The following is a 57,671-nucleotide window of genomic DNA, read 5'->3' as shown; positions in this document are numbered from 1 at the left end:
CAGTCCCGCGGCGGCACGCAAGCCGACGGCCTCGGGGGAGCCGGCCACGTCGACGGCGACACCGGCTTCGTCCGCTTCCAGCGGCTCCAGCGTGGCGTACTGCGAGTCGAGCAGCGCGGTCGGCATGAAGTGGCCCCCGCGCTCAGCCATGCGCCGTTCGATCAGCGCGCGTCCGCCGGTGAGGTGAAGGAAGACCACCCCGGGTGCCGAGGCGCGCAGCCGGTCACGGTAGCTCCGCTTCAGCGCCGAACAGGAGACCACTCCGCCCCTGCCCTCCCTGCCGCGCGCCCAGCGGCCGATCGCGTCGAGCCAGGGCAGGCGGTCGGTGTCGTCCAGCGGGACGCCGGCCGACATCTTGGCGACGTTGGCCGCCGGATGGAAGTCGTCGCCTTCGGCGTAAGGGACGCCCAGGTGCGCCGCGACCAGGGCACCGATCGTGGTCTTCCCGGTGCCTGCCACACCCATCACCACGACCACCGGGGAATTGCTCATCGGTGCCTGCCTCGTTGTCTCCATCGACACGGACCCGGAGCCGCCGGGCTGCTGACCCCATCATGAGAGGACGCCGGGCCCGTCGATGCCGCCGACATCGCCGCGACCGCCGAAGCCGCCGGAGCTGTGAGGCCCCTGCCGCCTGCCGCCGTGGCCGTTCGCGATGGCGACGAGCAGTGGGACCGAGCGCCTCGGCTGCGGGACCACCGTGCGGGGCCGCTGTCGGCCGGAGCCGTGCATCCTGGTGATCGACTCTCTATCGATGATCTTGAGTGCCTTTGTTCACCTTGTTGAAACCTCTGAAAAACCTCAGATTTGTATCTGAGTGAGCTTCAACACTGCCAAAATCCCAGGGTTGCCGTGACTATGTCCTCTCGGGGCCTCTGCGCCCCCGTGCCTTGTCGCGATGACTGACCCTCCTCACCGCGAAGGCCCCCCGGTGGACGACCGGGCACCGCACACCCCCTCACAAAGGCGAACAACTCTATGAGTGACCGCACCATGACTGCGGCCGAAACACCCATCGCCGGGACCCCGGAAACGGGCAGTCCCCACGTGGACGCCGGAGATGCCGGGTACCGCAAGGACCTCAAGTCACGGCACATCAACATGATCGCCATCGGCGGCGCCATCGGTACCGGCCTCTTCCTGGGCGCCGGCGGCCGTATGGCCAATGCCGGCCCCTCACTCTTCATCGTGTACGCCCTGTGCGGTGTCTTCGCCTTCTTCGTCGTGCGCGCGCTCGGCGAGCTCGTCCTCTACCGGCCGTCCTCCGGTGCCTTCGTCTCGTACGCCCGCGAGTTCATGGGCGAGAAGGGCGCCTACACAGCCGGCTGGCTGTACTTCCTCAACTGGTCGACGACCGCTGTGGCCGACATCACGGCAGCCGCCACCTATGCCCACTTCTGGTCGATGTTCAGCGACATCCCGCAGTGGGTGCTCGCCCTGATCGCGCTCGCCGTCGTCCTCGCCGCCAACCTGATCTCGGTGAAGTACTTCGGTGAGATGGAGTTCTGGTTCGCGATCATCAAGGTCGCCGCGCTGGTGATCTTCATGCTGGTCGGCATCTACCTGGTCGCCACCCAGCACGAGATCGGCGGTCACACCCCGGGCCTCGCCACCATCACGGACAACGGCGGCATCTTCCCCAACGGCATGATGCCGATGCTGCTGCTCATCCAGGGCGTCGTCTTCGCGTACGCCTCCGTCGAGCTCTGCGGTGTCGCCGCCGGCGAGACCGAGAACCCCGAGAAGATCATGCCGAAGGCGATCAACTCGATCATGTGGCGTGTCGGCCTGTTCTACGTCGGCTCCGTCGTGCTGCTCGCCCTGCTGCTGCCGTACACCGCATACTCCGGCGACCAGAGCCCGTTCGTCACCGTCTTCAACAAGCTAGGCATCCCCGGTGGCGCCGACGCGATGAATCTGGTGGTGCTCACCGCAGCCCTGTCCAGCCTGAACTCCGGCCTCTACTCCACCGGCCGCATTCTGCGCTCCATGTCGCTTTCCGGCTCCGCACCCAAGTTCACCGGTGTGATGAACAAGGGCGGAGTCCCCTACGGCGGAATCCTGCTCACCGCGGGCTTCGGTGTCGCGGGTGTGTTCCTGAACTACGTCATGCCTGGCGAGGCTTTCGAGCTGGTGCTGAACTTCGCCTCGATCGGCATCATCGGCACCTGGGGCATGATCATGCTCTGCTCCCTGCTGTTCTGGCACCGTTCCAAGGACGGCCGGGTCACTCGCCCCGGCTACCGACTGCCCTGGGCCCCGTACACCCAGCTGATCACGCTGGTGTTCCTGGCCTCCGTGCTGGTCCTGATGTGGATGGACGGCGGCATCAGCCGCACCACGGTCAACCTCGTGCCCGTGATCGCGCTCGCTCTCGTCGGCGGCTGGTTCGTGGTGCGCGGCAAGGTCCGTAAGATCGCCGCAGGCTGGACCCAGGACTGAGCTGCCTCCGGATCCAGGAGGCGCCCAGCGGGACGCGTGCATGGAGACCCCCGACGAGAGAGACCCGGCGGGGGGTCTCACCGTGAGCCACCCGCGTCGCCTTGTGATGCGGTACACATGCGGTACACACCTGTCCTGAGGAAGGGAAGCACTGCAATGCCGCAGCAGGTCCGAGGGGTTGTCGCCCCGGGCAGGAACGAGCCCGTCCAGGTCATGGAGATCTCCATCCCCGACCCGGGGCCGGGCGAGGCCGTCGTGCAGATCCAGGCCTGCGGGGTCTGTCACACCGATCTCCACTACAAGCAGGGCGGCATCAGCGACGACTTCCCCTTCCTGCTCGGCCATGAGGCCGCGGGCATCGTGGAGTCGACCGGCCCGGGTGTCACCGACGTCGCCCCCGGCGACTTCGTGATCCTCAACTGGCGCGCGGTCTGCGGGCGGTGCCGCGCCTGTCTGCGCGGCCGGCCCTGGTACTGCTTCGACACCCACAACGCCGCCCAGAAGATGTCCCTGGCCAGTGGTCCCCAGGCGGGCAGGGAGCTCTCCCCCGCGCTCGGCATCGGTGCGTTCGCGGAGAAGACCCTGGTCGCTTCCGGCCAGTGCACCAAGGTGGACCCCGAGGTCGCCCCGGCCGTTGCCGGGCTGCTGGGCTGCGGAGTCATGGCCGGCATCGGCGCCGCGATCAACACGGGGAACGTCGGCCGCGGCGACTCCGTGGCCGTCATCGGCTGCGGCGGCGTCGGGGACGCGGCCATCGCCGGCTCCCGGTTGGCCGGAGCCGCCCGCATCATCGCCATCGACATCGACGACCGGAAGCTGGAGACCGCCCGTGCCATGGGCGCCACCCACACCGTCAACTCCCGCACCACCGACCCCGTCGACGCCGTACGCGAACTCACCGGCGGTTTCGGCGCCGATGTCGTCATCGAGGCCGTCGGCACCCCCGAGACCTACCGGCAGGCCTTCTACGCCAGGGACCTGGCCGGCACCGTCGTCCTCGTCGGCGTGCCCACCCCGGAGATGAAACTCGAAATCCCGCTGCTGGACGTGTTCGGGCGTGGCGGCGCGCTCAAGTCCTCCTGGTACGGAGACTGCCTGCCGTCCCGCGACTTCCCCATGCTCATCGATCTGCACCGGCAGGGCCGTATCGACCTGGGTGCCTTCGTCACAGAGACGATCGGCCTGGGCGATGTCGAGAAGGCCTTCGCCCGGATGCACGAGGGCGATGTACTGCGCTCGGTCGTGGTGTTCTGAGCCCGTCACCCGGACGGGGCCGCACCGGGGCCCTCACCAGGCCGCGAGCGACCTCCGGCTCTCGAAGCCGCACGCGCGCCCGGTGACCGGATCGATGAACTCCAGCGACCGTGCGAGCAGCTGCAACGGCCGGGAGTAGTCCGCCCCGCCCTCAGGCTCCGCATCCTGAACGTCCCGCACCTCCGGATACAGCGGGTCGTTCAGGATGGGCAGCCCCAGTCGGTTCATATGCACCCGCAGCTGGTGGGTCCGTCCGGTCGACGGCACAAGCCGGTACCGGCCGAGCCCGCCACGGTGCTCCAGCAGCTCGATCCGGCTCTCGCTGTTCGGCATGCCGGGTACCTCGCGGGCGGCGAGCACTCCCCGCACCTTCTCGATCCGGCTGCGGACGGCCACCGGCAAGGCGACCCCCGGGTCGTACGGCGCCACCGCCTCGTACTCCTTGCGCACCCGCCGATCCCGGAACAGGGTCTGGTACGCCCCGCGGTCCTCCGGCCGCACGACGAACAGCACGAGACCCGCGGTCATCCGGTCGATCCGGTGCGCGGGCTGCAGTGCCGACAGCCCCAGATCCCGCCGCAGCCGGGCGAGCGCCGTCTCGGTGATATGCCGTCCGCGCGGAGTGGTTGCGAGGAAGTGCGGTTTGTCGGCGATCACCACGCGCTCGTCGCGGTGCACGATCCCCACCTCGAACGGCACGCGCTCCTCGGCGGCGAAGTCGCGGTGGAACCACAGCAGGCGACCCGCGGTGTAGGGCTCGTCCGCGGCGACCGGACCCTCCGCCGAGACGAACCGCCCGTCGCGCAGCATCGCCTCCACCTTCGCGACACCCACCGCCGTCCCGAACCGCTCGACGAGGTGATCCCGCACCGTCGGCCAGGCCCCCTCGGGGTCCGCGGGCAGGCGGATGCGCACGGGATCGACTCCGTCCCGCTGCGGCAGCGGCGCCACCGGCGCCGTTCGTCGTCTGCGTCCCACAGCTCCCGCACCCCGTACTCGGCGGCACGCCAGGAAACGCGCCCAGAAAAAGCAGAAAACCCCTGATCAACAGGGGTTCTTGCTGGTGTCCGAGGGGGGACTTGAACCCCCACGCCCGATAAAGGGCACTAGCACCTCAAGCTAGCGCGTCTGCCATTCCGCCACCCGGACAAGGTGCCTGCCGTTGCGGCTCGCGGCCGTTCCGACGTGGAAAACCATAGCAAACATTCGGGGGTGCTCGATCACGCCCTCGGGGGTCGGGAGAGAGGGGCGGGGCGGCCGGCATCGGCGCGGGTGCCCTTGGGGCGCGGGCCGAGGGCGCGGGAGGATGTGGGGGACCACCGAGCGACAGCGGGAGGAAGCAGCGTGAGCGAGTCGAGCACCGGCCGGACGATCTCCGGCGAGGACGAGGTCGTCGACCTCTGTCGCGATCTGATCAGGATCGACACCAGCAACTACGGGGACCACTCGGGGCCGGGGGAGCGTGCCGCCGCCGAGTACGTCGCGGAGAAGCTCGCCGAGGTCGGGCTTGAGCCGAAGATCATCGAGTCCCACAAGGGGCGGGCTTCCACCGTTGCGCGGATCGAGGGCGAGGACCCGTCCCGGCCCGCGTTGCTGATCCACGGCCACACCGATGTCGTGCCGGCCAACGCCGAGGACTGGACCCACCACCCCTTCTCCGGGGAGATCGCCGAAGGCTGCGTCTGGGGGCGTGGTGCGGTGGACATGAAGGACATGGACGCGATGACGCTCGCGGTGGTACGGGACCGGCTGCGCAGCGGCCGGCGGCCCCCGCGTGACGTCGTCCTCGCCTTTCTCGCCGACGAGGAGGCCGGCGGCCTCTATGGGGCGCGGTATCTCGTCGACCGGCACCGGGACCTCTTCGAGGGAGTCACGGAGGCCATCGGTGAGGTCGGGGGCTTCTCCTTCACCGTGAACGAGAACCTGCGGCTCTATCTGGTCGAGACGGCCCAGAAAGGCATGCACTGGATGCGGCTCACGGTCGGCGGCACCGCGGGGCACGGCTCGATGACCAACGACGACAACGCCATCACGGAGCTGTGCGAGGCGGTCGGCAGGCTCGGACGGCACACCTGGCCGGTACGGGTCACCAAGACCGTCCGGTCCTTCCTGGACGAGCTGTCCGACGCGCTGGGTACCCCGCTCGACCCCGAGGACATGGACGCCACCCTCGCCAAGCTCGGCGGGATCGCCAAGATGATCGGTGCGACGCTGCGCAATTCGGCCGCGCCCACCATGCTCGGCGCCGGGTACAAGGTGAACGTGATCCCGGGACAGGCCACCGCCCACGTCGACGGGCGGTTCCTGCCCGGCCACGAGGAGGAGTTCCTGGCCGATCTCGACAGGCTCCTCGGGCCGCGGGTGAAGCGTGAGGACGTACACGCGGACAGAGCGCTGGAGACCAGTTTCGACGGCGATCTCGTGGACGCGATGCAGTCGGCGCTGAAGGCGGAGGACCCCATCGCGCGGGCCGTCCCGTACATGCTCTCCGGAGGTACCGACGCCAAGTCCTTCGACGACCTCGGGATTCGCTGTTTCGGTTTCGCGCCGCTCAAGCTTCCGCCCGAACTGGACTTCGCGGGCATGTTCCACGGCGTGGACGAGCGTGTACCGGTCGATGGGCTGAAGTTCGGTGTCCGGGTGCTGGACCGGTTCCTCGACGCGAGCTGACCCGTCGCTCCGGGCCGTCGGACGGTCCGAACTCGGCCGTTTCCCTATTCGGCCGTGCGTGCGTACTCGACTGAAAAGAGTGAATGAGACCATACGCTAGTAGCTCCATTACTTCCTCGTCGTTACAGGGTGTGGCGGTCCGCGGCTGGGATCGCATTGCTAACTAGGAGGAAGAATGATCAAGAAGGTCGTCGCTGTTGCGGCTGCCACCGGTGGTCTGGTTCTCGCGGGTGCGGGGATGGCCGTCGCCGATTCGGGTGCTCAGGGTGCCGCGATGCAGTCCCCGGGTGTGCTTTCCGGCAACGTCATCCAGGCGCCGATCCACGTTCCGGTGAACGTCTGCGGCAACACGGTCTCCGTGATCGGGCTGCTGAACCCGGCCTTCGGCAACTACTGCCAGAACGCGTGACATCGCACCTCGACTCCTGAGGAGTCAGGCGGCCTCGGAGTGCGCGCCGCGTATTCCGGGGCCGTTGGCATTCCGCCTCCGGGTGACGATCCCCGGGGGCGTTCCGGAAGTCGGAAGGCAGGGAACTAGTTATGCGACAGGTCGCGCGAAAAGGCCTGATCACCATGGCTGCCGCGGGCGGATTGATCGCTCTGAGCGGTGGCTACGCACAGGCGCACGGTGGCGCTGACGCCAACGGCAGTGCGTCCAATTCACCGGGTGTCCTCTCCGGCAACGCGGTCCAGGTTCCGGTGCACGTTCCGGTGAACGTCTGCGGCAACACGGTCTCCGTGATCGGGCTGCTGAACCCGGCATTCGGGAACCGCTGTGCAAACGGCTCGGGCGACAGCGCCGAAGGGGGTAGCGGAGCCCACGCCGAAGGCGGGACGACGAACTCACCGGGCGTCCTCTCGGGCAACACCGTTCAGGTCCCCGTCGATGTCCCCGTGAACGCGTGCGGGAACAGCGTGTCGGTCATCGGCCTCGGCAATGCCGCCGTCGGCAATGCCTGCGGCAACGGTGCCGACGTTCCCGGTGAGCCGGGGGAACCGGGGGAGCCGGGGGAGCCGGGGGAGCCGGGTGAGCCGGGGGAGCCCGGAACGCCGAATGAGCCGAATGAGCCTGGAACGCCGAATGAGCCGGGTGAGCCCGGAACGCCGAATGAGCCGGGTGAGCCCGGAACGCCGAATGAGCCGGGTGAGCCCGGAACGCCGAATGAGCCGGGAGCTCCGAATACCCCGGGCACCAACACGAGCACTCCGCCCAGGGCCACGGACCAGCTCGCGCACACCGGTGCGGGCGCGCTCGGTTTCGTGCTTCCTGCGGGTGCCGCGCTGCTCGGCGGTGCGGTCATCTACCGCAAGGCTCGCGCCTCGGCGTGACCGTGGTATCACCCAGTGGGACGGAGACGGGTCGGGCCCGCCCCAGCGGGCCCGACCCGTCTCCTGTCCAGCGGGGACTCACCACGTGGCGCGTACCTGGCGGATGATGCGCCGCCGAAGCCGCACCTTGCGGCTGCCGTCCCGGCGAAGACTCAGTCGGTCCAACTCCCAGTGGCCGTACTCCGCATGGTCGGTCAGCAGACGGGCGGCCTCCGTGCGGGAGACTCCGCGTGGCACATACACGTCGACAAATTCGTATTCCGGCATCGCATCTATTGTGCGGGCAGAGCCCCGGTACGGATAGCGTCTTCCCTATGTCTGATGCATCCGCTCCTACGCAGCCCACAGCTGCCGAGGTTCGCGCCGCCGCCGAGGCGGTCAAAGCAGCGCTGGACCGTCACCTCGAAGCGGTCGAACGCCGCACGGGAGAGGACGATCCGGCGGTGTACGACGCATTCAACGCACTTGCCGCGGCAGCCGAGGCCTATGACGAACGGCTCTACGACCGCTACGACGAAGTCACTCCCTTCGAGATCCCCGGAGCGGATGACTCCCTTCCGCCCTATGCCGGCCCCGAGGAGCCGAACGCCCTGAGCGTGCTCATCCGCCGTGACTACGCCGTGGTCCAGCCGCAGCGCCTGCTCGCTCAGGCCCAGCGCGTCGCGGACCTGGACCGGGACGACACCGCCGACCGCACAGCGGCCGTCGTGGGCACAAGCGTGCATGCCGCACTCGGCGTGCTCTTCGGCGAGTTCGAACCAGATGAAATCGCCTCCCGCCACAAGGAGTTCGGCCTTGAAGAGGGCGACTCCACACTGTGGGTCTCCGCGCTGGACGAGCTCCCCGAGCCGGGGGAGTGGCTGAGCACACCCTTCGACCAGGCGGATCCGGAGCGGGTGGTGTGCCGCTTCGACGTCAGCGCCGTCTTCGACGAGGACGAGTTCGAAGAAGACCCGGACGACGACCTCGACACGGCGGGCACCTGACCTGGCCGTGCGTGCCTCCACCGGGCCGACAGCCTGACCGTGCGCCCGCCGTGGACCTCCCGCCCGAGCCGCCGGCCCGGGCGGGACTCCGGGAACACACCTACGCGTCCGGTGGAACCCGGCCTACTCGTCCGGCGCGGCGAGCAGCCCCTCCAGCAGGGTGCGCAGCCGGGTCGTACGGGCCTGTGCCGGGACATGAGCGACCGCGTGCACCAGGGCCTGCTCCACACCATGGACCACCGAGAGGTGCCGCTCACCGCGGCTGAAAGCGGTGTAGACCCAGGGCCGGCTCAGGCCCTGCGCCGCGTCGCCTGGGAGCACGACGACCGCGGCGGGCCAGCGGCTGCCCGCCGCCTGGTGCGCCGTGAGCGCCCAGCCGTGCCGCAGCGCCGAGCCGACCTGCTCCCGGGGGACGGCGATGGCTGCCCCCTCGCCCTCGACGCGCAGCCCCTCCGCATCGGCCGAGAGGACCGTGCCGCACAGGACCCGTCCAGGACTCGGCGCATACGCCACCCGGTCACCCGGGTCGAAGCCGCCGAAACGACCGGGTCCTGGATTGAGCCGTTCCTTGAGCGCCGCGTTGAGCGCGCGGGTCCCCGCGGATCCGCCGTGCCCGACCGTGATCACCTGGGTCCGCTCCGGTGGTACGCCGATCGCCCGCGGCACCGAGTCCGCGACCAGCTGGACCGTACGGTGCACGGCTTCGGACGCGTCCCGCACCGGGACGATCACGACCTCCTTGCCGGGGGCCGCCACCTGGTTCAGCTCGCCGATCCCGATGCCCGAGACCAACTCCCCGATCGGACCGGGGTCGGGCACCCGCGAGGCGATCTGCGGGCACACCCGGGCCGCCAGCACATCCGCGAACACCTGTCCCGCGCCTGCCGGGCCCAGCACGCCCGGATCCCCGCTCAGGACCAGCCTGCTGCCGTCCGGAAGGGACTCCACCAGCATCGCGGCGGACTCGACGTCGAGCTGCGACGCGTCCAGGACGGCCAGCACATCGACTGCGAGGCCACCGTCGGCGTCGCGACCGGGACCTTCGACCCCGGAGAGCAGCCCCCGCAAGGTGACCGCGTCGGCGTCCCCCGACCGACGGCGGCCGTTCTCACTGTGGGTCGTGACCATCGCGCGTAGCCCGTGCGCCCGCGCCGCCTCGACCAGCGCCAGCACCTCGGCCCGCGCCGCCTCACCACCTGTGTGCACGACCAAGCCGTGGCCGCCGACCGCCCGCACCAGATCGGGCCCTTCCCAGTCGGCATCACCCAGGCCCGTCCTGACCAGCCGGGCGAGACCGTCGGCAAGGCTCTCCTCCGCCAGGGCGTAGCGGTCGAGGCCGACGAGTACCGGCACACTCGGCCGCTCCGGTCCGATAGCGGCACCGCCGTGCCCCGCCGCCCCGGCCCCTTCCTCTCCTCCGGCCCCTTCTCCTTCTCCCTCGTCCTCGGCGCCGTAGTCCAGCCCGTCCTGGAACACCAGAACGGCACCCTCGGTGATGACCTGCTTCAGCGCCTCGTCAGGGTCGGGCACGGAGCGGGCGCCGAGTGCCTCGCGCACGGCAGCCGCCTCCAGAGCGGTGTGGCCCTGTCGCGCGGCCTGCTCCAGGAGCCAGCTCACCAGGCCCACCGCACGGCGTCCGTCACCCGGACCACACTCGGCACCGAGCAGCGCCCGGGCGAAACCGTCGGCCTGTTCCGGTCGGACGCCCGGCACGGCCAGCAACCGCCAGGGATCGTCGCGCAGCAGCTGTGCGGCTTGCTCCCCGAGCACCCCGGCGACCCGCTCCGCGAGTCCCTCGGGCGCGCCCCCCGACACGAGCACCTCCAGTACCGCGGCCACCGCCGCCGCACCAGGTCCGCGCGGGCCTTGTTCCGGCTCAGGTGTCCGGGGCCGCACCGGTGGCGGCACGGACGACGCGGCCGGCGACCGGGGCGAGGTCGGCCGTTCGAACAGCGGGCCCGAGACCTTCTGTCCGCTCTCCACCGCACGCACCGCCGCCAGCAGGTCGGCGGCCGTCCCGCTCAGCTTCGCCCCCGCCTCGATCGGCCCGGGCTTCCCCGCCTTGCGCTGCTCGATCCTCGCCCGCAGCTCCCGGTGCGCCGCGAGCTCGACCTCGGCATCGGAGAGCTCCCCCGCGTCGGTCCGCTTGCCGTCCGGGTCCGCAGCCTCCGCGTCGGCCTCTGCGGCGCCCGGGACGTCCGGGTCCGCAGCCTCCGCGTCGGCCTCTGCGGCGCCCGGGACGTCCGGGTCCGCAGCCTCCGCGTCGGCCTCTGCGGCGCCCGGGACGTCCGGGTCCGCAGCCTCCGCGTCGGCCTCTGCGGCGCCCGGGACGTCCGGGTCCGCAGCCTCCGCGTCGGCCTCTGCGGCGCCCGGGACGTCCGAGGCCGCTGCGTCCTGGTGCTCGTCCTCCGGGGGACCGGGGATCGCCCCGGGTTGCGCAGTCACAGCGTGCTCCAGTCCTGGTCGGGATAGCGGTGCACGGGCGCCGACACATCGTCGAGCGCCTGGCAGATTTCGTCAGGAAGACTAAGACCCTCCACTGACAGTGCCGCCTCTAGCTGCTTCGTGGTCCGGGCCCCGACGATCGGAGCGACCACCCCGGGACGGTCGCGTACCCAGGCGAGCGCCACCTCCAGCGGGGTCGTCGCCAGCCCGTCGGCCGCCGTCGCGACCGCGTCCACGATGCGACTCGCCGTGTCGTCGAGATAGGGCTCGACGAAGGCCCCCATCGTCTCCGACGCCCCGCGCGAGTCCGAGGGAGTCCCGGACCGGTACTTGCCCGTGAGCACCCCGCGACCCAGCGGAGACGACGGCAGCAGCCCCACACCCAGGTCCAGCGCGGCCGGCAGCACCTCGCGCTCAACCCCGCGTTGCAGCAGTGAGTACTCCATCTGGGTGCTCGCCAGACGCGTCCGCATTCCTGCGGCGGCCTGCTGCCAGGTCGCCGCCTTCGCCAACTGCCAGCCGCAGAAGTTCGACACACCCGCGTATCTCGCGCGTCCGCTGCTCACCGCGAGGTCCAAAGCCTGGAGGGTCTCTTCCAGAGGGGTCAGCGGGTCGAAGGCATGGACCTGCCAGAGGTCGACGTGATCGGTGCCGAGGCGCTCAAGGGACGCGTCCAGGGCAGCCAGCAGATGACCGCGCGAGCAGTCGAACCTGCGGTCCGGCTCCAGCACGCTGCCGGCCTTCGTCGCGACGACCAGATCACGCCGCGGGACCAGCCGCTCCATGAGCCGGCCGAGCAGGTACTCGGCCTCACCGCCGCCGTAGACATCGGCTGTGTCGACCAGCGTGCCGCCCTCCTCCCAGAAGGCCTTCAACTGCTCGGCGGCGGCGTGCTCGTCGGTGTCCCGGCCCCAGGTGAGGGTGCCTAGCCCGATCCGGGACACACGCAGGCCGGTACGGCCGAGATGCCTCTGCTCCATGCGGCGAGATTACTGGCCATGGCTCGACCCCGATCAACCCTGTGGACAAGTCACTCCTGTCGGATGCGGGACCGCCGCGCTAGAGTCCGCGGGAAGCGACGTTACTGATGGGTAAGGGGAGTGGTATGCGGCTCGGCATCAATCTCGGCTACTGGGGAGCCGGCATGGACGGCGACAACCTCGCCGTCGCGCAGGAGGCGGACCGCCTCGGCTATGACGTGTGCTGGGCCGCTGAGGCGTACGGCTCCGACGCGCCGACCGTGCTGGCCTGGGTCGCTGCCCAGACCGAGAGCATCGACGTCGGCTCCGCGATCTTCCAGATCCCCGCCCGCCAGCCCACGATGACCGCCATGACCGCGGCCACCCTCGACACCCTCTCCGGTGGGCGCTTCCGCCTGGGCCTCGGTGTCTCCGGGCCGCAGGTCTCCGAGGGCTGGTACGGGGTGAAGTTCGACAAGCCGCTCGCCCGCACCCGCGAGTACGTCGAGATCGTCCGCAAGGCCATGACCCGCGAGCGCCTCAGCTACGAGGGCGAGCACTGGACCCTCCCGCTGCCGGGCGGCCCTGGCAAGCCCATCAAGCTGACCGTGCACCCCGAGCGTGAGCACATCCCGGTCTACATCGCCGCCATCGGCCCCAAGAACCTGGAGCAGACCGGTGAGATCGCGGATGGTGCCCTGCTGGTCTTCGCGGCCGCCGAGCACATCGAGGACACGGCGATCAGCCACATCCGCGCGGGTCGCGAGAAGGCCGGCAAGACCATGGAGGGCTTCGACGTCTGCCCGACCCTCCCGATCGCGCTCGGTGACGACGTCCAGGGTCTCGCCGACATGTTCCGCCCGTACACGGCGCTCTACGTCGGAGGCATGGGCAGCCGGAAGCAGAATTTCTACAACCAGCTCGCCCAGCGCATGGGATACGAGAAGGAAGCCGCGGAGATCCAGGAGAAGTACCTCTCCGGTGACAAGAACGGCGCGGCCGCGGCCGTGCCGCACGAGTTGGTCGACTCGACGGCGCTGCTCGGCCCCGTCGAGCGGATCGCCGAGCGGATGCAGGCGTACGCGGCGGCCGGGGTCACCACGCTGACCCTCGCCCCCGCGGGCTTCACCCGGGACGAGCGGCTGGCCGCCCTGCGGGCCGGCACCGACGCCCTCGAGCGCGCCGGGCTCGCGTGATCGAGGCCCGCTTCCTGTGAACGACCTGCGGCCGTGGTGGGGGCTCGGGGGTCATCCCCGCCACGGCCGTCATGCCGTCTAACGCGCCCGGGGTCCTCGGGTCACGGCACAACCGGGAGGCTCCGCGGGCGGGCGTGCCGTTCCGCGCGCTCCGAGATGCCCCGCTCGCGTCTCGCGCGCGCTCCTTCTTTCGGCTGAGTCCTCCGCTCCATCGGTTGCCTGACCGGCCGCGCCGCATTTGACTCGTTCTTTGCGGGTGTCCGACTGGAGGTGGCAGTGATGCTCTCGGCCCGAAGCCTGTTCCAGGAAATCCTCGACAGTGATGACTCCTACCAGCTCTTCTGCTCGATCGCGGCCAGCGGCGAGACCCAGGGCGGCTGGGAGAACGGCAGGATCGCCGCGCTGGTGCCCGCCTCCATGGACGAGCTCGCCCCGAAGATCACCCGGCACGGTGCCGACGAGGACAAGCACGGGAGGATCTTCAACGGGCTGCTGAAGAAGCGGGGCCTCGACCCGGTCGCCGTCCCGCCGGAGACGGACTACACGATGCTCCTCGAGCGCCATGGGATCGGCCTCGCCCACGACAAGCTGCGCCAGGACGAGCGCCTCAGCGAGCGGGACATCATCGTCTACCTCTCCCACAGCCGGGTCACCGAACAGCGTGCTGCGGACCAGATGGACATGCTGGTGAAGTACTTCGGCGACCATCCCGAGGTCGGCAAGGCGATCCGGCAGATCTGCAACGACGAGGACAACCATCTGGCCTACTGCCACGAAGAGCTGCTCCGCCTCGCCTACGCCGGGCACGGCCGCGTCATCCAGAGCACGCTGCGGGAGTGCGCTCTCACCGAGATCACCGTCTACCGGGACGTCAGCCTCGCCGTGATGTCCCATATGGGGAGACTGCTGCGCTGGCCCAAGGCCAAGTCTGCCGTGCTCGCCGCGGGTATCCACGCGATGTACGCCTACGAGCGGGCCGGCGGCTGGCGGCGCATGGTGAGCCTGAGAATGCCCGAACGGCGCAACGCCCTCGGCGGTCCGGCGACCGCAGCTCCCGTCATCTGACGGTGGCGTGGGCATCGGCAGCCGTTGATCACAGCCAGCCGCGGCGCTTGAACAGCCGGTACAACCCGTACACCACCGCGGCCATCAGCAGCAGCACCGCCGGATATCCCCAGGTCCAGGTCAGCTCGGGGATGTGCTCGAAGTTCATCCCGTAGATCCCCGCGACCATCGTCGGAACCGCCACCATCGCCGCCCAGGCGGAGATCTTCCGTACGTCGTCGTTCTGCCGCACGCCCATCTGCGCGAGATGCGCGGCCAGGATGTCCGAGAGAAGCCGATCAAGCGCCTCCACCTGTTCGTTCACCCGCAGCAGATGGTCGCTCACATCGCGGAAGAACGGTTGGGAGTCCTCGTGGACGAACGGGACCGCCGCGTTCGTCAGCCGCTCCACCGGTGCCGTCAGAGGCACCGTCGCCCGGCGGAACTCCAGCACCTGCCGCTTGAAGGTGTAGATCTTCGCCGCGGTGTTCCGGGACGCGCCCCCTTCGGGTGCGAAGACCTCCGCCTCCAGCCCCTCCATGTCGATCTGCAGTTCGCTCGCCACGTCGATGTAGTGGTCCACGATCGCATCGCAAACGGCGTAGAGAACGGCGGTCGGACCGTGCCTGAGCACTTCGGGAGCGGCTTCCAGACGTAGGCGCACGGAGTGGAGCGGTGTGCTGTCCCCGTGCCGCACCGTGACCACGAAGGAGTCCCCGATGAAGACCATCACCTCATCGGCGGATACGGCGTCGGTCTCCGCGTCGTACTTCAGCGGCTTGAGCACCACGAACAGCGAATCGTCGTACACCTCCAGTTTGGGCCGCTGATGCGCGCTGAGCGCGTCCTCCACGGCCAGCGCGTGCAGCCCGAATTCGCTCGTGACTCGGTCGAACTCCGGTTTCGTGGGCTCGTGGAGACCGATCCACAAGAACGCGTCCCCGCTCGCGCGGGCCTCTGCGAGTGCATCGGAAAGATCGTCGGGCCCCTTGGAGCGGTGGCCCTCCCGGTAGATGGCGCAATCCACGATCACGGCGCGCATTCTTCCGCGACCGAGCCCGGTCCGCACCCGCACAGGCTCGGGCCTGACGATGGTCCACTCGCCCCGGCAGCGCCCGCACGGCCGCTCCCGACCCCCGCTCTCGCTCGTCGCCCCCGGACCCAAAGGGCTGTCCCGTGATCCGCGGTGGATCAGAGCGCGGCGTCAGGTGTACGGGGTCTCCCCCGGCCCTTGGGGCCGAGGTGTATGGGGTCTCCCCCGGCCCCTGGGGCCGAGGTGTATGGGTCTCCCCCGGCCCCTGGGGCCGAGGTGTATGGGGTCTCCCCCGGCCCCTGGGGCCGAGGTGTATGGGTCTCCCCCGGCCCCTGGGGCCGAGGGGACGCAACGCAAGGCGGAGGGTCGCCCTCATACCGGGTGTATTCGGGTGATTCGACAACGCAGCGTGGGGGGCACCTCCCGGCGAAGCCAGGGGGAGTGCCGTAGCTGTCGTCGCGCGCCCGCCGGGGACTACGGGACAGCCCTAAGGCTCAGTCCCCCGCCCGCAGGCGAAGGCTCTAGGCTGGCCCGCATGGCCACGCTGATCCTCGTACGCCACGGACGCTCCACCGCCAACACCGCGGCGGTCCTTGCCGGCTGGACACCCGGAGTGGGCCTGGACGAGAGGGGCGGGCGCCAGGCGGCGGCGCTGCCCGAGCGGCTCGCCTCCGTGGATCTCGCCGCCGTGGTCACCAGCCCGCTCCAGCGCTGTCTCGAGACCCTGCAGCCGTTGCTGGACGCGCGGCCCGGCCTGCCACTGCACACCGACGAGCGGATCGGCGAGTGCCACTACGGCGACTGGTCGGGCCGCAAGCTGGCCGAGCTCGCCGACGAACCCCTGATGGAGGTCGTCCAGCGGCACCCGTCCGCGGCGACCTTCCCGGGCGGTGAGTCGATGCGCGCCATGCAGGCGCGCGCCGTGGACGCCGTGCACGACTGGAACGCGCGTCTGGCGAGTGAGCACGGCGAGCAGGCCGTCTATCTGATGTGCTCGCACGGCGACATCATCAAATCCGTCGTGGCGGACGCGCTCGGTATGCACCTAGACCTCTTCCAGCGGATCCACGTCGAACCGTGCTCCGTGACAGCAATCCGCTACACACGCACCCGTCCCTTCCTGCTCCGGCTGGGCGACACAGGGGACTTCGGCTCGCTGGCACCCGCGAAGCGCCCGGAGGAGGGGCGGGACGGAGCCGCGGTGGTCGGGGGCGGTGCTGGCGCACAGTGATCGGTCGGCGCAGTAGGGTGGACGGGCCGCAAGCCCGCTGATTCTTCAAGGGAGACAGGACGTGCCCCGTCAGGTATTCCTCTACGACCCGCCGGACCGTTTCGTGGCCGGCACGGTCGGGCTGCCTGGGCGCCGGTCCTTCTTCCTCCAGGCGACGGCGGCCGGTCGCACCACCAGTGTCGCCCTGGAGAAGACTCAGGTCGCGGCACTCGCCGAGCGGATCGACGAACTCCTCGACGAGGTAGTGCGCCGCACCGGCGGCAACGCCCCGGTGCCGGCCATGGCTCCCACGGACGTCGCCGACACGGCTCCGCTCGACTCGCCGGTGGAGGAGGAGTTCAGGGTCGGCACGATGGCGCTGGCCTGGGACGGCGAGGAAGAGCGCATGATCGTCGAGGCGCAGGCGCTGGTGGAGCTCGACGCGGACTCCGAGGAGGACCTCGCCGAGGCCGAGGAACGGCTGCTGCAGGATGAGGAGAACGGACCGCCGATGCTGCGCGTCCGGCTGACGGGTGCGCAGGCGAGGGCCTTCGCGAAGCGCGCTCTGGACGTCGTGAACGCGGGGCGGCCTCCGTGCCCCCTGTGCAGCCTGCCGCTCGACCCGGAAGGACACGTATGTCCGCGCCAGAACGGATATCGTCGCGGAGCGTGACCGTCCTCGACCTGCTCTCCAAGGGCGAGCTGACCGTGCGGGGACGGGTTCGCGAGGCGTCCAACGCGGTGCTGTTCTGCTCGGTCGCCCACGACGGCGAAGAGGCGTCCTGCGTCTACAAGCCGGTCGCCGGTGAGCGGCCCCTATGGGACTTCCCCGATGGGACGCTCGCTCAGCGGGAGGTCGCGGCGTACGAGATCTCCGAGGCCACCGGCTGGGGGTTGGTGCCGCCGACCGTGCTGCGGGACGGTCCCTACGGCGAGGGCATGGTCCAGCTCTGGATCGAGGCGGACCCGTCGGCCGACGGGCTGCTCGCCCTGGTCGGCGGGGACGAGCCGGACGACGGCTGGAAGTCCGTCGGCCTCGCCGATGTCGGGGAGGGCCGTACCGCGCTGCTCGTGCACGCGGACGACCCCCGGCTGCGGCGGCTCGCCGTGCTCGACGCGGTGATCAACAACGGTGACCGCAAGGGCGGTCACCTGCTGCCGGCACCGGACGGCCGGCTGTACGCGATCGACCACGGTGTCACCTTCAACGTGGAGGACAAGCTCCGCACCCTGCTGTGGGGCTGGGCGGGCGAGCCGCTGACGGCGGAGGCCAGGGACGTGCTGGGGGCGCTGGCCGCGGCCCTCGGCGACGGCGGTCCCGGTCTCGCGGACCGGCTGGCGAGGCTGCTCACGGCCGACGAGGTGGCGGCTGTCCGGGCCCGGGTGGCCGCCCTGCTGGTCGACGGCCGCCACCCGGAGCCGTCGGGGAGCTGGCCCGCGATCCCCTGGCCCCCTGTGTAAGGCGGCCGCACCACCGGTATGGCCTCTTCGGAACCTCCTTCGCACCCGGCGCCATACCGCCAGCTCATCGGCCCGCGCAAGAGGGCCCAACCAGCCAAGAGCGGATATCCGGTTCGTATCCGGAAGCCGCATCCGGTTAGGCTCATGGCATGCATGCCTGGCCCGCTTCCGAGGTCCCCGCCCTGCCCGGCAAGGGCCGCGACCTCCGGATCCACGACACGTCGACCGATGGTCTCGTGACCCTTGACCCCGGTCCCGTCGCCCGTATCTACGTCTGCGGAATCACCCCGTACGATGCGACCCACCTGGGTCACGCGGCGACCTACAACGCGTTCGACCTCGTGCAGCGCGTGTGGCTCGACACCAAGCGGCAGGTCCACTACGTCCAGAACGTCACCGACATCGACGATCCCCTGCTCGAACGCGCCCAGCGGGACGACGAGGACTGGGTGGCGCTCGCCGAGCGCGAGACCTCGCTGTTCCGGGAGGACATGACCGCGCTCCGGATGCTCCCCCCCGAGCACTACATCGGCGCCGTCGAGGCGATACCCGGAATCGTGCCGCTGGTGGAGCGGCTGCGCGACGCGGGTGCCGCGTACGAACTGGACGGTGACATCTACTTCTCGGTGGAGGCCGACCCGCACTTCGGCGAGGTCTCACGCTACGACGCCGACGTGATGCGAGCCCTGTCGGCCGAGCGGGGCGGAGACCCCGAGCGCCCTGGCAAGAAGAACCCGCTCGACCCCATGCTCTGGATGGCGGCTCGCGACGGCGAGCCCAGCTGGGACGGGGCGAGCCTCGGACGCGGACGCCCCGGATGGCACATCGAGTGCGTCGCCATCGCCCTCGACCACCTCGGCATGGGCTTCGACGTCCAGGGCGGCGGCTCCGATCTGGCCTTCCCGCACCATGAGATGGGCGCCTCGCACGCCCAGGTCCTCACCGGTGAGTACCCGTTCGCCAAGGCCTATGTCCACGCCGGGATGGTGGCGCTGGACGGCGAGAAGATGTCGAAGTCCAAGGGCAACCTGGTCTTCGTCTCCTCGCTGCGCCGCGACGGGGTCGACCCGGCCGCCATCCGACTGGCGCTGCTGTCCCGTCACTACCGCGCCAACTGGGAGTGGACCGACCAGGTGCTGCGGGACGCCCAGGATCGTCTGGCGCGCTGGCGCGCCGCGGTCTCGCGGCCCGACGGGCCGTCGGCCGACGAACTGGTCGAGGAGATCCGTGAGGCCCTCGCGGACGACCTCGATGCTCCGGCCGCTCTCGAAGCCGTCGACCGCTGGGCGGCACGGCAGCAGGCCCAGGGCGGCACGGACGAGGGTGCCCCCGGCCTCGTATCGCGTGCTGTGGATGCCCTGTTGGGTGTCGCCCTTTAAAGCGCGTCACGAAAGTTCCGCCTGGCCCGCGACGCCTGGCCTGCACCCTCGCTGCGTTGTCGGACGCATCCATGTACGTTCTGTACGAGAATGAGCCTTCGCCTTGCGATGGCACGCATCAGACGCCGTGGACCCCACCCTCCGGGCGGACGGCGCCACCTTCGCAACACGCCCTGGTACAGCGAAGGAAGCGAAGGCGGGGCGGTGCCGACCGGCACCGCCCCGCCTTCGTCACCGCGACTTCTGCCAGAGGCTCCGGCTCAGCCCTCGGACGAGTCCTGCGAATCAGGATCGTCCCCGGTGCCCTGCTCCGGATCCGGTCGCTGCGGCTTGGGCGGGCGGTTCCGCCCGCTGGACGGGTCGCGCAGATACGGGCCGCCTTCACCGCTCTCCGTCGCATGCCCGCCCGGCTGCTGCCCCTGACCGCTGCCCGGACCGCCGTCCCGCCGCCGCAGATAGCGCTCGAACTCGCGCGCGATCGCTTCCCCGGATGCCTCGGGAAGCTCGGCCGTGTCCCGCGCTTCCTCCAGCGTCTGGACATATTCCGCCACTTCGCTGTCCTCGGAGGCGAGTTGGTCGACTCCGAGCTGCCAGGCCCTTGCGTCCTCAGGGAGTTCACCCAGCGGGATGCGTAGGTCGATGAGGTCCTCGAGCCGGTTGAGCAGCGCCAGTGTCGCCTTCGGGTTGGGTGGTTGGGAGACGTAGTGCGGCACCGCCGCCCACAGTGACACCGCAGGCACCCCGGCGTGCGTGCAGGCTTCCTGGAGGATGCCGACGATGCCCGTCGGACCCTCGTAGCGGGTCTCCTCCAGATCCATCGATCTGGCCAGATCGGGGTCCGAGGTCACGCCGCTGACCGGCACCGGACGGGTGTGCGGGGTGTCGCCGAGCAGTGCGCCCAGGATCACGACCATCTCCACGCCCAGTTCATGGGCGAAGCCCAGCAACTCGTTGCAGAACGAGCGCCAGCGCATGGACGGCTCGATCCCGCGCACCAGCACCAGATCGCGTGGCTTCTCGCCGCCGACCCGGACCACGGAGAGCCGGGTGGTGGGCCAGACGATCTTCCGCACTCCGCCGTCCAGCCACACGGTGGGCCGGTTGACCTGGAAGTCGTAGTAGTCCTCGGCGTCGAGCGCCGCGAACACCTCGCCCTTCCACTCCCGGTCCAGATGTGCGACCGCGGTGGAGGCAGCGTCGCCGGCGTCGTTCCAGCCTTCGAACGCGGCCACCATGACCGGGTCGATCAGCTCGGGAACCCCCTCGAGCTCGATCACCCAGTGCCTCCTTCCGACGCTTCCTTGTGTACGGACCAACCTTACGGCTTCGGGGAAGCCCGCCCGAGCCCCTGTGCACGGCAGGGTGAACTTCGATCCCCAGTGTTCCGGCGAGCAGTTGAGGCAGCCGCGTAGCCGGTGTGCACAGTCGGCGGACAGGCGGCGCACAGACGTCGGGGACGACCCGTGAAGCGGGTCGTCCCCGACGTCTGTGCGAGGCGGGAATCCCTTTCGAGGCGCGGTCAGGCTCTGCGCTCCAGCAGGTTCTGGACCTTCGTGCGGATGTCGTCCGTGGCCAGTCCGCGGATCGTCAGGGTCGTACGCCGGCGCAGCACGTCGTCAGCGGTCTCGGCCCACTCGTGGTCGCGCGCGTAGACGACCTGCGCCCAGATCTCGGGGGCGTCGGGGTGGATCCGTTCGCCCAGCTCAGGGGAGTGGCTCACCAGGCGTGCGATGTCGAACGACAGCGACCCGTAGTGCGTGGCCAGGTGCCGGGCGGTGTCGGCGGCCATCCGGGGACCGGGCGCCGGTCCGTCCACCAGCAGCCGGTGCGCCACCGCGCGAGGATTGGCTATGCCCGGTAGCGGGAGCTTCTTCGGCAGCTGGGAGAGCGGCTCCATGTCGTCCGCCAGCGGTCGGCCGGGGAGCGCGGCCAGCTTGGCCATCACCGTGCGGCCGATGTGGCGGAAGGTGGTCCACTTGCCACCGGCCACCGACAGCATCCCGCCGCGGCCCTCGGTGACCACGGTCTCGCGCTTGGCCTGCGAGGTGTCACCGGGGCCGCCCGGCAGCACCCGCAGACCGGCGAACGAGTAGGTGATGAGATCGCGGGACAGCTGCTGGTCCCGGATGGAGAAGGCCGCCTCGTCCAGGATCTGGGTGGTGTCCTTCTCGTCGACCGAGACATCGGCGGGGTCGCCCTCGTACTCCTCGTCGGTGGTACCGAGCAGCAGCATGTCCTCCCAGGGCAGGGCGAAGGTGATGCGGTACTTGTCGATCGGGGTGGCCAGTGCGGCCTTCCACGGGGCGGTCCGCTTGAGCACCAGGTGGGCGCCCTTGGAGAGACGAATGGAGGGTGCGGCTTTCGGGTCCTCCATCCTGCGCAGATGGTCCACCCACGGACCGGTCGCGTTGAGAACCAGCCGGGCGTCGACGCCGAACTCGGTGCCGTCGGTCCGGTCCCTGAGCTCGGCGCCTGTGACCCGGCCCTGGGTGAAGCGCAGACCGGTGACCTCGGCGTGGTTGAGCACGACCGCGCCGGACTGGGCCGCCGCGCGGACCGTCATCAGTGCCATCCGCGAGTCGTTCATCTGGTCGTCGCCGTAGACGGCCACAGCCTTCAGGTTCTCCGTGCGCAGCTCGGGCACATCGCGCTGCGCCTTCGCGGGAGAGATCACATGCCCCACGCCGTCGCCGAACGCGGAGAGCGCCGAGTAGGCGAAGACGCCCGCGCCCAGCTTCGCTGCGCCGTGCGGTCCGCCCTTGTAGACCGGAAGGTAGAAGGTCAGCGGGTTCGCCAGGTGGGGGGCCACCTGACGGGAGACCGCACGGCGTTCGAAGTGGTTCTCCGCCACCAGCTTGACCGCGCCGGTCTGGAGGTAGCGCAGACCGCCGTGGAGCAGTTTGGAGGAGGCGGACGAGGTGGCGCCGGCGAAGTCGCCGGCGTCCACCAGGGCCACCCGCAGCCCGGCCTGCGCGGCATGCCAGGCGGTGGAGATGCCCAGGATGCCGCCGCCGATCACCAGGAGGTCGTACGTCGCCTTGGCAAGCTGTTCCCGGGTCTCGGCACGGCTCGGCAGTGAACCGGAGGCCGGGTGCGTCCCCGGGGCGGGGACGCTCTGCAGGGTGGTCATCTTTCGGTGCTCCTCGTCAGCTCTCGTCGTGCTCGATCCAGCCCATGGTCCGCTGCACGGCCTTGAGCCAGTCCTTGTACTCCCTGTCGCGCTTGGCAGGGTCCATGTGGGGGGTCCACTCGGCGGCCCGTCGCCAGTTGGCGCGCAGGGCGTCGGTGTCGGGCCAGAAGCCGACGGCCAGTCCGGCGGCGTAGGCCGCGCCGAGGCAGGTGGTCTCGGCGACCATCGGGCGCACCACCGGTGCGTCGAGGAAGTCGGCGAGCGTCTGCATCAGCAGGTTGTTGGAGGTCATTCCGCCGTCGACCTTGAGCGAGGTGAGTTCGACGCCTGAGTCCTTGGTCATGGCGTCGGTGATCTCGCGGGTCTGCCAGGCGGTGGCCTCGAGGACGGCGCGCGCGATGTGCGCCTTGGTGACGTAGCGGGTCAGTCCGGCGATCACACCGCGGGCGTCGGAGCGCCAGTACGGGGCGAAGAGGCCGGAGAAGGCGGGGACGAAGTAGGCGCCGCCGTTGTCCTCGACCGAGGACGCGAGGGTCTCGATCTCCGCGGCGGAGTTGATCAGGCCCATCTGGTCGCGCATCCACTGCACGAGGGAGCCGGTGACGGCGATCGAGCCTTCGAGCGAGTAGACCGGGGCCTGGTCGCCGATCTTGTAGCCGACGGTGGTGATCAGCCCCGAGTACGAGTTGATGATCTTGCTGCCGGTGTTCATCAGCAGGAAGGTCCCGGTGCCGTACGTGGACTTCGCGTCACCTTCGGAGAAGCAGGTCTGGCCGAACAGCGCCGCCTGCTGGTCGCCGAGCGCCGACGCGACCGGGACGCCGTCCAGGACACCGCCCTTGACGTGCCCGTAGACCTCGGCGGACGAGCGGATCTCCGGCAGCACTGCCATGGGCACCTCCATGGACTGGGCGATCTTCTCGTCCCACTCCATGGTGTGGAGGTTCATCAGCATGGTGCGCGAGGCGTTGGTGACGTCGGTGACGTGGTGTCCGCCGTCGACACCGCCTGTGAGGTTCCAGATGACCCAGGAGTCCATCGTGCCGAAGAGGATCTCCCCGCGCTCGGCGCGTTCGCGCAGGCCCGGGACGTTGTCCAGCAGCCAGCGGACCTTGGGGCCGGAGAAGTAGCTCGCCAGCGGGAGGCCGGTCTCACGGCGGAAACGATCCTGCCCGACATTGCGGCCGAGCTCCTTGCAGAGCGCGTCGGTGCGGGTGTCCTGCCAGACGAGTGCGTTGTGCACGGGCTCGCCGGTGTTCCTGTCCCAGAGCAGTGTGGTCTCGCGCTGGTTCGTGATGCCGATGGCCTTGACGTCGGCGGCGGAAATGCCGCCCTTCTCGATCGCGCCGGCCACGACCTCCTTGACGTTGGTCCAGATCTCGGTCGCGTTGTGCTCGACCCAGCCCGGCTTCGGAAAGATCTGCTCGTGCTCCTTCTGGTCGACCGAGACGATCCGGCCGTCCTTGTCGAAGACGATGCAGCGGGAGGAGGTGGTGCCCTGATCGATGGCCGCGATGAACGGGCCGGCGGTGTGTGCGTCGGTCACGGTGTACTCCTGGAAATCTGAGGAAAGGACGTACGGCTCACGCGAATGCGATCTCATAGATACCCGCGGCGATGGCAGCACCGATCAGCGGACCGACGACGGGGATCCAGGCGTACCCCCAGTCGGAGCCACCCTTGTTCGGCAGCGGCAGCAGGGCGTGGACGATCCGGGGGCCGAGGTCACGCGCGGGGTTGATCGCGTAGCCCGTCGGTCCACCGAGTGACAGGCCGATGCTGACGACCACCAGGGCGACCATCAGACCGCCGACCGGGCCGAGGCCCTTGCCGCTGTCGTTGAGGCCCTGGGTGAGTACGGCGAGCACCAGTACGAACGTGCCGATGATCTCGGTTGCGAGGTTCTGCCAGGCGATACGGATCTCCGGGCCGGTGGAGAAGATGCCGAGCACGGGGCCGGCCTTCGGGGCGGCCTTCTCGCTGACCAGACCCTCCTCGTGCGGTGGAGCGGAGATGATCTCCGGGTCCGTGAGATGGGCCTTGAACTGGCCGAAGTACGCGAGCCAGGCCAGGAAGGCGCCGATCATGGCGCCGATCACCTGTCCCAGCCAGTAGAGCCAGACGTGGCTCCAGTCGCCGCTGGTGATGGCGATGCCCAGGGTGACCGCCGGGTTGAGGTGGGCACCGGACATGGGGGCGGAGATGTAGACAGCGGTCAGGACGGCGAAGCCCCACCCGAAGGTGATGGCCAGCCAACCGGCGTTCTGCGCCTTCGAGCGCTTGAGCACGACGGCGGCGACGACGCCGGCGCCGAGCAGGATGAGCATGGCGGTCCCGATGACCTCGCCGATGAAGATGTCGGAGCTGGACACCCGCGACTCCTTAACTTGCGTCCAGGGCAAGGCGAACCCGCGGGTCCCTCCGCGGTCCGCGTTCCCAGGTGATGAGAGCGGTACCGGCCTTGGCGTTGCCACACTCTAGCGCGTAATACCGGTAGGTGTTCGACAATGCCGACCGATGAACGGCAGTTTTGCCCTGTGCTCGATGCGACGTCAAGGGTTGTGTGGCTGATAACCCGATCGTTATCGATGATGCGCCTGAACGATCAAAAGCGCCTGGTGTGAGGGATGCGGGAACCGGTGCGGGGCTTGGGGGCGGGGGGCCGGGGCGCGGGGTACGAAGGGGGCCGCCGACCGCTTCACGGCTGCCGCGGCGGTGCCGACCGTCACGCGGACGGACGCGTCGCGGCGCCGCCCTCCCGGGTCAGGGCGGCGCCGCGACGCGTCGTGGGGGCGTACGAAGCCGGGCTGGAGCGTACGAGGCGGGTCGGGGTGCACGGCGCGCCGGAGCATGGCCTGGATCAGCGGCGCGGAGTGGCCCCGTGGCCACCGCGATCCGGCAGTCGTGCCGGACCCGCGCAGGAGGCTGGCGGGCGCCGCGGCCCGGCGTTCCCGCCCTGTCCTCCGGCGTTCAGAAGCGGCCGGCGCCGAGATCGCGGGACACGGCGCGGGCGCAGTCCCTGACCGCCGCCACCAGCTCGGAGCGCAGCTCGCCACCGTTGCACACCCGCTCCACCGCACCTGTGATCGCCACCGCGCCGACCGGCATCCGGCGCCGGTCGTGGATGGGTGCGGCCACCGCCGCGACGCCTTCCCAGGTCTCTTCGACGTCGGCCGCCCAGCCGCGCGCCCGGGTCAGGTCGAGCAGCTCCTCGAAGTCCGGCAGAGCCGTGATCGTGCGGGGAGTGAAGGGTTTGCGGTCGATCTCCAGCGCCTCGCTGTGCGCCACCGGGTCGTACGCGACGAGCACCTTCCCCAGTGCCGTGGAGTGCAGCGGCTGCATGGCGCCGACCTCGAGGACCTGTCGGCTGTCGTCCGGTCGGAACACATGGTGGACGATCAGTACGCCGCGCTGGTGCAGCACCCCCAGGTGGACGCTCTCACCGCTGGAACGCGCCAGGTCGTCCGTCCACACCAGGGCTCTGGCCCTGAGCTCGTGCACGTCCAGATAGCTGTTGCCGAGCCGGAGCAGTTCCGCCCCGAGCTGATAGCGGCCCGAGGCGTCGTCCTGCTCCACGAAGCCCTCTGCCTGGAGGGTGCGCAGGATGCCATGCGCCGTGCCCTTGGCGAGGCCGAGGGACGAAGCGATGTCGGACAGCCCGAGTCGGCGCTCGCCGCCTGCGAGCAGTCGCAGCATGGCCGCCGCTCGTTCAAGCGACTGGATGTTCTTCGCCAACGCCCGGCCCTTTCTCCCCGAGGTTCGACAATGCTGAACACTATCGGCCCATGCCGAATAGGTGTTACCCCGAGGACAGTGTGTCAAGACCGCGCGCTTTCGGACATCATCGGGTCATCACCCGATTGCCGGGGCGGGATCACCGTCCACCGGCTGGGACGGCGCTCCACGGATCGGTACTCCCGGCTAGGCTGGCCGCGTGCGGCGCCCCAGGGGTGCCGCAAAGCCGACAGCCGTCGCATCCCAGGGAGCAATCCATGGCCTCGTCGCCGACCCCGTCCGCCGACTCCGCAGCCTCTGCCGTCACCGCCGAACACAGGGCCCGGGCCGACGCCCTGCGTGAAGCGCTCGCCACTCGTGTGGTGGTGGCCGATGGTGCGATGGGCACCATGCTCCAGGCGCAGGACCCCACGCTGGACGACTTCCGGAACCTCGAGGGCTGCAACGAGATCCTGAACGTCACCCGCCCGGACATCGTCCGTTCGGTGCACTCCGCGTACTTCGACGTCGGGGTCGACTGCGTCGAGACCAACACCTTCGGCGCCAACCACGCAGCGCTGGGTGAGTACGACATCCCCGAGCGGGTGTTCGAGCTGTCGGAGGCCGGCGCCCGTATCGCCCGCGAGGTCGCCGACGAGTACACCGCCACCACCGGGCAGCAGCGCTGGGTGCTCGGCTCCATCGGGCCCGGCACCAAACTGCCCACCCTCGGCCACGCCCCGTACCCCGTCCTGCGCGACGCCTACCAGCAGAACGCCGAGGGAATGATCGCCGGTGGCGCCGACGCGATGCTCGTGGAGACCACCCAGGACCTGCTCCAGACCAAGGCCGCGATCATCGGCGCGCGCCGCGCGATGGAGACCACCGGCCTTTACCTGCCGCTGATCTGCTCGGTCACTGTCGAGACCACCGGGACGATGCTGCTCGGCTCCGAGATCGGGGCGGCGCTCACGGCGCTCGAACCCCTGGGCATCGACATGATCGGGCTGAACTGCGCCACCGGGCCGGCGGAGATGAGCGAGCACCTGCGCTATCTCGCCAGGCACTCGCGAGTGCCTCTGGCCTGTATGCCGAACGCCGGCCTGCCCGTGCTGGGCAAGGACGGAGCGCACTATCCGCTGACCGCGTCCGAGCTCGCCGACGCCCAGGAGACCTTCGTCAGCGAATACGGGCTGTCCCTGGTCGGCGGCTGCTGCGGTACCACCCCGGAGCATCTGCGCCAGGTCGTGGAGCGAGTGCGGGGCCTCGCCCCCGGGCAGCGCCGGCCCCGCCCCGAGCCCGGTGCCGCCTCGCTGTACCAGACCGTGCCGTTCCGCCAGGACACCTCCTACCTCGCCATCGGCGAGCGCACCAACGCGAACGGTTCGAAGAAGTTCCGCGAAGCCATGCTCGACGGCCGCTGGGAAGACTGCGTGGAGATGGCCCGCGACCAGATCCGCGAGGGCGCCCATATGCTCGACCTCTGCGTCGACTACGTGGGTCGTGACGGTGTGACCGACATGGAGGAGCTGGCGGGACGCTTCGCCACGGCCTCCACCTTGCCCATCGTGCTCGACTCGACCGAAGTGGAGGTCATCCGCGCCGGTCTGGAGAAGCTCGGCGGCCGGGCGGTGATCAACTCGGTCAACTACGAGGACGGCGACGGGCCGGAGTCGCGCTTCGCCAAGGTCACCCGTCTCGCGCAGGAGCACGGCGCCGCGCTGATCGCTCTGACGATCGACGAGGAGGGCCAGGCTCGCACGCCGGAGAAGAAGGTGGAGATCGCCGAACGGCTGATCGCCGACCTGACCGGGAATTGGGGCATCCACGAGTCCGACATCCTCATCGACACGCTGACCTTCACCATCTGCACCGGTCAGGAGGAGTCCCGCAAGGACGGCATCGCCACCATCGAGGCGATCCGCGAGCTCAAGCGCCGCCACCCGGACGTCCAGACCACACTAGGCCTGTCCAACATCTCCTTCGGCCTCAATCCGGCCGCCCGCATCCTGTTGAACTCGGTCTTCCTCGACGAGTGCGTCAAGGCGGGCCTGGACTCGGCCATCGTGCACGCGTCCAAGATCCTGCCGATCGCGCGCTTCGACGAGGAGCAGGTCGGTACCGCCCTCGACCTGATCTACGACAGGCGCGACGAGGGCTACGACCCGCTGCAGAAGCTGATGGCGCTGTTCGAGGGCGCAACCGCCAAGTCGCTCAAGGCGGGCAAGGCCGAGGAGCTGGCGGCGCTTCCGCTGGACGAGAGGCTCAAGCGGCGCATCATCGACGGCGAGCGCAACGGCCTCGAGGCCGATCTGGACGAGGCCCTCGCCACCCGCCCGGCGCTCGACATCGTCAACGACACCCTGCTCGACGGCATGAAGGTGGTCGGCGAGCTGTTCGGCTCCGGCCAGATGCAGCTCCCGTTCGTGCTCCAGTCCGCCGAGGTCATGAAGACCGCGGTGGCGTATCTGGAGCCGTACATGGAGAAGTCCGACGACGGCGAGGCGGGCAAGGGCACCATCGTGCTCGCCACCGTCCGCGGCGACGTGCACGACATCGGCAAGAACCTCGTGGACATCATCCTCTCCAACAACGGCTACAACGTCGTCAACCTGGGCATCAAGCAGCCCGTCTCGGCGATCCTGGAGGCGGCCGAGGAGCACAAGGCCGATGTCATCGGCATGTCCGGTCTCCTGGTGAAGTCGACAGTGATCATGAAGGAGAATCTGGAGGAGCTCAACCAGCGCAAGCTGGCGGCCGACTACCCGGTGATCCTGGGCGGCGCGGCCCTCACCCGGGCCTATGTCGAGCAGGACCTCCACGAGATCTACGAGGGTGAGGTCCGCTACGCCCGCGACGCCTTCGAGGGGCTGCGGCTGATGGACGCCCTGGTCGCGGTCAAGCGCGGTGTACCCGGAGCCAGCCTCCCCGAGCTCAGACAGCGCCGGGTGCGGGCCACCGCGTCCGCGGTGGCCGAGGACCCGGAAGGCTCCGAAGGGGCCGTGCGCTCCGATGTGGCGACCGACAACCGCGTCCCCGAGCCGCCGTTCTGGGGCACCCGGGTGATCAAGGGCATCCAGCTCAAGGAGTACGCGTCCTGGCTCGACGAGGGTGCGTTGTTCAAGGGCCAGTGGGGTCTGAAGCAGACCCGCAGCGGCGACGGTCCCTCGTACGAGGAGCTGGTGGAGACCGACGGCCGACCCCGGCTGCGAGGCTGGCTGGACCAGCTGCACACCCAGAACATGCTGGAAGCGGCAGTGGTCTACGGCTACTTCCCCTGCGTGTCCAAGGGCGACGACCTGATCATCCTGGGTGAGGACGGGGCCGAGCGCACCCGCTTCACCTTCCCGCGCCAGCGACGCGGCCGAAGGCTGTGCCTGGCCGACTTCTTCCGTCCCGAGGAGTCCGGCAAGACCGACGTGGTCGGCCTCCAGGTCGTCACCGTCGGCTCCAGGATCGGCGAGGCCACCGCCGAGCTGTTCGCCTCCGACTCCTACCGCGACTACCTCGAACTGCACGGCCTTTCCGTCCAGCTCGCCGAGGCGCTCGCCGAGTACTGGCACGCCAGGGTCCGTACCGAACTCGGCTTCGGCGGCGAGGACCCGGCGGACATCGAGGACATGTTCGCGCTCAAGTACCGGGGAGCACGCTTCTCACTCGGCTATGGGGCGTGCCCCGACCTCGAGGACCGGGCGAAGATCGCCGACCTGCTCCAGCCCGAGCGTATCGGCGTGCAGCTCTCCGAGGAGTTCCAGCTCCACCCCGAGCAGTCCACCGACGCCATTGTGATCCATCACCCCGAGGCGAAGTACTTCAACGCACGCTGAGCGGCTCCGAGAGCACGCGCGGCGGACGCCTCTGGAGTTTCGCCGGCGCACTCCGGACACTCGCGACGTACACTGGTCGGTCCAGTGCAGGCCGGTCGCCCTCCCTCACCGGGAGACGGCCGGCCTTCTCGTCCCTCTCGGAGGTGTGCCGATGACCAGTACGGTCCCCGCGTCCTCGACGCACATGCGTGCGGGCTCGGCCCTGCAAGCCGTCTTCCTCGACATGGACGGCACCCTGGTCGACACGGAGGGCTTCTGGTGGGACGCCGAGGTGGAGGTCTTCGCCGACCTCGGCCATGAGCTGGACGCGGCCTGGCGCGATGTGGTGGTGGGGGGCCCGATGACCCGCAGCGCGGGTTATCTCATCGAGGCGACCGGCGCGGACGTCACTCTCGCGGAACTCACTGTGCTGCTCAACGACCGCTTCGAGGAGCGCATCACCCGCGGTGTGCCGCTGATGCCGGGCGCCGAGCGGCTGCTCACCGAGCTCGCCGCCCACAACGTGCCCACCGCACTGGTGTCCGCGTCGCACCGGCGCATCATCGACCGGGTGCTGGCCTCGCTGGGGCCCGACCGCTTCGCGCTCACCGTCGCGGGCGACGAGGTCGCCCGTACCAAGCCGCACCCCGACCCGTATCTGCTCGCCGCACAGGGGCTGGGCGCCGACCCCGTCCGCTGCGCCGTGATCGAGGACACGGCGACCGGTGTCGCGGCTGCCGAGGCCGCGGGCTGCCGTGTGGTCGCTGTCCCCTCCGTCGCGCCCATCGCCCCCGCCGAAGGCCGGGTGGTGGTGGGCTCGCTGGAGGAGGTCGACCTCCCTTTCCTGCACACCCTGATCACCCGTGTGAACTGACACCCTCACCGAGTGTCGCGCTCGCATCGCCCGGAAACCCAGGGCATCCGGGCGATCGTTCTCCGTGAGCGCCACAGAACGTGAGGTTCCTCACTCCAAGTGACCTCGTGGGGGGCTGGTCATGCGGGCGGGTCCTGCCCCAAGCTCGTCCACAGGCGCCTTTGTGTCCCGGTTGCCCGTCCCACGTCCGGATTGCCCTCCCGCATGACTATCGATGCACCGCCATGCCTGCTCACTCAGCGGCGTCAGTTCAACGCGGGTTCGTTCGGGTGTTCGTGGCCAAGCCGACTAATCTCGACGCGAGCACTTCGCCGCACAACCCCTGTGCCACGGGACACACCCACAACCCCGCGTCACAGGTCTGATCGCTCTGGGCCCGGCCCGATCGCCCCGCCCCGACCGGGGCACCGCGGCGGAGTATCCCGTACGCCGCTGTATCCCAGTGTGGGATGAGGAAGAGAACGTCCAGGATGAACCGCAAGGCACTGGTGCTACCGGCCGTGATCGGCCTGCTCGCCTCCGCGCTCGCCGCATGTGGAACCACAACCGGTGGAGTGGACAAGGACGGCGCCATTGTCGTGGGGACCACGGACCAGTTCGTTGCCGACAGTGATGCCCCGGCGCCCTTCGATCCCGCCCACGCCTACGACACCGGTGCCTGGAACGTACTCCGCCAGACCCTGCAGACGCTGATGCACGTGCCGCGCGGCGGTGGCGAACCGGTCCCGGAGGCGGCTTCCGCCTGCGCCTTCACGGACAAGGCGAGTGAGAGCTACCGCTGCACGCTCCGTGACGGCCTTCAGTTCTCCGACGGCAAGCCCGTCACCGCCGAGGACGTGAAGTTCTCCATCGAGCGCGTCCTCGACATCAAGTCCGACAACGGCGCCGCCGGGCTGCTCGCCAATATCGACACCATCGAGGTCAAGGGCGAGCGGGAGCTGGTCTTCCACCTCCGCACTCCCGACGCGACCTTCCCGTACAAGCTTTCGACGCCCGTCGCGGGAATCGTCAGCCGGGATGTCTACGACGGCAAGAAGTTCCGCGAGGGCTTCGATGTCACCGGCTCGGGCCCGTACACCCTCGCCACCGAGAGCGAGGGCAACCGGCTCGTCAGCGCGGTGTTCACCAAGAACCCCCACTACAAGGGTGACCTCAAGCTCCGCAACGCCAAGGTCGAGCTGCGGCCCTTCGCCGACGCCGGGAGCATGGGTCGGGCCCTCGAGTCCGGGGACATCGACATGATGGCCAGGACCATGGCGCCGGGCCAGATCGCCGATCTCTCCGCGGAGCCTCGCGAGGGCATCGCGCTCACGGAGATGCCGGGCCTGGAGATCCGCTACCTCGGCTTCGACACCAAGGCCCCGTCGGTGAAGGACAAGGCGGTCCGCCAAGCGATGGCCTCCGTCGTGGATCGCGACGAGATCGTGAGCAAGGTGTACGGAGCGACCGCTGAACCCCTCTACTCACTGATCCCGTCGTCCGTCTCGGGGCACACCAACTCGTTCTTCAACAGGTACGGCGAGCCGAGCCGGGCGAAGGCCACCGGCATCCTCGACGCCGCCGGGATCGACACCCCGGTCAAGCTCACCCTGCACTACACCACCGACCACTACGGTCCCGGAACGGCCGCCGAATTCGAGACGCTGCGCGACCAGCTCAACGCCACGAAGCTGTTCTCCGTGACCGTCCGGGGCGCCGAGTGGTCCGAGTTCCGCCCGGCCCAGAAGCGCGGCGACTACGCGGTCTACGGCCTGGGCTGGTTCCCGGACTTCCCCGACCCGGACAACTTCATCGCCCCGTTCCTGGACGAGGACAACTTCCTCAACACCCCCTATGTGAGCACGGCCGCCCGGGACGAGCTCATCCCCGAGTCGCGCCGTCAGGCCGATCGCGACGCCGCGTCGGCGTCCTTCACCAAGTTGCAGGACATCGTGGCTGCCGATGTGCCCGTGCTCCCTCTGTGGCAGGGCAAGCAGTACGTCGCCGCGAGGTCGGAGGTCACCGGCGTCGAGTGGACGCTGAACTCCTCGTCAGACCTCCAGCTGTGGGAGCTCGCGCGCGGCTCCGCCTGAACTTCAGCACAAGGCCGCGAACGTCGCGGCCGGCATCCGAGAGCAAGAGGCAAGGTTCTGTGAAGGCACGACTCATCAAAAGGACGGCCCCGCTCGCCGCGGGGCTCTCCCTCGTCCTGCTGGCCGGCTGCGGCGGTGCGCAGGACGGCGGTGCGTCCGAGGAAAGCCGGGTGGTCGTCGGTATGTCCGACGAGGTCCTGGCGACCGACCCGGCCGACGGTTACGACCCCGGCTCGTGGCTGCTGTTCAACAACGTCTTCCAGTCCCTGCTGAGCTTCCCCAAGGGCGGCACCACCCCCGAGCCCGACGCGGCGGAGAAGTGTGGCTTCGAGGGCGGCACCAGCACCGTCTACCGCTGCACCCTGCGCGAGGACCTCAAGTTCAGCAACGGGAATCCGCTGACCTCAGAGGACGTCAAGTTCTCCTTCGAGCGTGCGATCGCGATAGCCAGCGACTCCGGTCCCGGGCCGCTGCTGGCCACCATCGGCAGCATCGAGACCCCTGACGAGCGAACGGTCGTCTTCCGGCTCAAGAGCGCGGACGCCACCTTCCCCAGCAAGATCGCCTCCGGCGCGGGCTCCATCGTCGACCACCGCGAGTACGACTCCGGCGGGCTGCGCGACGACGGCAAGGCGTTCGGCTCGGGCCCGTACAAGCTGGACTCCTTCACCGAGGACGAAGCGGTCTTCTCCATCAACCCGGAGTACAAGGGCAACGCGACCGTGCGCAACGGCGGCGTGACCCTCAAGCTCTACCACGGCAACCAGGACAAGCTCGCGGCCAATCTCAAGAAGGGCGAGGTCGACGTTGCCTACCGAGGTCTGACCGCCAAGGAAGTGGCGGGGCTCCAGGGCTCGGTGTCCGACGACGACAAGCAGATCTCGGTCGTCGAAGGTGGCAGTGCCGAGGTCCAGCACCTCGTCTTCAACATGAAGCACCCGGTCGCGGGCAAGCTCGCGGTGCGCCGGGCGTTCGCCTATCTGGTGGATCGCGACGCGCTCGTAAGGGACACCTACGACGCCACGGCGGAGCCGCTGTACTCGATCATCCCGGCCGGTATCGCCGGGCACAACACCGCCTTCTTCGAGCGCTACGGCGACCGTCCGCAGCCCGCCAAGGCGCGTGAGGCTCTGCGATCCGCCGGGATCACCGGCAAGGTGCAGCTCACGCTGTGGTCCACGTCGAGCCGCTTCGGCCCGGCCACCGACCAGGAGCTCGCGGCTATCGCAAAGCAGCTCAACGACAGCGGTCTGTTCAAGGCGGACGTCAAGTCCGTCGAGTTCGACCAGTACCAGAAGGACATCGACGCCGGCAAGTACGGGACGTACGTGCAGGGCTGGGTGCCGGACTACCCGGACCCCGACAACTTCACCCAGCCGTTCTTCGGCCCCGGCAACGTTCTCAACAACAACTACGAGAACAAGGAGATCACCGGCAAGATCATCCCGGAGACCTCGGCCATGGCCGACCGCGCCGCGACCGAGAGCAAGTTCGCCGAGCTCCAGAACCTGGTCGCCGAGGACGTGCCGCTGCTGCCGCTGTGGCAGGGCAAGCAGTACGCCGTCGCCCACGGCAGCATCACGGGACTCGAGTGGACGCTCGACGCCTCCACCGTCTTCCGCTTCTGGGAGATCCAGAAGGGCTGACGAAGCGGTCGGCGCACGAAGCAGCCGGAAGGGGCCTGGACCAGCGTGGGAAGCGCGGGCCAGGCCCCTTCCCGTGCCGACGATCGTGCCCGGCCCGGCGGGGAAGGCCGGCCGGAAGCCCTACTGCGCTCCGGGGCGCACCAGGCCGCTCTCATACGCGTACACCGCTGCCTGCACCCGGTCCCGCAGGCCCAGCTTCGTCAGCACATGGCCCACATGCGTCTTGACCGTCGTCTCGCTGACGAAGAGATCCGCGGCGATCTCCGCGTTCGACAAGCCCCGCGCGACCAGCTTCAGCACCTCGACCTCGCGATCGGTCAGCGTGTGCAGGGTGTCCGGCACGGCCTCCTCACCCGACGGAAGGTGGCCCGCGTACTTGTCCAGCAGCCGGCGTGTGATGCTCGGGGCGAGCATCGCCTCTCCCGCCGCGACGACCCGGATCGCCTGCACCAGTTCATTTGCGGGGGCGTCTTTCAGCAGGAAGCCGCTTGCCCCCGCCCGGAGTGCCTCCACCACGTACTCGTCCAGGTCGAAGGTGGTCAGCACCAGCACCTTCGCCGGGCCGTCCCGCCCGGGGCCGGTGATCTGCCGGGTGGCTTCCACTCCGTCCATCCGCGGCATGCGGATGTCCATCAGCACCACATCGGGCTGAAGCGCCCGCACCTGGTCCAGCGCCTGAAGGCCGTCCCCGGCCTCACCGACCACCGCGATGTCCTGTTCCGCCTCCAGGATCATCCGGAAGCCGGTGCGCAGCAGCGGTTGATCATCGACCAGTAGGACGCGGATAGCCACGGGTTCTCCTTCGCTAGATCGGCCCATTCTGCCCTGACCACCGCACGAGCCCGACTTCGGATGCTTTTCGGCCCATCCGGGCGGATCATTTGGCGGATCCGCCTGGTCTCGACCCGGGTGCCCCCTCACGGAACGGTCCTGGGGCCTTGTCCGGGGCGTCTGCCCCGGACCGCCTCAGGGCGATGGCTGTGGCGGAACCAGCGGCAGCGGGTAGACGGGCGGAGTCCCGCCGAACTCCGGGCAGTGCGCCTGGTGGTCGCACCAACCGCAGAGCTTCGACGGCCGAGGCCGCCAGTCACCGGACTCCGTGGCCCGGACGATCGCGTCCCAGAGCGCCAGCAGCTTGCGCTCCACTCGCTCGAGATCCGCCGCGACCGGATCGTATGTCAGCACCTCGCCGCTGCCCAGGTACACCAGCTGGAGCCGCCTCGGCACGACGCGCTTGAGGCGCCAGACCACCAGCGCGTAGAACTTCATCTGGAACAGCGCGCCCTCGCTGTACTCGGGCCGCGGCGCCTTGCCCGTCTTGTAGTCGACGATCCGCACCTCGCCCGTGGGCGCCACGTCGACCCGGTCGATCACACCGCGCAGACGCAGCCCCGACTCCAGCTCCGTCTCCACGAACAGCTCGCGCTCGGCAGGCTCGAGACGTGTCGGGTCCTCCAAGGAGAACCAGCGCTCCACCAGCCGCTCCGCATCCGACATCCAGCGCGCCAGCCGCTCGCCCTCCGGATCGTCCGCGAACAGTCCGCCGAGCTCGGGACGCGATTCGAGCAGCCGGTCCCACTGGGCCGGGATCAGGGACTTCGCCCGGGGCGGGGTGCGCTCGGCAGCGGGTGCGTCGAACAGCCGTTCAAGGACCGCGTGCACCAGCGTGCCCCGGGTCGCTGCCTCGCTCGGCTGCTCGGGCAGTTTGTCGATCACCCGGAAGCGGTAGAGCAGGGGGCACTGCATGAAGTCGCTCGCCCGCGAAGGCGACAGTGAGGCCGGAGGCCTGCGATCGGGCACCGAAGGACCGGAATCCGGCGGCTGACTCGTACTCATGACGAAGACCCTACGGCCCGCCACCGACAGCGAGCGGAATACCATCGACGGCAGACCTTCTCGCACCGCATGATCGGGCGAGTGACCGCAGTGACCGCGACCGGTGCGACGACCGCAACGACCGCAACGAAGGGAACCCGTGAACCCCGTGAACAAGGACGACGAGAGCGGCGAGCACACCCGCCCGCGGTCCGGCACGGGGAAGGCCGGTGAAACCGGGGGAGCGGGCGCAGCCGGGGGAGGCGCAGAGACCGGGGAGACCGGGGAGACCGGGGAGACCGGGGAGACCGGAGTGGCCGTCCCGGTGGACCGCGGACAGCAGCGGCCCGACGAGCCCGGTGGCGGCATCCTCATGGGCCGTCCCTTCGGGGTGCCCGTCTATGTCGCACCGAGCTGGTTCCTGGTCGCGGCCCTCATCACCTGGGTGTTCGGCGGGCAACTGGAGCGCGTGCTGCCCGAGCTGGGCAACGCCCGGTACCTCGTCTCGCTGTTCTTCGCGGTCGCCTTCTACGCCTCCGTGCTCGTCCACGAACTGGCGCACACGGTCGTCGCACTCCGCTACAAGCTGCCGGTGCGCCGAATCCAGCTCCAGTTCTTCGGCGGCGTCTCGGAGATCGAGAAGGAGTCCGAGACGCCCGGCCGGGAATTCGTCCTCGCCTTCGTAGGCCCACTGCTCTCGCTGGTGCTCGCCGGGATCTTCTACGCCGCCGTACAGGTCGTGGAGCCCGGTACCGTCCCCGCGGTCCTGCTCGCCGGGCTGATGATCTCCAACCTGATCGTCGCGATCTTCAACCTGCTGCCCGGCCTGCCGCTGGACGGCGGCCGGATGCTGCGCGCGGTCGTCTGGAAGATCACCGGAAACCCGATGAGCGGCACCGTCGCCGCCGCCTGGGTCGGTCGGGCATTGGCCATCGCGGTGCTGGTGGGCCTTCCGCTGCTCACGCACACGGGAGCCCTCGGCAACCCCACCGCGGAAATCGGCGGGATGGAGACCGTCACCGACGCCCTGCTCGCCGCGATCCTCGCCGCCATCATCTGGACCGGCGCGGGCAACAGCCTGCGGATGGCCCGACTCCGCCAGCACCTGCCGGAACTGAACGCCCGCACCCTCACCCGCCGTGCCGTCCCGGTCGAATCCGGCACCCCGCTGTCCGAGGCGCTCCGGCGTGCCAACGAGGCCGGAGCCCGTGCCCTGGTGGTGGTCGACGGCCACGGCAAACCGACGGCCCTGGTCCGCGAGGCGGCGATCGCCGGGGTTCCGCAGCACCGCCGCCCCTGGGTCGCCGTCAGCGGCCTCGCCCAGGAGCTCACCGACGGCATGCGGGTCCCCGCCGACCTCGCCGGCGAAGCCCTGCTCGACCGACTCCGGGCCACGCCCGCCACCGAGTACCTCGTGGTGGAGGAGACGGGTGAGATCTACGGCGTCCTGTCCACCGCGGATGTCGAACGTGCCTTCGTCAAGGCGATGGCGCGTCCATCCGGCTGAGAAACAGCCGGTACCCTGGTCACATGTCCGAACCGACCGGTGCCGCCCGCCGTCGCGGGCCCTTCAAGGTCGGGGACCAGGTCCAGCTCACCGACCCCAAGGGACGCCACTACACGTTCACGCTCGAAGCCGGGAAGAACTTCCACACCCACAAGGGTTCCTTCCCGCATGACGAGCTGATCGGCGCCCCCGAGGGCAGTGTCGTCCGTACCACGGGAAACGTCGCCTACCTGGCGTTGCGCCCCCTGCTCCCCGACTATGTCCTGTCCATGCCCCGCGGCGCCGCCGTGGTCTACCCCAAGGACGCGGGGCAGATCCTGGCGTTCGCCGACATCTTCCCCGGCGCACGCGTCGTCGAGGCGGGTGTGGGCTCGGGCTCGCTGAGCAGCTTCCTGCTGCGGGCCATCGGCGACGAGGGCATGCTGCACTCGTACGAGCGCCGGGAGGACTTCGCCGAGATCGCCAAGGCGAACGTGGAGCGCTACTTCGGTGGCCCCCACCCCGCCTGGACGCTCACGGTCGGCGACCTTCAGGACAACCTCTCGGACGCGGACGTCGACCGCGTCGTCCTGGACATGCTGGCCCCCTGGGAGTGCCTGGAGGCCGTCTCCAAGGCGCTCGTCCCGGGCGGCATCCTGTGCTGCTACGTGGCCACCACCACCCAGCTCGCCAGGACCGTGGAGTCCATCCGCGAGATCGGCTGCTACGCCGAGCCGCAGCCGTGGGAGTCCATGATCCGCAACTGGCACGTCGAGGGCCTCGCGGTGCGCCCGGACCACCGGATGATCGGCCACACCGGCTTCCTGGTGACCGCCCGCCGGCTCGCTGACGGGGTGGAGCCCCCGATGCGCCGCCGGCGCCCCGCGAAGGGCGCGTACGGCGAGGACTACGAAGGCCCCAACAAGGGCTGAAACCACCCACAACGTACGCCTGCCGCCGTCGAGTTCCCGCAGTCGTGGGAGAACTCGACGGCGGCGGCTTTACGTTGGCATTGCCCACCCTGCTGTTCCCGGGCACTGTGACGTGTGGCACGATGCGTACGCCTCCCAGTGCCGGTGTTCGCATCGGCACAGCCCGCACAGCCGCACAGGAGTCACTTCGCGTGCAGACCTCCGCGACGCTTCCGGACCTCGCGCACACCGCCAGCCGCCCGGTGCACTGGCTTGCCACCGCGACAGCGATGGCCGCCGTGGTCGCCGGCGCCGGCCTGCTCGACCCCGGGACCGCGAAGGCCGACCAGTCCGGTGAGGGCGCGGTCGCCGTGACGACTCCCGCCGCACCCGACCCGGCCCTCGTCGAGCTGCCGCTCGAGTGCGGCGGTGCCGGCATGGAGATCGTGCGGAGGGCGTCGGGCGACCTGGACGGCGACGGTGGACCGGAGACCGCCGTGGTGGCCAGGTGTGTTGCGGGCTCCGGCACCCCGCCGGACGGCGTCTACGTCATCGCACGGTCACCCACCGGCGCCGCACGCGTCGTGGCCACCCTGCTGGATCCTGCCGAGCGGCTCAGCGTGAGCGCGTTCGCCGTCCGGGACGGGGCCGTCGCGGCGACCCTGCTCGGCTACTCGTCGCCCGAGGTCCCACGCTGCTGCCCGGACGAGCAGGAGCAGGCCAAGTGGCAGTGGCGGAGCGGCAGGTTCATGGAGTCCCGCCTGCCGGCCTCGGTCGCGGAAGGTGTCTGAACGATCACTTTCCGTCCGGGTGGTGCGTGCCGGACCCCGACGGCTACTCGGCGTCGGGGCCGTACACCTCGACCCGGTCGGCGACCCGGCGCACATGGATGCAGTCGCCCGGGCACTCCTTGGCGGAGTCGATGACATCGGTCAGCAGGGGCAGTGGCACCGGCGTTGTGGCACCCGGGTCCTGCAGCAGCTCGTCGTCCCCACTCTTCACATAGGCGAGTCCGTCGATGTCCAGCTCGAAGACCTCGGGGGCGTACTGCACGCAGATGCCGTCGCCGGTGCAGAGGTCCTGATCGATCCAGACTTCGAGAGCCTCGTTCATGTCGCCTGCCGTTCCTGCGCGGTGTGTATCAATAGGTGCCAGCACTGACGGGTGTTGACCGCTCCGACGATAACAACCGCCCGCTTTCAGATGTTGATGGGTGGGTATTCACCTGGCGTGAGGGGAAGCGCAAGGGTGAAGATCGGACACACCTCTTCCGTCTTTGTGATCTAGGGGTTTCAATCTTCACCCACCCAGGTAGGGTCAGGAAGCGTCCAGCTCCCCTTGGAGGAGGTGAGGACCGTGGCAGCCCACGACGACGACAACAACCGCGGCTTCCGGCCGGGACGGGGGTCTGATGACCCTGCCGGCCAGATTGCCTATCTCGAGCAGGAGATCGCCGTCCTGCGCCGCAAGCTCGCCGACTCTCCGCGTCACACGAGGATTCTCGAAGAGCGGATCGTCGAGCTGCAGACAAACCTGGCCGGCGTTTCCGCTCAGAACGAACGGCTGGCGAACACGCTCCGTGAGGCCCGCGATCAGATCGTGGCCCTCAAGGAGGAGGTCGACCGGCTTGCGCAGCCACCGGCGGGCTTCGGTGTGTTCCTTCAGGCCAACGAGGACGGCACCGCCGACATCTTCACCGGGGGCCGCAAACTCCGGGTGAACGTCAGCCCCAGCGTCGAGCCCGACGAGCTCAGGCGCGGCCAGGAAGTCATGCTCAACGAGGCGCTCAACGTGGTCGAGGCCATGGAATTCGAGCGCACCGGGGACATCGTCACCCTCAAGGAGATCCTCGAGGACGGCGAGCGTGCCCTGGTGATCGGGCACACCGACGAGGAACGGGTGGTGCGGCTCGCCGAGCCGCTGCTGGACGCCACCATCCGCCCCGGTGACGCCCTGCTGCTCGAACCCAGGTCCGGCTACGTCTACGAGGTCGTGCCCAAGAGCGAGGTCGAGGAGCTCGTCCTCGAAGAGGTCCCTGACGTCGACTATGACAAGATCGGCGGTCTGGGCAACCAGATCGAGATGATCCGCGACGCGGTCGAGCTGCCGTACCTCTACCCGGACCTCTTCCGGGAGCACGAACTGCGCCCGCCGAAGGGCATCCTGCTCTACGGCCCGCCCGGCTGCGGGAAGACGCTCATCGCCAAGGCGGTCGCCAACTCCCTTGCCAAGAAGGTCGCCGAGGTGACCGGGCAGCCCGCGGGGAAGAGCTACTTCCTCAACATCAAGGGCCCCGAGCTCCTCAACAAGTACGTCGGTGAGACCGAGCGGCACATCCGCCTGGTCTTCCAGCGCGCACGCGAGAAGGCCAGCGAGGGCACCCCGGTCATCGTCTTCTTCGACGAGATGGAGTCGCTCTTCCGCACCCGCGGTTCCGGTGTCAGCTCCGACGTGGAGAACACCATCGTCCCGCAGCTGCTCGCCGAGATCGACGGTGTGGAGGGCCTCGAGAACGTCATCGTGATCGGCGCGTCCAACCGCGAGGACATGATCGACCCGGCGATCCTGCGGCCGGGCCGGCTGGACGTCAAGATCAAGATCGAGCGTCCGGATGCCGAGGCGGCGAAGGACATCTTCGCGAAGTACCTCAGGTCGACGCTGCCGCTCCACGCGGACGACGTCTCGGAGCACACCGGCTCCAAGGAGGCGGCGGTCCAGGGCATGATCCAGTCCGTTGTGGAGCAGATGTACGCGGAATCCGAGGAGAACCGCTTCCTGGAAGTCACGTACGCCAACGGCGACAAGGAAGTCCTGTACTTCAAGGACTTCAATTCCGGCGCCATGATCCAGAACATCGTGGACCGGGCCAAGAAGATGGCGATCAAGCAGTTCCTCGACCACAACCAGAAGGGTCTGCGGGTCGCCCACCTCCTCCAGGCGTGCGTGGACGAGTTCAAGGAGAACGAGGACCTGCCCAACACCACCAACCCGGACGACTGGGCCCGGATCTCCGGAAAGAAGGGCGAGCGGATCGTGTTCATCCGCACCCTCGTCACCGGAAAGCAGGGCGCGGACACCGGTCGCTCCATCGACACGGTGGCCAACACCGGTCAGTACCTGTAAATCGCAGCCCGGCTGCGGATGCCCAGGGGCTTCCCCTGCCGAAAGCGGGGGAGGGCATCCGCAGCCGCCTGCTTTCCCAGGTGCTGCGGACGGGTAATCGCACCACTACAGAGCAATGACCGAATTGATCTCCCCACCAGCGCAGAGGGTTCTAGGCTCGTCGGTACCGCCGAGCCGCGTGGTGCGGGGACGGGCACCGCACACGCACCGGAGACCGAGCGGTACTTGAGCGCCGCCCCAGACGGGAGCGCCGCCGGGCAAGGAGGGCCGCATGACCGTACGGCGAGTAATGGGCATCGAGACGGAGTACGGGATCTCCGTCCCCGGCCACCCGAACGCCAATGCCATGCTCACCTCGTCCCAGATCGTCAACGCCTATGCGGCCGCGATGCACCGGGCACGGCGTGCCCGCTGGGACTTCGAGGAGGAGAATCCGCTGCGGGACGCCCGCGGCTTCGACCTCGCCCGGGAGGCCGCCGATTCCAGCCAGCTCACCGACGAGGACATCGGCCTGGCCAACGTCATCCTCACCAACGGCGCCAGGCTCTACGTCGACCACGCCCACCCCGAGTACAGCGCCCCCGAGGTGACCAACCCGCGCGACGCCGTCCTTTGGGACAAGGCGGGGGAGCGGATCATGGCGGAGGCCGCGGAGCGGGCCGCCCAGCTCCCCGGTGCGCAGCCGATCCACCTGTACAAGAACAACACCGACAACAAGGGCGCGTCCTACGGCACGCACGAGAACTACCTGATGAAGCGGGAGACCCCGTTCTCGGACATCGTGCGGCACCTCACCCCGTTCTTCGTCTCCCGGCAGGTGGTCACGGGGGCAGGCCGGGTGGGGATCGGTCAGGACGGCCACGAGCACGGCTTCCAGATCAGCCAGCGGGCGGACTACTTCGAGGTCGAGGTCGGCCTGGAGACCACGCTCAAGCGGCCCATCATCAACACCAGGGACGAGCCGCACGCCGACGCAGAGAAGTACCGCCGGCTGCATGTGATCATCGGCGACGCCAATCTCTCCGAGATCTCGACCTACCTCAAGCTCGGCACGACCGCGCTGGTGCTGTCCATGATCGAGGACGGCTTCATCAACGTGGACCTGGCCGTCGACCAGCCGGTGCGCACCCTGCACCAGGTCTCCCACGACCCCACGCTCACGCGTGTGATCACTCTGCGCAGCGGCCGGACACTCACCGGTGTCCAGTTGCAGATGGAGTACTTCGAGCTCGCCAGGAAGTACGTCGAAGAGCGCTTCGGAGCGGATGCGGACGATCAGACCAAGGACGTGCTGTCCCGCTGGGAGGACACCCTCAACCGGCTGGAGAACGATCCCATGAGCCTGTCAGGAGAGCTGGACTGGATCACCAAGCGGGAGATCCTCGAGGGCTACCGGCGCCGCGACGGGGTGGACTGGGATGCCGCGCGGCTGCACCTGGTGGACCTCCAGTACGCCGATGTACGGCCCGAGAAAGGCCTGTACAACCGCCTGGTGGCTCGCGGAAGGATGAAGCGGCTCCTGGACGAGGCGGAAGTCGAGCGGGCCGAGAGCAAGCCTCCTGAGGACACCAGGGCGTACTTCCGCGGTCGCTGCCTGGAGCAGTACGCCGACGACGTGGCCGCGGCCTCCTGGGACTCCGTGATCTTCGATCTGCCCGGCCGTGACTCTCTGCAACGGGTTCCCACTCTGGAGCCCCTGAGAGGCACCCGCAACCACGTGAAAGAGCTGCTTGACCGGTGCCGCACCGCCGAGGACCTGGTCCGGGTGCTGTCCGGGGGCTGAAACGGCGCCCGTCCGGGAATCATTGCGGTATCCCCCGGACGTTGAGCAAAGTGCGGGGCCGATGTCAGACCCTGCTTGTAGGGTCTGATCTTGAGTGAGCCAACCAAACGGGCAAACCGAGCGGGGTGAGGGATATGGCAACCAAGGACACCGGCGGCGGTCAGCAGCGGGCCACACGCTCCACCGAGGAGGTCGAGGAGCAGGCGCAGGACGCGCAGGCCTCCGAAGACCTCAAGGAGCGCCAGGAAAAGCTGTCCGACGATGTCGACTCCGTGCTGGACGAGATCGACGACGTACTCGAAGAGAATGCCGAGGACTTCGTGCGCTCCTTCGTGCAAAAGGGCGGAGAGTAGCACCCCCGAACGGTCGGGGCATCCCCGATTGTCCGTCCGGTGCGGCCGGCCCCCTCAGGGCCGGCCGTATCCGGACGGATGACCGGCGACAGCACGGGTAAGGTCCGTGCAGAGCACGCAAGATCGGCCCGGACCCAGGGGCGGGCCGCCGCCAATTCGGAAGGAAACGCGTGGAAGCCAACCCTCGTACCATCGGGCGTCTGCCGGCAGCCTTCCTGACGCCGGGCTCCTCCTCGTTCATGGACTTCCTCGGCGATCACTCACCGGAGCTGCTTCCTGGCAGGCGGGTCCTGCCTCCGGTGCAGGGCGTGGTGGAGGCGCCGCACGGCACGACGATCGTCGCCGCGTCCTTCCCCGGTGGAGTGGTGCTCGCCGGCGACCGGCGGGCGACCATGGGCAACATGATCGCCCAGCGGGACATCGAGAAGGTCTTCCCCGCTGACGAGTACTCGGCGGTGGGCATCGCGGGCACCGCGGGACTCGCGGTCGAGATGGTGAAGCTCTTCCAGTTGGAGCTGGAGCATTTCGAGAAGGTCGAGGGCGCACAGCTCTCGCTCGAAGGCAAGGCGAACCGACTCTCCACGATGATCCGCAGCAATCTGGGCATGGCCATGCAGGGCCTCGCCGTGGTGCCGCTGTTCGCCGGCTGGGACATCGACCGCGAGAAGGGCCGCATCTTCTCGTACGACGTCACCGGCGGCCGTTCGGAGGAGCACGGCTACGCGGCCACCGGCTCGGGCTCGATCTTCGCGCGCGGTGCCATGAAGAAGCTCTACCGCGAGGACCTGACCGAGGAGCAGGCCGTCACCCTGGTCGTCCAAGCCCTTTACGACGCGGCGGACGACGACTCGGCGACCGGCGGACCGGACGTGGCCCGCCGTATCTACCCCATCGTCACGGTCATCAACGACGAGGGCTTCCGCAGGCTCAGTGACGACGAGACCGGCGAGATCGCCCGGGCCATTCTGGAGCACCGCCTCCAGCAGCCCGACGGCCCGCGCGCCTCGCTGCTCTGACCCACTCGCCACTGACAGAAAGGGACGGATAGCCGGTGTCGACGCCGTTCTATGTCTCACCCCAGCAGGCCATGGCCGACCGGGCGGAATACGCGCGCAAGGGCATCGCACGCGGCCGGAGCCTGGTGGTCCTCCAGTACACCGACGGCATCGTCTTCGTCGGTGAGAACCCGTCCCGTGCCCTGCACAAGTTCAGCGAGATCTACGACCGGATCGGCTTCGCCGCCGCCGGCAAGTACAACGAGTACGAGAATCTGCGGATCGGCGGTGTGCGCTACGCGGATCTGCGCGGGTACACCTACGACCGCGACGATGTGACGGCCCGTGGGCTCGCCAACGTGTACGCGCAGACACTCGGCACGATCTTCTCCAGCGCGGGCGAGAAGCCGTACGAGGTGGAGCTGGTCGTCGCCGAGGTCGGCACCTCGCCGGAAGGCGACCAGATCTACCGACTCCCGCACGACGGCTCGATCGTGGACGAGCACGGCTCGGTCGCGGTCGGCGGCAACGCGGAGCAGATCAGCAGCTTCCTGGACCAGCGGCACCGCGACGGGATGTCTCTCGCGGAGGCGCTGAAGCTGGCGGTCCAGGCGCTGTCCCGGGACACCAACGGCACGGAGCGGGAGATCCCCGCCGAGCGGCTGGAGGTGGCGATCCTGGATCGTACGCGCCCGCAGAAGCGGAAGTTCAAGCGGATCGTGGGCCGGCAGCTGTCCCGCCTCCTCGAAGCCGACGATGCGGCCTCGACGCCCACGGAGATTCCGTCCGACGCGGAGGACTCCGACAGGGAGGCGTGACCGCCTCCCTGTCCCCACGGCCTGGGTGTATTGCTCACGAGCGTTGTTGACTGCCGTGGAAGCGCGGTATCAAGCCCGTGATCGCCCGACGGGGTGTGGCCCATGGTTCGGGACAGGGCAAGGTCCGGTGGGTGGTCGAGCGTACCTTCGCCCGGCTGCACCAGTTCAAGCGGCTCCGCATCCGCTACGAGCGGCGCGCTGACCTCCATCAGGGCCTGCGTTCTGGCCTGCGGCCTCATATGCCTCCGCCGCCTCCGAAGCTCGTCCTGAAGGGATTCATGCCGGCGTTCTCGCAGCTGGGGATCTTGTCCGCTTCATGGCGAAGCCCCGGGCCGCGACCTGGGGCTTCGTTGCTTCGGTTACTCCGGCTGGTAGGCGCTGATCGCGTCGGCCATGGGCTTGCCGAAGGTCATGTCACCCGGCGGGATGGGGCGGTCGTCGAGGGACAGGACCATCTCGGCCGGCGCGGCCGGATCACAGGGTGAGCAGGGCGCGGCCGGCGTGCCGGGGGTCGGCGAGAGGTCTGAGGGCGAGGCGGACCAGGGCGAGCGGGTTGTCGTCACCGGCGATCCGGTTGGCGCTGAGCTCGCCGCAGGAGACGCACTGGTGGATGATCATCCACTCTCCGTCCGGGCGGACGAACAGGCCCAGCGCCTCCATCCGGCCGCGGCAGTCCGCGTCGCGGTCGCCGGGGATCCTCCGGTCGACATGCAGGCTGGCCAGGCAGTTGGGGCAGTGGTTGCGGTGCGCGGTGCCCGGTGCCTCCAGGGACACGTCGAGCCGGCAGGACGTGCACCGGAAGTCGTTCGCCCGGTGCCCGCCCTGAGTGCGTAGGACGTCCTTGTGCCGCTGTGCACGGCGCCGCCCGCGACCGCTGTGGTTGTTGCGTGCCATGAGGGTGCTGCCTTTCTGTCGGGCGGTCAGAGGGTTCCGAACGCTTCGAGCGGGAAAGGCGGTTGAGCCAGCGGGCGAACCGCCATGCGCACCAGGATGAGCTGGTTGTCGTCCGCACACACCGGGTTCGAGGTGAGCTCGTCGCAGCGCACGCAGCGGTGGATCACCATCCAGTCACCAGTGCGGAGTACGGCGATGGCGATCGGGGACATCCGGCCCTCGCAGTCGCTCGGACCGCCCTCGATGTGGTCGAGGACGTGCCGGGAGTGCAGGCAGGACGGGCAGTGGTTGCGCGGCGCGCCGTCGGCGGCGTACACGGACACGGACAGCCTGCACCACGCGCAGGCGAAGGTGCTGAGGCCGAGAGTGTTGATGTCGGTGGAGGTGTGGTTGGACACCCGGGTGCTCCTTGCTGGAAGTCGATCAAGACAGCAAGAGCAGGCCGAGTGGCCTCGTCAGAAGGCAGCCCGAGCACACCGTGGAACGGCGGACAGGCAGGTCATAGCACCGGAGGACACGTCCGGTAGCAGCCCGGAGAAACGGGCAGCGAAAGGCAGCGGACGGTTACGCGGTGTGGCGAGGCGCACTCGGCGCGGGCCGGGACATCAAACACCCTTTTCTAGGGCACACAGGCCCAGAACGAATCAGAACGACCCCTTGAGGCTAACAGGACACCTCCCTGGGCCGTCAACGCATTATTCGCCGCCCGCGGACGGCGGTGCGGTTCCCGTCGCACCTGCCCAGCGGGTGCGCGGTCACCGTGCCCCCTCCGGAATGGTGTGCCGCAACGAGCCGGCACCGTCGGACAGCGAAGAGGCCAGAAGACGCGGACCGAACGCGGGCGCCGTCGGCGCCGCCGCAGGGCGCTTGTGTATCTCATGCTGAAACGATCAGACTGCACTGCACGGAGGTCTTCGTGTCCCACCGTAATGCCCGCCTCACCGTTCACGGCAGGTGGCTGCTCGTTGAACGTGTTGGTTCCGGCCGTCAGGTCGCGCATGTCGCGGCGGAGATGGGTATCTCGCGGGCGACGGCCCACAAGTGCGTTCGCGGCCGAGGGCGGACTGTGGGACCGGTCCAGCCGGCCGCATGTGACACCGCACACGACCATGCCCGGGTCCGCTCGCTGCGCCAGGACCGCCGCACGGGGCGCCGAGCCATACCCGCTATGGACCCCGCGATGCGGGTCAGCGGGGGGCGGGTCCCGTGGAGGCCCGGGGGATCAGGGTGACCGGGAGGCCCCCCGTGCCGGGGGCACGACCCGCGAGGACGGACAGGAGCGCGGACATGCCCGCGGCGCCCACCCGCTCCGCGGGGAGGCGGACGGTCGTGAGCTCCGGCTCCAGCGCCGTCGCCAGCGTCATGTCGTCGAAGCCGACCACCGAGACATCATCCGGCACCCGCAGATCGAGCCGCCGGGCCGCCTTGCACGCACCCGCGGCGACGATGTCGTCGTCGCAGACGAGGGCCGTGGGGCGGGTCCGGTCCGGTCCGGTCAGGGCATGCTCGGCCGCGGCGCGGGCGCCGTCCACGTCCAGAGGGGACGGGACCTTGCGCAGCGATGCCCCGGGGACCTTGCGAACCGCCGTTTCCAGTGCGCGGGAGCGTACTTCGAAGGTCCAGGACGGGACCGCCGATGCCAGATGGACGAACCGCCGGTGGCCCAGGGCGGCCAGATGTCCCGTCACCTGCCGCATGCCATCCGCGATATCGAGGTTCACTTGCGCCGCGGCGCCCTGATCGGCCGGATCGCTGTCCAGCATGACGAGCGGCAGATCGGTGCCGCGGATCGCCTTCAGCGCCCCCGCCGCCATCGATGACGCGATCACCCCGTCCAGCGCGGCCCGTGCCGATGCGAAGGGGTCCTTCGCGGGGCCGATGCCTTCGGGTGAGGGGTAGAGCACCACGCCGAAGTCGTGCTCCGCCGCGACATCGGCCGCGCCCGCGTACACCCGGGCGAAGAACTCGTTGGTCAGCGCCGGCACCACCAGCAGCGCGGTCCGGGTGCGACCCAGACGCAGGCTGCGGGCCGCCAGGTTCGGGCGGTAGCCCAGCACCTGCGCGGCCTGCCGCACCGAGGCGGCGGTGCGCTCGGACACCCGCCCCCGCCATTTGTCACCCATGACGAGCGACACCGTGGCCTGCGAGACCCCCGCCGCCCGTGCCACGTCCCTGCTGGTCGGCCGCTGCACACTCGCCTCCGCCTCGTGCCGTGTGCCACGGGTGGACTCGTGGCCTGGGCTCATGGTACGTATGACGGAGCGCGAGTTATACGTAAAACTCCCTGAACGAAAAGGCGGGACATGGCCGCGGGAGTGTCCGGGTACGCAGAGATCCTCAAGGTGCCGCATGCGGCACGCCTCCTCGCGGGCACCCTGGTGGGCCGCCTGCCGAACGCCACCGCGCATGTGGCGATCGTGCTGTTCATCCGCGCCGAGGGCGGCAGCTACGCCCTCGCGGGGGCTCTCGCCGCCGTCTACGGCCTCGCCACCGCCGTGGGACAGCCGCTCCTCGGGCGGCTGGTGGATCTGCACGGTCAGCCCCGTGTCCAGCTGCCCTCCGCCGTCGTCTCGGCGCTGGGCATGCTGCTCCTCGCCGCAGTCGGCCTCGGCTCGCTGCCGCTGGCGTACGCGGCGGTGACCGTCGCCGGAGTGTTCACGCCGCCACTCGAAGGGGGGCTGAGGGCGCTGTGGCCGGGCGTCCTGGGCCATCGCGAGGAGCGGGTGCACCAGGCCTACGCGATGGACGCGATAGCCCAGGAAATCATGTTCACCGTCGGTCCGTTGCTGGTGACCCTGCTGGTGTCGCTGTTCTCCCCGGCCGCCGGGCTTCTCGTCATCAACGCCCTGGGGCTCGTGGGCACGATCTCGGTCATCGTGTCCGCACCGTCCAGGAACTGGCGCTCCGCGCCCCGTGAGGCCCACTGGCTGGGGGCACTGCGCTCGGCCGGTCTGCTGGCGCTGCTCGGCTCGTTCTTCTTCGTCGGCCTGGCCCTGGGCTCCATCACGGTCGCCGGTCTCTCGTACGCCGACGACCACGGTGGCGACACCGTGTACGGCTGGCTGATGGCCGCCCTCGGCCTCGGAGCGCTGCTCGGCGGGCTCGCGTACGGGGCCCGCCAGTGGGCCGGTGCCCCCGAGCGGCGGCTGCGGATCATCGTGGCCCTGCTCGCGCTCGGGTATCTGCCGCTGATGCTCACCCCCGGTGTGCTGCCCATGACCGCCCTCGGCGCGGTCGCCGGGGTGTTCCTGGCCCCCGCGATCGCCTGCGCCTTCATCGTCGTCGACCGGCACGCTCCCCGGGGCACCGTCACCGAGGCGTTCTCCTGGCTGGTGACCACGTTCGGCGTCGGTACCGCGGTGGGCACCGCGGCCGCGGGTCCCGCCGTGGAACTGGGCGGGACGGTGGCGGGCTTCGCGGTGGCGGGGGTCGGCGGAATCGCCGCGCTGCTCGTTCTGCTGGCAACCGGACGGGTCCTCGCAGTTCCCGGCCGGAGCGAGCACATCGCGTCAGGGGATGAAATTGATCGGAGCCGTGCTGTCGAACCCGGTTTCAGCACAGGGCATCAGGCGTAATGTTCAGTCATGGACCGCCGAATTTTCGGGCTGGAGAACGAGTACGGCGTCACGTGCACGTTCAGGGGACAGCGCCGACTGTCGCCTGACGAAGTGGCGCGGTACCTCTTCCGCCGTGTCGTGTCATGGGGCCGCAGCAGTAACGTCTTCCTGCGCAACGGGGCCCGTCTCTACCTCGACGTGGGATCACACCCGGAGTACGCCACTCCGGAATGCGACAATGTGACCGAGCTGGTCACGCACGACAAAGCAGGGGAGCGCATTCTCGAAGGCCTGCTCGTCGACGCCGAACGCCGCCTGCACGAGGAGGGAATCGCGGGCGACGTCTACCTCTTCAAGAACAACACCGACTCGGCGGGAAACTCCTACGGGTGCCACGAGAATTACCTGGTGGCCAGGCACGGGGAGTTCTCGCGACTCGCGGACATCCTGATTCCGTTCCTCGTCACCCGGCAGCTGCTCTGCGGCGCGGGAAAGGTGCTCCAGACCCCGCGCGGCGCCGTCTACTGCGTCAGCCAGCGCGCAGAGCACATCTGGGAGGGCGTCAGCTCCGCCACCACCCGGTCCCGACCCATCATCAACACCCGCGACGAGCCCCACGCGGACGCGGAGCGCTACCGCCGTCTGCATGTCATCGTCGGCGACTCGAACATGTCCGAGACGACCATGTTGCTCAAGGTCGGCGCCACCGACCTGGTGCTGCGCATGATCGAGGCGGGCACGGTGATGCGTGATCTGACCCTGGAGAACCCCATCCGGGCCATCCGGGAGGTCAGCCACGACATCACCGGCCGCCGCAAGGTGCGCCTGGCCAGCGGGCGTGAGGCCTCCGCGCTGGAGATCCAGCGTGAGTACTACGACAAGGCCGTGGACTTCGTGGACCGTCGCGGGATCCGTTCAGGCACCGTGGAGCAGGTGCTGGAACTCTGGGGTCGTACGCTCGACGCCATCGAGCAGGAGGACCTGGACCGGATCGGTACGGAGATCGACTGGGTCATCAAGTACAAGCTCCTGGAGCGGTACCGGGCCAAGCACAACATGACGATGTCTCACCCGCGCGTCGCCCAGATAGACCTCGCCTACCACGACATCCACCGCCGCCGCGGCCTGTACTACCTCCTGGAGAAGAAGGGGCAGACGGCCAGGATCTGCAACGATCTGAAGATCTTCGAGGGCAAGTCGGTGCCCCCGCAGACCACCAGGGCGCGGCTGCGCGGCGACTTCATCCGCCGTGCCCAGGAGCAGCGCCGCGACTTCACCGTCGACTGGGTGCACCTCAAGCTCAATGACCAGGCCCAGCGGACCGTGTTGTGCAAGGACCCGTTCCGGTCGGTGGACGACCGGGTGGAGAAGCTGATCGCCGGGATGTAGCCGTCGGGGCCCAGCGGTGCCGCCCGGTGCCGTAGGACGTGACGCGTCCTGCGACACCGGGCGCATTCCCTTGTGGCGGCGCTTCGAAGGCTGCGGGGAGTGCACACCGTAGAGTGGCGGCCATTGCCCATGGCCTCGACTCCCAGTTGGACTGATGAACTACAACACCAAGCGACGTATCGCCTCCCTGCTGGCCGTGCCCGCCCTGCTGTTCGCAAGTGCGTGCGGTTCGAATGAATCGAACGACTCGGTGGCAGGTGTGGCCGAGGTCAAGGGGAAGTTCGGCGAGAAGCCCCAGATCACCGTCCCCAAGGATGAGAAGCCCGCCGACAAGACCGTCGTGGAGACCGTCACGGAGGGCAACGGAGCCAAGGCCGCCAAGGGCGACTGGGTCCGTGTCGACTACAGCGTGCGCAAGTGGGACGACCCGGCCGACCTCGGTGGGACGTACCCCGAGAAGGGCGGCGCGACCACCGCGCACCGCCAGCCGGTGGAGCGCCTGGGGGAACAGAGCCAGAACCTGCCCCCCAAGGTCATGGACGCGGTCGAGGGGAAGAAGGCGGGTAGCCGCATCCTCATCCAGGGGACCGCGGGCGAACTGATCGGACAGAACCTCAACCCGCAGTCGGGCATCAAGGCGACGGACACCCTGGTGTGGGTCGTCGACCTGGACGGTGCCGCCAAGGTCGACTCGAAGGCGGAGGTCAAGGGGACCCAGGCGGCTCCCGCCCCGGGGATGCCGACGGTGAGCGCCCCCGCGCAGAAGGCCGCCACCATCACGATCCCGAAGGGCGAGAAGGCTCCCACCACGCTGAAGGAGCAGGTCCTGATCAAGGGCAACGGCCCCAAGGTCGAGGCCGGTCAGGGCCTGATCGCGCAGTACACGGGCGTCAAGTGGGAGGACGGCAAGAAGTTCGACTCCTCCTGGGACCACGGGGGTGCGACGGCCTTCCAGATCGGTACCGGCTCCGTCATCGAGGGCTGGGACAAGGGACTGGTCGGCAAGAACGTCGGCGACCGGGTCCTGCTGGTGATTCCGCCCTCCCTCGGCTACGGCGCCGACCCTTCCAGCGAGCTCGCGAAGAACACGCTGGTCTTCGTGGTCGACATCGTCGGCGCGGTCTGAGGCGCGGTCCGTCCGCCGATCTGTGAGACTGTGCCGGTTGCGAAGTTCATCAGTTTGAGGAGCACAGCAGTGAACATCGAGAAGCCCGAGATCGACTTCCCGGGCGGCGAGCCGCCGGCCGACCTGGAGATCAAGGAAATCTGGGAGGGCGACGGCCCCGAGGCCAAGGCCGGTGACACGGTTGCCGTGCACTACGTGGGCGTGGCCTTCTCGACCGGTGAGGAGTTCGACGCGTCCTGGAACCGTGGCACTCCGCTCCGGTTCCAGCTCGGTGTCGGCCAGGTCATCAAGGGCTGGGACCAGGGTGTCCAGGGCATGAAGGTCGGCGGCCGCCGCCAGCTGGTCATCCCCGCCCACCTCGCCTACGGCGATCGCGGCGCCGGGGGCGGCCTCATCGGCCCCGGTGAGACGCTGATCTTCGTCTGCGACCTGGTCGCGATCTGATCGCAACCGGTCACAGTGGGCCCCCGCCTGACAAGGCGGGGGCCCGCGCTTTTGCCACGACAGCCCGTAGCGGTAGGTTCAACGATCAGGAAACGGTGTGACCTCCGGGGAAGGCGGGTAGGGCGTCGATGGCCATTGCCAAGGCCGAGCGGCTGATGAACCTGGCGCTGTGCCTTCTCGGCACACGAAGGCCGCTCAGCAAGCGTGAGCTGCGCGGTTCCATCGAGGCCTACCTCGAGGCGGGCAACGACGACGCCTTCAACCGTATGTTCGAGCGCGACAAGGACGACCTGCGCGAACTCGGCCTGATCATCGCCACGGTGGAGAACCTGGACGGGGAGACGGGCTATCTCGCCCGTCGCGACTCCAACCGGCTTCCACCCATCACCCTCGATGCCGAGGAGGCCGCGGCTCTGGGCCTGGCCGCGAAGGTCTGGCAGCAGGCGAGGCTGGCCGGAGCGGCCAGCGGGGCGCTGCAGAAGCTGCGCGCCGCGGGTATGCCGGAGGCCGAGGACGCCTATGACGCGGCGCAGCACAGCGCGCTCGAACCGCGAATCCCCGTCCACGAGGCCGCCTTCGAGCCCCTGATGCTGGCGTGTCGGGACCACCGTCCGGTCGTCTTCGACTACCGGAAGTCCAACGCCGCACACCCCGAGACCCGCCAGGTCGAGCCATGGACGCTGGAGTGCTGGCGCGGCCACTGGTATCTCGCGGGCTGGGACCGGGACCGCGGCGCCGAGCGGGTTTTCCGGCTGTCCCGGATCACCGGCCGGGTCCGTTCCCGCGCCGGGAGGTACACGGCGCCCGTCCCGGACGTGGTGACGGTGCGCGAGACCGTGGAGAGCTGGGCCGGGGAGAACGCGACCCGGTCCGCGCTGATCAGGCTGCGCTCCGACGCCGGCTATCCGCTGCGCGCCCGCGCCACCGCGATTCGGGAACTCGACGACGGCTGGGATGAGTTGCAGATTCCGTATGGACACGGCCTGGATGCCTGGCTGGTGGAGTTCGGCCCGGACGTCGTCGTGCTGGAGCCGGCGGATCTGCGGGCCGATGTTGTCGACCGGCTGCGTGCCGTGGCCAAGGGCTGAAAGGGACTCGGACGACTATGGCCGCGAACGCCATTGACCAGACCCGGCGGATGCTCTCGCTGGTGACCTATCTGCGGGAACGCCCAGGAGCGCGGGTTGGGGACGTCGCCCGGGCCTTCGGGATCACCGAGGACGAGCTGATCGCCGATCTCGATGTGCTGCCCATGTGCGGCACGAGCTTCCGTGGCGGCGACCTGCTCGACATCGACACGGACGGCGACCGGATCTGGTGGCGCAATCCGGGCGCCCTCGCGGCAGAAGCAGCCGAACCGTTGCGGCTCGCCGCGGACGAGGCGACCGCGCTGCTGGTCGCCGCCCGCGCCGTCGCCACCCTGCCCGGACTGCGCGAGGGCGACCGCGAGGCGCTGCTGAGGGCGACCGCCAAACTGGAGGCCGCTGCCGGGGAGGCCGCAGGCGCCAGCTCCCGGCTGTCGGTGATCTTCGAGTCCGAGGGCGGTGTCTTCGCCGACGTCGACCGGGCCATTTCCGAGCGCCGCAGGCTGTGGCTGCGTTACTATTCGCCGGCGCGTGACGAGCTCACGGAGCGTGAGGTGGACCCGATCCGGCTCTTCGCCGTCGGGCACACGTACATGGAGGCATGGTGCTACCTCTCCGAGGCACGCCGGACCTTCAGGCTGGACAGGGTCGCGGAGATCCGCTTGCTGGACGAGTCCTCCGCGCCACCGGAGATCGAGCTGCGCGACCTCTCGGAAGGTCTGGTGCAGCCATCGGTCGAGGACCCCGAGGTCGTGGTCGAGGTGAGCCCCGGCGGTCGATGGGTGGCCGAGTACTACCCCCACGACAGCGCGGATGAGCTCCCCGACGGTGGTCTGCGGATCACTCTGCGCACCCCGGACCCCGCTTCGCTGCGGCGGCTCGGGCTGCGCCTCGGGCGGGACGGCAGGATCGTCTCCCCGCCGGAGCTGGCCGCCAGCGCCCAGCGGGCCGCGGCCGACGCCTTGGCCGCCTATGACACCCCCGTCGCTCCGGGCTGCCCGGGCTGACGGCCGCGACCGAGTGGAGTGATGCTGGAGTGAGGGGAGACCTGTCCGTGCTATCCGGAATCCAGGCGTCCAAGGTGCCGGTGTCGGTCCCGGTGCTTTTCAAGGCCGCGTGCCCCGACTGCCGCAGCCGTCTGGAGCTCTCAGCCGCCGCCCTGCGGCTGGCGATCGGCGCCAGCAGACGGACGACGTTCTATTCCTTCACCTGCACCGAGTGCGGGGCGGCCGTGCGCAAGCCGGCGGGGGAGCGGATCGTCGAGCTGCTCACCGGTGGCGGGGTGCGTACGCTGCGTCTCCACTCCACCGTCTGATCTTCCCGTCGCCCCGAAGGTTCCGCCGTATGTTCTGGCCCATGCTCGCCATCGCTCTGGGATTCCTCGGCATCGCCGTCCTCGGACTCCTCGGCATCCGCGTCTTCATCGAGGCCCAGCGCCTTGCCCGGCAGGTGGCTGCCACCACCGAGCGGATCGACCGCGCCGCCCAGGACCTGGAACGGTCGGCGACCCGGCTGGCGCGAGCCGGCGGCACCTGGCGATAGCCCGCGCCCGGCCCTGGCGCGAGCCGGCGGCACCTGGCGGTTACCGACCTCACTCGGCCCCCATATCCGGTCGAACTGCCCGCGAGGTACGCTTCCAAAAGCGGGCCGGACGGTCAGTGCGGGTCGTACTTCGAGTATGCGCAGCCATTGCTCTGCGTTTACTTCGGCGGGTTACGATCGCATGCATCGTGCTGATCGGATGCCTGTCCGATCGTGGGCAGCCCCGCCCCCCAGCCGCCTCAGCGAGAAGGAAGTCAGACATGATCGGCAATCTGAAGCCCCTTGAGATCCTTCTGATCGTCGTGGTCATCCTGCTGCTGTTCGGTGCCAAGAAGCTGCCCGACATGGCGCGTTCGCTCGGCAAGTCGGCCCGCATCCTCAAGAGCGAGGCGAAGGCGATGAAGCAGGACGGCGACCAGACGGCCAAGTCCACCACCGATCAGACCGCCCAGACCCAGGACGCGCCTCGCACGATCCAGGCCGCTCCCGGCGATGTGACGAGCAGCCGCCCGGTCTCCGAGCCGAACCGTACGACTCAGAGCTGACCCGGCCGACCCCGGCTGATCTGGGGTTGTCAGGGTTCTTCCCGAATCACCCGACGGTTTTCGCACGAGACGAGGAAGTGGGTTGCTCAAGTCTGCCCGCAAGCAGGAGAAGGACACCGAGGGGCGTATGCCGCTCGGGGAGCACCTGCGTGAGCTGCGCAACCGACTGCTGAAGTCGGTTCTGGCGATCGCCGTGGCCACCATCGCCGCGGCCTTCTTCCAGAAGGAGATCTTCGAGATCCTGATGCGGCCGATCCTGGAGTCGGTCGGCTGCGACGCGGGCCAGGTGCGCATGGCGAACGGCCAGCTGTGCGCGGAGATGACGACGAACGGCCTGCTCTCGCCGTTCACCATCGCGCTGAAGGTCGCGCTGATGACGGGCGTCCTGGCCGCCACTCCGGTCTGGCTCTACCAGCTGTGGGCGTTCGTCGCGCCCGGTCTGCACAGTCACGAGAAGCGCTACGCCGTCAGCTTCGTCGTCGCCGGGGTGCCCCTCTTCCTGGGCGGCGCCTACCTGGCGTACTCGATCCTGCCGCAGACCGCCGAGATCTTGCTCGGCTTCGCGCCGGCCGGCGCCAAGCCCCTGCTGCCGCTGGACGACTACCTCGACCTGATCACCCGCATGGTGCTGGTGTTCGGCCTTGCCTTCGAGCTGCCGCTGCTCCTGATCCTGCTGAACATGACGAACGTCCTCAGCGGCCGGCGCATGCTCGGCTGGTGGCGCGGAATGATCATCGGCCTCACCGCCTTCGCCGCGATCGCCACGCCGGGCGGTGAACCGATCTCGATGCTGCTGCTGGCCGGTCCGCTGGCCGTGCTGTACTTCCTGGCCGTCGGTTTCTCGTTCCTCAACGACGCCCGCCGCCGACGCGCGAACCCCGACGCCGAGCTGAGTGACGACGAGGCATCCGAGCTGGACCTCACCCCGGAGGCCATCGGCTCCGTGGAGGCCGTGCCATCCTCCCGGGCGCTTCCGGAGCAGGCCGGTGGTGGGGCCGATGGAGGCAGGGCACCCCGGGTCAACGGATACGACGACATCACCTGATCACACGCCTCCGCGCGGCAGGCGTCTCGCTCATCGCACATCGAATAATGATCGCGCTCACCGTCAGTGGGGGCGGGTAGTCTCGAAGCAAGATGACAGAGGACCTCTCA

General features: G+C 69.3%; 52 protein-coding genes, 1 tRNA gene and 2 pseudogenes (2 of these 55 running past the window's edge). 37 read left to right on the top strand and 18 right to left on the bottom strand.

What is annotated here, in order from left to right; genetic code table 11:
- A protein-coding gene (locus V1460_RS23570; RefSeq protein ID WP_338675607.1) for a gluconokinase crosses the window boundary here: on the bottom strand, positions 1-492 show its 5' portion. The gene continues 27 nt to the left of window position 1, outside the view; 492 of the gene's 519 nt are visible here — the first part of the coding sequence; the start codon lies at positions 490-492; its stop codon lies beyond the left edge, outside the window.
- A gap of 486 nt (positions 493-978) precedes the next feature.
- Here V1460_RS23570 and V1460_RS23565 point away from each other — a divergent pair, with 486 nt between their 5' ends.
- Positions 979-2,442 carry an amino acid permease gene (locus V1460_RS23565; RefSeq protein ID WP_338675606.1) on the top strand — a complete coding sequence of 488 codons (1,464 nt, stop codon included), beginning with the start codon at positions 979-981 and terminating at the stop codon, positions 2,440-2,442.
- 156 nt (positions 2,443-2,598) lie between these two features.
- On the top strand, positions 2,599-3,696 hold the full coding sequence (locus V1460_RS23560; RefSeq protein WP_338675605.1) for an S-(hydroxymethyl)mycothiol dehydrogenase: 1,098 nt from the start codon (positions 2,599-2,601) through the stop codon (positions 3,694-3,696).
- Between the two features lie 33 nt (positions 3,697-3,729).
- Here V1460_RS23560 and V1460_RS23555 read toward each other — a convergent pair whose 3' ends face one another.
- A complete protein-coding gene (locus V1460_RS23555) occupies positions 3,730-4,674 on the bottom strand; it encodes a pseudouridine synthase (protein ID WP_338675604.1) in 945 nt (314 codons plus the stop codon).
- An 83-nt stretch (positions 4,675-4,757) separates the two neighbouring features.
- Positions 4,758-4,845 (bottom strand) — tRNA-Leu (locus tag V1460_RS23550).
- Positions 4,846-5,040: 195 nt separating this feature from the next.
- Here V1460_RS23550 and V1460_RS23545 point away from each other — a divergent pair.
- The 3 genes from V1460_RS23545 (at position 5,041) to V1460_RS23535 (ending at position 7,695) form a co-directional block, all read left to right on the top strand.
- A complete protein-coding gene (locus V1460_RS23545) occupies positions 5,041-6,366 on the top strand; it encodes a M20/M25/M40 family metallo-hydrolase (RefSeq protein ID WP_338675603.1) in 1,326 nt (441 codons plus the stop codon).
- A 175-nt stretch (positions 6,367-6,541) separates the two neighbouring features.
- Positions 6,542-6,775 carry a chaplin ChpH gene (chpH, locus tag V1460_RS23540; protein WP_338675602.1) on the top strand — a complete coding sequence of 78 codons (234 nt, stop codon included), beginning with the start codon at positions 6,542-6,544 and terminating at the stop codon, positions 6,773-6,775.
- 131 nt (positions 6,776-6,906) lie between these two features.
- On the top strand, positions 6,907-7,695 hold the full coding sequence (locus V1460_RS23535; protein ID WP_338675601.1) for a chaplin family protein: 789 nt from the start codon (positions 6,907-6,909) through the stop codon (positions 7,693-7,695).
- A 78-nt stretch (positions 7,696-7,773) separates the two neighbouring features.
- On the opposite strand, the gene V1460_RS23530 is transcribed toward V1460_RS23535, so the two are convergent.
- Entirely contained in the window at positions 7,774-7,962 is a 189-nt protein-coding gene (locus V1460_RS23530; RefSeq protein WP_338675600.1) for a DUF5703 family protein, read from the bottom strand.
- Positions 7,963-8,009: 47 nt separating this feature from the next.
- On the opposite strand from V1460_RS23530, the gene V1460_RS23525 reads away from it, so the two are divergent.
- On the top strand, positions 8,010-8,681 hold the full coding sequence (locus V1460_RS23525) for a hypothetical protein (protein WP_338675599.1): 672 nt from the start codon (positions 8,010-8,012) through the stop codon (positions 8,679-8,681).
- Between the two features lie 123 nt (positions 8,682-8,804).
- Here the strand turns inward: V1460_RS23525 and V1460_RS23520 are convergent, their stop codons facing one another.
- Positions 8,805-11,126 (bottom strand): helix-hairpin-helix domain-containing protein, encoded by a 2,322-nt coding sequence (locus V1460_RS23520; protein WP_338675598.1) that lies wholly within the window; start codon positions 11,124-11,126, stop codon positions 8,805-8,807.
- The gene (locus V1460_RS23515; protein WP_338675597.1) at positions 11,123-12,106 is read right to left on the bottom strand and encodes an aldo/keto reductase; all 984 of its coding nucleotides are present in this window, start codon (positions 12,104-12,106) and stop codon (positions 11,123-11,125) included. The genes V1460_RS23520 and V1460_RS23515 overlap by 4 nt, the downstream gene beginning before the upstream one ends.
- A 125-nt stretch (positions 12,107-12,231) precedes the next feature.
- On the opposite strand from V1460_RS23515, the gene V1460_RS23510 reads away from it, so the two are divergent.
- Positions 12,232-13,281, top strand: coding sequence for an LLM class F420-dependent oxidoreductase (locus tag V1460_RS23510; protein ID WP_338675596.1), 1,050 nt, complete (start codon positions 12,232-12,234; stop codon positions 13,279-13,281).
- A 279-nt stretch (positions 13,282-13,560) separates the two neighbouring features.
- Positions 13,561-14,346: a ferritin-like domain-containing protein gene (locus V1460_RS23505; protein WP_338675595.1), complete on the top strand. Its 786-nt coding sequence runs from the start codon at positions 13,561-13,563 to the stop codon at positions 14,344-14,346.
- Between the two features lie 28 nt (positions 14,347-14,374).
- Here V1460_RS23505 and corA read toward each other — a convergent pair whose 3' ends face one another.
- The gene (gene corA, locus V1460_RS23500; RefSeq protein WP_338675594.1) at positions 14,375-15,367 is read right to left on the bottom strand and encodes a magnesium/cobalt transporter CorA; all 993 of its coding nucleotides are present in this window, start codon (positions 15,365-15,367) and stop codon (positions 14,375-14,377) included.
- 526 nt (positions 15,368-15,893) lie between these two features.
- Between corA and V1460_RS23495 the strand changes: the two genes are divergently transcribed.
- The 4 genes from V1460_RS23495 (at position 15,894) to mshC (ending at position 19,408) form a co-directional block, all read left to right on the top strand.
- Positions 15,894-16,589, top strand: coding sequence for a histidine phosphatase family protein (locus tag V1460_RS23495; protein ID WP_338675593.1), 696 nt, complete (start codon positions 15,894-15,896; stop codon positions 16,587-16,589).
- Between the two features lie 61 nt (positions 16,590-16,650).
- Positions 16,651-17,241: a DUF3090 domain-containing protein gene (locus V1460_RS23490; protein ID WP_338675592.1), complete on the top strand. Its 591-nt coding sequence runs from the start codon at positions 16,651-16,653 to the stop codon at positions 17,239-17,241.
- Positions 17,205-18,029 (top strand): SCO1664 family protein, encoded by an 825-nt coding sequence (locus V1460_RS23485; RefSeq protein ID WP_338675591.1) that lies wholly within the window; start codon positions 17,205-17,207, stop codon positions 18,027-18,029. Before V1460_RS23490 ends, V1460_RS23485 begins: the two co-directional genes overlap by 37 nt.
- A 149-nt stretch (positions 18,030-18,178) precedes the next feature.
- Positions 18,179-19,408 carry a cysteine--1-D-myo-inosityl 2-amino-2-deoxy-alpha-D-glucopyranoside ligase gene (gene mshC, locus V1460_RS23480; RefSeq protein WP_338675590.1) on the top strand — a complete coding sequence of 410 codons (1,230 nt, stop codon included), beginning with the start codon at positions 18,179-18,181 and terminating at the stop codon, positions 19,406-19,408.
- A gap of 260 nt (positions 19,409-19,668) precedes the next feature.
- On the opposite strand, the gene V1460_RS23475 is transcribed toward mshC, so the two are convergent.
- The 5 genes from V1460_RS23475 to V1460_RS23455 all read right to left on the bottom strand — a co-directional run bounded on the left by V1460_RS23475 (position 19,669) and on the right by V1460_RS23455 (position 26,273).
- A complete protein-coding gene (locus V1460_RS23475; protein WP_338675589.1) occupies positions 19,669-20,685 on the bottom strand; it encodes a PAC2 family protein in 1,017 nt (338 codons plus the stop codon).
- A gap of 242 nt (positions 20,686-20,927) precedes the next feature.
- On the bottom strand, positions 20,928-22,538 hold the full coding sequence (locus V1460_RS23470) for a glycerol-3-phosphate dehydrogenase/oxidase (RefSeq protein WP_338675588.1): 1,611 nt from the start codon (positions 22,536-22,538) through the stop codon (positions 20,928-20,930).
- A 16-nt stretch (positions 22,539-22,554) separates the two neighbouring features.
- Positions 22,555-24,084: a glycerol kinase GlpK gene (gene glpK / locus V1460_RS23465; RefSeq protein ID WP_338675587.1), complete on the bottom strand. Its 1,530-nt coding sequence runs from the start codon at positions 24,082-24,084 to the stop codon at positions 22,555-22,557.
- 37 nt (positions 24,085-24,121) lie between these two features.
- Positions 24,122-24,910, bottom strand: coding sequence for an MIP/aquaporin family protein (locus V1460_RS23460; protein ID WP_338675586.1), 789 nt, complete (start codon positions 24,908-24,910; stop codon positions 24,122-24,124).
- Positions 24,911-25,508: 598 nt separating this feature from the next.
- A complete protein-coding gene (locus tag V1460_RS23455; protein ID WP_338675585.1) occupies positions 25,509-26,273 on the bottom strand; it encodes an IclR family transcriptional regulator in 765 nt (254 codons plus the stop codon).
- A gap of 257 nt (positions 26,274-26,530) precedes the next feature.
- On the opposite strand from V1460_RS23455, the gene metH reads away from it, so the two are divergent.
- From metH to V1460_RS23435, 4 genes are all read left to right on the top strand, one after another.
- On the top strand, positions 26,531-30,079 hold the full coding sequence (metH, locus tag V1460_RS23450) for a methionine synthase (RefSeq protein WP_338675584.1): 3,549 nt from the start codon (positions 26,531-26,533) through the stop codon (positions 30,077-30,079).
- 151 nt (positions 30,080-30,230) lie between these two features.
- On the top strand, positions 30,231-30,932 hold the full coding sequence (locus V1460_RS23445; protein WP_338675583.1) for an HAD family phosphatase: 702 nt from the start codon (positions 30,231-30,233) through the stop codon (positions 30,930-30,932).
- 470 nt (positions 30,933-31,402) lie between these two features.
- Complete coding sequence (locus V1460_RS23440) at positions 31,403-33,004, top strand: ABC transporter substrate-binding protein (protein ID WP_338675582.1); 1,602 nt, start codon at positions 31,403-31,405, stop codon at positions 33,002-33,004.
- A 59-nt stretch (positions 33,005-33,063) separates the two neighbouring features.
- Positions 33,064-34,650 carry an ABC transporter substrate-binding protein gene (locus V1460_RS23435; protein WP_338675581.1) on the top strand — a complete coding sequence of 529 codons (1,587 nt, stop codon included), beginning with the start codon at positions 33,064-33,066 and terminating at the stop codon, positions 34,648-34,650.
- 120 nt (positions 34,651-34,770) lie between these two features.
- Here the strand turns inward: V1460_RS23435 and V1460_RS23430 are convergent, their stop codons facing one another.
- Together V1460_RS23430 and V1460_RS23425 are read right to left on the bottom strand one after the other, a co-directional pair.
- Positions 34,771-35,442, bottom strand: coding sequence for a response regulator transcription factor (locus V1460_RS23430; protein ID WP_338675580.1), 672 nt, complete (start codon positions 35,440-35,442; stop codon positions 34,771-34,773).
- Between the two features lie 174 nt (positions 35,443-35,616).
- Positions 35,617-36,486, bottom strand: coding sequence for a RecB family exonuclease (locus tag V1460_RS23425; protein ID WP_338675579.1), 870 nt, complete (start codon positions 36,484-36,486; stop codon positions 35,617-35,619).
- Positions 36,487-36,634: 148 nt separating this feature from the next.
- Here V1460_RS23425 and V1460_RS23420 point away from each other — a divergent pair, with 148 nt between their 5' ends.
- The 3 genes from V1460_RS23420 (at position 36,635) to V1460_RS23410 (ending at position 39,653) form a co-directional block, all read left to right on the top strand.
- Positions 36,635-37,972: a site-2 protease family protein gene (locus tag V1460_RS23420; protein WP_338678169.1), complete on the top strand. Its 1,338-nt coding sequence runs from the start codon at positions 36,635-36,637 to the stop codon at positions 37,970-37,972.
- A gap of 23 nt (positions 37,973-37,995) precedes the next feature.
- On the top strand, positions 37,996-38,883 hold the full coding sequence (locus V1460_RS23415) for a tRNA (adenine-N1)-methyltransferase (RefSeq protein ID WP_338675578.1): 888 nt from the start codon (positions 37,996-37,998) through the stop codon (positions 38,881-38,883).
- A gap of 191 nt (positions 38,884-39,074) precedes the next feature.
- Complete coding sequence (locus V1460_RS23410) at positions 39,075-39,653, top strand: hypothetical protein (protein WP_338675577.1); 579 nt, start codon at positions 39,075-39,077, stop codon at positions 39,651-39,653.
- 43 nt (positions 39,654-39,696) lie between these two features.
- Here V1460_RS23410 and V1460_RS23405 read toward each other — a convergent pair whose 3' ends face one another.
- Positions 39,697-39,975, bottom strand: a complete 279-nt coding sequence (locus tag V1460_RS23405; protein WP_338675576.1) for a ferredoxin — start codon at positions 39,973-39,975, stop codon at positions 39,697-39,699.
- Between the two features lie 243 nt (positions 39,976-40,218).
- Here V1460_RS23405 and arc point away from each other — a divergent pair, with 243 nt between their 5' ends.
- The 6 genes and pseudogenes from arc to V1460_RS23375 form a co-directional block, all read left to right on the top strand.
- Positions 40,219-41,985 carry a proteasome ATPase gene (gene arc / locus V1460_RS23400; protein WP_338675575.1) on the top strand — a complete coding sequence of 589 codons (1,767 nt, stop codon included), beginning with the start codon at positions 40,219-40,221 and terminating at the stop codon, positions 41,983-41,985.
- Positions 41,986-42,256: 271 nt separating this feature from the next.
- A complete protein-coding gene (dop, locus tag V1460_RS23395) occupies positions 42,257-43,768 on the top strand; it encodes a depupylase/deamidase Dop (RefSeq protein WP_338675574.1) in 1,512 nt (503 codons plus the stop codon).
- Between the two features lie 134 nt (positions 43,769-43,902).
- Positions 43,903-44,121, top strand: a complete 219-nt coding sequence (locus tag V1460_RS23390) for a ubiquitin-like protein Pup (protein ID WP_093657191.1) — start codon at positions 43,903-43,905, stop codon at positions 44,119-44,121.
- Between the two features lie 170 nt (positions 44,122-44,291).
- Entirely contained in the window at positions 44,292-45,137 is an 846-nt protein-coding gene (gene prcB / locus V1460_RS23385; RefSeq protein ID WP_338675573.1) for a proteasome subunit beta, read from the top strand.
- Positions 45,138-45,172: 35 nt separating this feature from the next.
- Positions 45,173-45,934: a proteasome subunit alpha gene (gene prcA, locus V1460_RS23380; RefSeq protein ID WP_338675572.1), complete on the top strand. Its 762-nt coding sequence runs from the start codon at positions 45,173-45,175 to the stop codon at positions 45,932-45,934.
- A gap of 62 nt (positions 45,935-45,996) precedes the next feature.
- Positions 45,997-46,204: pseudogene (locus V1460_RS23375) on the top strand (transposase); the annotation flags it as partial.
- A 204-nt stretch (positions 46,205-46,408) separates the two neighbouring features.
- Here the strand turns inward: V1460_RS23375 and V1460_RS23370 are convergent.
- Positions 46,409-46,828, bottom strand: coding sequence for an RNHCP domain-containing protein (locus V1460_RS23370; protein ID WP_338675571.1), 420 nt, complete (start codon positions 46,826-46,828; stop codon positions 46,409-46,411).
- 26 nt (positions 46,829-46,854) lie between these two features.
- Positions 46,855-47,226, bottom strand: coding sequence for an RNHCP domain-containing protein (locus V1460_RS23365; RefSeq protein ID WP_338675570.1), 372 nt, complete (start codon positions 47,224-47,226; stop codon positions 46,855-46,857).
- Between the two features lie 518 nt (positions 47,227-47,744).
- Between V1460_RS23365 and V1460_RS23360 the strand changes: the two are divergent.
- Positions 47,745-47,937: pseudogene (locus V1460_RS23360) on the top strand (leucine zipper domain-containing protein); the annotation flags it as partial.
- 78 nt (positions 47,938-48,015) lie between these two features.
- Here V1460_RS23360 and V1460_RS23355 read toward each other — a convergent pair.
- Positions 48,016-49,074, bottom strand: a complete 1,059-nt coding sequence (locus V1460_RS23355; RefSeq protein ID WP_338675569.1) for a LacI family DNA-binding transcriptional regulator — start codon at positions 49,072-49,074, stop codon at positions 48,016-48,018.
- Between the two features lie 57 nt (positions 49,075-49,131).
- Between V1460_RS23355 and V1460_RS23350 the strand changes: the two genes are divergently transcribed.
- From V1460_RS23350 to V1460_RS23300, 11 genes are all read left to right on the top strand, one after another.
- A complete protein-coding gene (locus V1460_RS23350) occupies positions 49,132-50,403 on the top strand; it encodes an MFS transporter (RefSeq protein WP_338675568.1) in 1,272 nt (423 codons plus the stop codon).
- A 9-nt stretch (positions 50,404-50,412) separates the two neighbouring features.
- Positions 50,413-51,774, top strand: coding sequence for a Pup--protein ligase (gene pafA / locus V1460_RS23345; protein ID WP_338675567.1), 1,362 nt, complete (start codon positions 50,413-50,415; stop codon positions 51,772-51,774).
- 154 nt (positions 51,775-51,928) lie between these two features.
- On the top strand, positions 51,929-52,900 hold the full coding sequence (locus V1460_RS23340; protein WP_338675566.1) for an FKBP-type peptidyl-prolyl cis-trans isomerase: 972 nt from the start codon (positions 51,929-51,931) through the stop codon (positions 52,898-52,900).
- 69 nt (positions 52,901-52,969) lie between these two features.
- The gene (locus tag V1460_RS23335) at positions 52,970-53,344 is read left to right on the top strand and encodes an FKBP-type peptidyl-prolyl cis-trans isomerase (protein WP_338675565.1); all 375 of its coding nucleotides are present in this window, start codon (positions 52,970-52,972) and stop codon (positions 53,342-53,344) included.
- A gap of 128 nt (positions 53,345-53,472) precedes the next feature.
- The gene (locus V1460_RS23330; RefSeq protein WP_338675564.1) at positions 53,473-54,432 is read left to right on the top strand and encodes a WYL domain-containing protein; all 960 of its coding nucleotides are present in this window, start codon (positions 53,473-53,475) and stop codon (positions 54,430-54,432) included.
- Between the two features lie 17 nt (positions 54,433-54,449).
- Positions 54,450-55,436 (top strand): WYL domain-containing protein, encoded by a 987-nt coding sequence (locus tag V1460_RS23325; RefSeq protein ID WP_338675563.1) that lies wholly within the window; start codon positions 54,450-54,452, stop codon positions 55,434-55,436.
- 41 nt (positions 55,437-55,477) lie between these two features.
- Positions 55,478-55,744, top strand: a complete 267-nt coding sequence (locus V1460_RS23320; protein WP_338678168.1) for a hypothetical protein — start codon at positions 55,478-55,480, stop codon at positions 55,742-55,744.
- A 29-nt stretch (positions 55,745-55,773) separates the two neighbouring features.
- The gene (locus V1460_RS23315) at positions 55,774-55,971 is read left to right on the top strand and encodes a hypothetical protein (protein ID WP_338675562.1); all 198 of its coding nucleotides are present in this window, start codon (positions 55,774-55,776) and stop codon (positions 55,969-55,971) included.
- A gap of 260 nt (positions 55,972-56,231) precedes the next feature.
- A complete protein-coding gene (gene tatA / locus V1460_RS23310) occupies positions 56,232-56,516 on the top strand; it encodes a Sec-independent protein translocase subunit TatA (protein WP_338675561.1) in 285 nt (94 codons plus the stop codon).
- 82 nt (positions 56,517-56,598) lie between these two features.
- Positions 56,599-57,561 (top strand): twin-arginine translocase subunit TatC, encoded by a 963-nt coding sequence (gene tatC, locus V1460_RS23305; protein ID WP_338675560.1) that lies wholly within the window; start codon positions 56,599-56,601, stop codon positions 57,559-57,561.
- A 92-nt stretch (positions 57,562-57,653) separates the two neighbouring features.
- On the top strand, positions 57,654-57,671 hold the beginning of the coding sequence (locus tag V1460_RS23300; protein WP_338675559.1) for a DEAD/DEAH box helicase. 2,814 nt of this gene lie beyond the right edge of the window; the window shows 18 of its 2,832 coding nt (coding positions 1-18); the start codon lies at positions 57,654-57,656; the stop codon falls past the right edge of the window.

The sequence above is a fragment of the Streptomyces sp. SCSIO 30461 genome, from assembly GCF_037023745.1.
Lineage (GTDB): Bacteria > Actinomycetota > Actinomycetes > Streptomycetales > Streptomycetaceae > Streptomyces.
Note: the sequence above shows the minus strand (reverse complement) of the source record. Positions and strands in the feature narration are given on the sequence as shown.

What these genes read in the sequence shown, in the direction of transcription:
- V1460_RS23565 (WP_338675606.1), top strand. Translation starts at nt 979, where the DNA reads ATGAGTGACCGCACCATGACTGCGGCCGAAACACCCATCGCCGGGACC.
- V1460_RS23560 (WP_338675605.1), top strand. Translation starts at nt 2,599, where the DNA reads ATGCCGCAGCAGGTCCGAGGGGTTGTCGCCCCGGGCAGGAACGAGCCC.
- chpH (WP_338675602.1), top strand. Translation starts at nt 6,542, where the DNA reads ATGATCAAGAAGGTCGTCGCTGTTGCGGCTGCCACCGGTGGTCTGGTT.
- V1460_RS23535 (WP_338675601.1), top strand. Translation starts at nt 6,907, where the DNA reads ATGCGACAGGTCGCGCGAAAAGGCCTGATCACCATGGCTGCCGCGGGC.
- V1460_RS23530 (WP_338675600.1), bottom strand. Translation starts at nt 7,962, where the DNA reads ATGCCGGAATACGAATTTGTCGACGTGTATGTGCCACGCGGAGTCTCC.
- V1460_RS23525 (WP_338675599.1), top strand. Translation starts at nt 8,010, where the DNA reads ATGTCTGATGCATCCGCTCCTACGCAGCCCACAGCTGCCGAGGTTCGC.
- V1460_RS23515 (WP_338675597.1), bottom strand. Translation starts at nt 12,106, where the DNA reads ATGGAGCAGAGGCATCTCGGCCGTACCGGCCTGCGTGTGTCCCGGATC.
- V1460_RS23510 (WP_338675596.1), top strand. Translation starts at nt 12,232, where the DNA reads ATGCGGCTCGGCATCAATCTCGGCTACTGGGGAGCCGGCATGGACGGC.
- V1460_RS23505 (WP_338675595.1), top strand. Translation starts at nt 13,561, where the DNA reads ATGCTCTCGGCCCGAAGCCTGTTCCAGGAAATCCTCGACAGTGATGAC.
- corA (WP_338675594.1), bottom strand. Translation starts at nt 15,367, where the DNA reads ATGCGCGCCGTGATCGTGGATTGCGCCATCTACCGGGAGGGCCACCGC.
- V1460_RS23495 (WP_338675593.1), top strand. Translation starts at nt 15,894, where the DNA reads ATGGCCACGCTGATCCTCGTACGCCACGGACGCTCCACCGCCAACACC.
- V1460_RS23485 (WP_338675591.1), top strand. Translation starts at nt 17,205, where the DNA reads ATGTCCGCGCCAGAACGGATATCGTCGCGGAGCGTGACCGTCCTCGAC.
- mshC (WP_338675590.1), top strand. Translation starts at nt 18,179, where the DNA reads ATGCATGCCTGGCCCGCTTCCGAGGTCCCCGCCCTGCCCGGCAAGGGC.
- V1460_RS23470 (WP_338675588.1), bottom strand. Translation starts at nt 22,538, where the DNA reads ATGACCACCCTGCAGAGCGTCCCCGCCCCGGGGACGCACCCGGCCTCC.
- metH (WP_338675584.1), top strand. Translation starts at nt 26,531, where the DNA reads ATGGCCTCGTCGCCGACCCCGTCCGCCGACTCCGCAGCCTCTGCCGTC.
- V1460_RS23445 (WP_338675583.1), top strand. Translation starts at nt 30,231, where the DNA reads ATGACCAGTACGGTCCCCGCGTCCTCGACGCACATGCGTGCGGGCTCG.
- V1460_RS23440 (WP_338675582.1), top strand. Translation starts at nt 31,403, where the DNA reads ATGAACCGCAAGGCACTGGTGCTACCGGCCGTGATCGGCCTGCTCGCC.
- V1460_RS23425 (WP_338675579.1), bottom strand. Translation starts at nt 36,486, where the DNA reads ATGAGTACGAGTCAGCCGCCGGATTCCGGTCCTTCGGTGCCCGATCGC.
- V1460_RS23415 (WP_338675578.1), top strand. Translation starts at nt 37,996, where the DNA reads ATGTCCGAACCGACCGGTGCCGCCCGCCGTCGCGGGCCCTTCAAGGTC.
- V1460_RS23405 (WP_338675576.1), bottom strand. Translation starts at nt 39,975, where the DNA reads ATGAACGAGGCTCTCGAAGTCTGGATCGATCAGGACCTCTGCACCGGC.
- dop (WP_338675574.1), top strand. Translation starts at nt 42,257, where the DNA reads ATGACCGTACGGCGAGTAATGGGCATCGAGACGGAGTACGGGATCTCC.
- V1460_RS23390 (WP_093657191.1), top strand. Translation starts at nt 43,903, where the DNA reads ATGGCAACCAAGGACACCGGCGGCGGTCAGCAGCGGGCCACACGCTCC.
- V1460_RS23370 (WP_338675571.1), bottom strand. Translation starts at nt 46,828, where the DNA reads ATGGCACGCAACAACCACAGCGGTCGCGGGCGGCGCCGTGCACAGCGG.
- V1460_RS23355 (WP_338675569.1), bottom strand. Translation starts at nt 49,074, where the DNA reads ATGAGCCCAGGCCACGAGTCCACCCGTGGCACACGGCACGAGGCGGAG.
- V1460_RS23350 (WP_338675568.1), top strand. Translation starts at nt 49,132, where the DNA reads ATGGCCGCGGGAGTGTCCGGGTACGCAGAGATCCTCAAGGTGCCGCAT.
- pafA (WP_338675567.1), top strand. Translation starts at nt 50,413, where the DNA reads ATGGACCGCCGAATTTTCGGGCTGGAGAACGAGTACGGCGTCACGTGC.
- V1460_RS23340 (WP_338675566.1), top strand. Translation starts at nt 51,929, where the DNA reads ATGAACTACAACACCAAGCGACGTATCGCCTCCCTGCTGGCCGTGCCC.
- V1460_RS23330 (WP_338675564.1), top strand. Translation starts at nt 53,473, where the DNA reads ATGGCCATTGCCAAGGCCGAGCGGCTGATGAACCTGGCGCTGTGCCTT.
- V1460_RS23325 (WP_338675563.1), top strand. Translation starts at nt 54,450, where the DNA reads ATGGCCGCGAACGCCATTGACCAGACCCGGCGGATGCTCTCGCTGGTG.
- V1460_RS23315 (WP_338675562.1), top strand. Translation starts at nt 55,774, where the DNA reads ATGTTCTGGCCCATGCTCGCCATCGCTCTGGGATTCCTCGGCATCGCC.
- tatA (WP_338675561.1), top strand. Translation starts at nt 56,232, where the DNA reads ATGATCGGCAATCTGAAGCCCCTTGAGATCCTTCTGATCGTCGTGGTC.